This window comes from Neobacillus sp. DZ-9 (assembly GCF_059587065.1).
In genome coordinates, this window is record NZ_JCAIOL010000014.1 from 85971 (window position 1) to 140038 (window position 54068).

Annotated in this window: 63 protein-coding genes and 1 riboswitch (1 of these 64 only partly in view); of the genes, 48 read left to right on the forward strand and 15 right to left on the reverse strand. The window is 37.9% G+C overall.

Annotated elements, in window-relative coordinates; all coding sequences use genetic code 11:
* Positions 1–1543, forward strand: partial view of an RNA polymerase recycling motor HelD gene (gene helD / locus AC59HZ_RS27465; protein WP_496548946.1) — the 3' portion only. 782 nt of this gene lie to the left of the window's left edge; 1543 of the gene's 2325 nt are visible here — the last part of the coding sequence; its start codon lies off the left edge, out of view; the stop codon is at positions 1541–1543.
* Positions 1544–1733: 190 nt separating this feature from the next.
* Here the strand turns inward: helD and AC59HZ_RS27470 are convergent, their stop codons facing one another.
* A complete protein-coding gene (locus AC59HZ_RS27470; RefSeq protein WP_289988262.1) occupies positions 1734–1868 on the reverse strand; it encodes a BA3454 family stress response protein in 135 nt (44 codons plus the stop codon).
* Positions 1869–1971: 103 nt separating this feature from the next.
* Between AC59HZ_RS27470 and AC59HZ_RS27475 the strand changes: the two genes are divergently transcribed.
* Positions 1972–2439, forward strand: coding sequence for a GNAT family N-acetyltransferase (locus AC59HZ_RS27475; protein ID WP_496548947.1), 468 nt, complete (start codon positions 1972–1974; stop codon positions 2437–2439).
* A gap of 23 nt (positions 2440–2462) precedes the next feature.
* Here the strand turns inward: AC59HZ_RS27475 and AC59HZ_RS27480 are convergent, their stop codons facing one another.
* The gene (locus tag AC59HZ_RS27480) at positions 2463–2693 is read right to left on the reverse strand and encodes a hypothetical protein (protein WP_430069815.1); all 231 of its coding nucleotides are present in this window, start codon (positions 2691–2693) and stop codon (positions 2463–2465) included.
* A gap of 206 nt (positions 2694–2899) precedes the next feature.
* Between AC59HZ_RS27480 and AC59HZ_RS27485 the strand changes: the two genes are divergently transcribed.
* The 4 genes from AC59HZ_RS27485 to asnS all read left to right on the forward strand — a co-directional run bounded on the left by AC59HZ_RS27485 (position 2900) and on the right by asnS (position 6575).
* Positions 2900–3649, forward strand: a complete 750-nt coding sequence (locus AC59HZ_RS27485) for an SDR family oxidoreductase (RefSeq protein ID WP_496548948.1) — start codon at positions 2900–2902, stop codon at positions 3647–3649.
* A complete protein-coding gene (locus AC59HZ_RS27490; RefSeq protein ID WP_496548949.1) occupies positions 3630–4658 on the forward strand; it encodes an S-adenosylmethionine:tRNA ribosyltransferase-isomerase in 1029 nt (342 codons plus the stop codon). Before AC59HZ_RS27485 ends, AC59HZ_RS27490 begins: the two co-directional genes overlap by 20 nt.
* A 15-nt stretch (positions 4659–4673) precedes the next feature.
* Positions 4674–5027 carry a VOC family protein gene (locus AC59HZ_RS27495; RefSeq protein ID WP_496548950.1) on the forward strand — a complete coding sequence of 118 codons (354 nt, stop codon included), beginning with the start codon at positions 4674–4676 and terminating at the stop codon, positions 5025–5027.
* Positions 5028–5183: 156 nt separating this feature from the next.
* Complete coding sequence (asnS, locus tag AC59HZ_RS27500; protein ID WP_496548951.1) at positions 5184–6575, forward strand: asparagine--tRNA ligase; 1392 nt, start codon at positions 5184–5186, stop codon at positions 6573–6575.
* 58 nt (positions 6576–6633) lie between these two features.
* Here asnS and AC59HZ_RS27505 read toward each other — a convergent pair whose 3' ends face one another.
* On the reverse strand, positions 6634–6807 hold the full coding sequence (locus AC59HZ_RS27505; protein WP_496548952.1) for a hypothetical protein: 174 nt from the start codon (positions 6805–6807) through the stop codon (positions 6634–6636).
* 110 nt (positions 6808–6917) lie between these two features.
* Here AC59HZ_RS27505 and AC59HZ_RS27510 point away from each other — a divergent pair, with 110 nt between their 5' ends.
* The 4 genes from AC59HZ_RS27510 (at position 6918) to AC59HZ_RS27525 (ending at position 8355) form a co-directional block, all read left to right on the forward strand.
* On the forward strand, positions 6918–7142 hold the full coding sequence (locus AC59HZ_RS27510; RefSeq protein ID WP_223595553.1) for a helix-turn-helix domain-containing protein: 225 nt from the start codon (positions 6918–6920) through the stop codon (positions 7140–7142).
* Between the two features lie 183 nt (positions 7143–7325).
* On the forward strand, positions 7326–7697 hold the full coding sequence (locus tag AC59HZ_RS27515; RefSeq protein WP_496548953.1) for a DUF2089 domain-containing protein: 372 nt from the start codon (positions 7326–7328) through the stop codon (positions 7695–7697).
* Entirely contained in the window at positions 7698–8081 is a 384-nt protein-coding gene (locus AC59HZ_RS27520) for an SHOCT-like domain-containing protein (protein WP_496548954.1), read from the forward strand.
* 19 nt (positions 8082–8100) lie between these two features.
* A complete protein-coding gene (locus tag AC59HZ_RS27525; protein ID WP_496548955.1) occupies positions 8101–8355 on the forward strand; it encodes a hypothetical protein in 255 nt (84 codons plus the stop codon).
* Between the two features lie 41 nt (positions 8356–8396).
* Here the strand turns inward: AC59HZ_RS27525 and AC59HZ_RS27530 are convergent, their stop codons facing one another.
* Positions 8397–9872 (reverse strand): amino acid permease, encoded by a 1476-nt coding sequence (locus tag AC59HZ_RS27530; protein ID WP_496548956.1) that lies wholly within the window; start codon positions 9870–9872, stop codon positions 8397–8399.
* Between the two features lie 101 nt (positions 9873–9973).
* A riboswitch (Lysine riboswitch) is annotated at positions 9974–10163 on the reverse strand.
* A 311-nt stretch (positions 10164–10474) separates the two neighbouring features.
* Here AC59HZ_RS27530 and AC59HZ_RS27535 point away from each other — a divergent pair.
* The 3 genes from AC59HZ_RS27535 to AC59HZ_RS27545 all read left to right on the forward strand — a co-directional run bounded on the left by AC59HZ_RS27535 (position 10475) and on the right by AC59HZ_RS27545 (position 12691).
* Complete coding sequence (locus AC59HZ_RS27535) at positions 10475–11290, forward strand: YitT family protein (protein ID WP_496548957.1); 816 nt, start codon at positions 10475–10477, stop codon at positions 11288–11290.
* A gap of 126 nt (positions 11291–11416) precedes the next feature.
* Entirely contained in the window at positions 11417–12052 is a 636-nt protein-coding gene (locus tag AC59HZ_RS27540) for a nitroreductase family protein (protein WP_496548958.1), read from the forward strand.
* 300 nt (positions 12053–12352) lie between these two features.
* Positions 12353–12691, forward strand: coding sequence for a hypothetical protein (locus AC59HZ_RS27545; RefSeq protein WP_496548959.1), 339 nt, complete (start codon positions 12353–12355; stop codon positions 12689–12691).
* Here AC59HZ_RS27545 and AC59HZ_RS27550 read toward each other — a convergent pair.
* Positions 12688–13302, reverse strand: a complete 615-nt coding sequence (locus AC59HZ_RS27550) for a PH domain-containing protein (protein ID WP_496548960.1) — start codon at positions 13300–13302, stop codon at positions 12688–12690. The genes AC59HZ_RS27545 and AC59HZ_RS27550 overlap by 4 nt on opposite strands.
* Before the next feature lie 176 nt (positions 13303–13478).
* Here AC59HZ_RS27550 and AC59HZ_RS27555 point away from each other — a divergent pair, with 176 nt between their 5' ends.
* Positions 13479–14465, forward strand: a complete 987-nt coding sequence (locus AC59HZ_RS27555) for a DMT family transporter (protein ID WP_496548961.1) — start codon at positions 13479–13481, stop codon at positions 14463–14465.
* A 48-nt stretch (positions 14466–14513) separates the two neighbouring features.
* On the opposite strand, the gene AC59HZ_RS27560 is transcribed toward AC59HZ_RS27555, so the two are convergent.
* From AC59HZ_RS27560 to AC59HZ_RS27570, 3 genes are all read right to left on the reverse strand, one after another.
* Positions 14514–15374: a DUF421 domain-containing protein gene (locus AC59HZ_RS27560; protein ID WP_496548962.1), complete on the reverse strand. Its 861-nt coding sequence runs from the start codon at positions 15372–15374 to the stop codon at positions 14514–14516.
* A gap of 18 nt (positions 15375–15392) precedes the next feature.
* Positions 15393–15599 carry a DUF1657 domain-containing protein gene (locus AC59HZ_RS27565; protein ID WP_496548963.1) on the reverse strand — a complete coding sequence of 69 codons (207 nt, stop codon included), beginning with the start codon at positions 15597–15599 and terminating at the stop codon, positions 15393–15395.
* 83 nt (positions 15600–15682) lie between these two features.
* Positions 15683–15886 carry a DUF1657 domain-containing protein gene (locus AC59HZ_RS27570; RefSeq protein ID WP_223595571.1) on the reverse strand — a complete coding sequence of 68 codons (204 nt, stop codon included), beginning with the start codon at positions 15884–15886 and terminating at the stop codon, positions 15683–15685.
* Positions 15887–16066: 180 nt separating this feature from the next.
* On the opposite strand from AC59HZ_RS27570, the gene AC59HZ_RS27575 reads away from it, so the two are divergent.
* Positions 16067–16405 carry a YmaF family protein gene (locus AC59HZ_RS27575; RefSeq protein ID WP_496549003.1) on the forward strand — a complete coding sequence of 113 codons (339 nt, stop codon included), beginning with the start codon at positions 16067–16069 and terminating at the stop codon, positions 16403–16405.
* A gap of 135 nt (positions 16406–16540) precedes the next feature.
* The gene (locus AC59HZ_RS27580) at positions 16541–17146 is read left to right on the forward strand and encodes a PH domain-containing protein (RefSeq protein WP_496548964.1); all 606 of its coding nucleotides are present in this window, start codon (positions 16541–16543) and stop codon (positions 17144–17146) included.
* Between the two features lie 213 nt (positions 17147–17359).
* On the opposite strand, the gene AC59HZ_RS27585 is transcribed toward AC59HZ_RS27580, so the two are convergent.
* Both AC59HZ_RS27585 and AC59HZ_RS27590 read right to left on the reverse strand, forming a co-directional pair.
* Complete coding sequence (locus AC59HZ_RS27585; RefSeq protein ID WP_496548965.1) at positions 17360–18613, reverse strand: erythromycin esterase family protein; 1254 nt, start codon at positions 18611–18613, stop codon at positions 17360–17362.
* 94 nt (positions 18614–18707) lie between these two features.
* Entirely contained in the window at positions 18708–19490 is a 783-nt protein-coding gene (locus AC59HZ_RS27590) for a GNAT family N-acetyltransferase (RefSeq protein WP_496548966.1), read from the reverse strand.
* A 151-nt stretch (positions 19491–19641) separates the two neighbouring features.
* On the opposite strand from AC59HZ_RS27590, the gene AC59HZ_RS27595 reads away from it, so the two are divergent.
* From AC59HZ_RS27595 to AC59HZ_RS27610, 4 genes are all read left to right on the forward strand, one after another.
* Positions 19642–20301 (forward strand): HlyD family secretion protein, encoded by a 660-nt coding sequence (locus AC59HZ_RS27595; RefSeq protein WP_496548967.1) that lies wholly within the window; start codon positions 19642–19644, stop codon positions 20299–20301.
* 8 nt (positions 20302–20309) lie between these two features.
* On the forward strand, positions 20310–22097 hold the full coding sequence (locus AC59HZ_RS27600) for a DHA2 family efflux MFS transporter permease subunit (protein ID WP_496548968.1): 1788 nt from the start codon (positions 20310–20312) through the stop codon (positions 22095–22097).
* Complete coding sequence (locus tag AC59HZ_RS27605; RefSeq protein WP_496549006.1) at positions 22097–22363, forward strand: hypothetical protein; 267 nt, start codon at positions 22097–22099, stop codon at positions 22361–22363. The genes AC59HZ_RS27600 and AC59HZ_RS27605 overlap by 1 nt, the downstream gene beginning before the upstream one ends.
* A 185-nt stretch (positions 22364–22548) precedes the next feature.
* The gene (locus AC59HZ_RS27610) at positions 22549–23418 is read left to right on the forward strand and encodes a YitT family protein (RefSeq protein WP_496549004.1); all 870 of its coding nucleotides are present in this window, start codon (positions 22549–22551) and stop codon (positions 23416–23418) included.
* A gap of 198 nt (positions 23419–23616) precedes the next feature.
* Here AC59HZ_RS27610 and AC59HZ_RS27615 read toward each other — a convergent pair whose 3' ends face one another.
* Together AC59HZ_RS27615 and AC59HZ_RS27620 are read right to left on the reverse strand one after the other, a co-directional pair.
* Positions 23617–23868 (reverse strand): sigma-G-dependent sporulation-specific acid-soluble spore protein CsgA, encoded by a 252-nt coding sequence (locus AC59HZ_RS27615; RefSeq protein ID WP_496548969.1) that lies wholly within the window; start codon positions 23866–23868, stop codon positions 23617–23619.
* Positions 23869–23950: 82 nt separating this feature from the next.
* Entirely contained in the window at positions 23951–24664 is a 714-nt protein-coding gene (locus tag AC59HZ_RS27620; protein ID WP_496548970.1) for a class I SAM-dependent methyltransferase, read from the reverse strand.
* 246 nt (positions 24665–24910) lie between these two features.
* Between AC59HZ_RS27620 and AC59HZ_RS27625 the strand changes: the two genes are divergently transcribed.
* Positions 24911–25468, forward strand: coding sequence for a YkoP family protein (locus tag AC59HZ_RS27625; protein WP_496548971.1), 558 nt, complete (start codon positions 24911–24913; stop codon positions 25466–25468).
* 95 nt (positions 25469–25563) lie between these two features.
* Positions 25564–25833, forward strand: a complete 270-nt coding sequence (locus AC59HZ_RS27630; protein WP_496548972.1) for a hypothetical protein — start codon at positions 25564–25566, stop codon at positions 25831–25833.
* A gap of 27 nt (positions 25834–25860) precedes the next feature.
* On the opposite strand, the gene AC59HZ_RS27635 is transcribed toward AC59HZ_RS27630, so the two are convergent.
* Positions 25861–26742, reverse strand: a complete 882-nt coding sequence (locus AC59HZ_RS27635; RefSeq protein ID WP_496548973.1) for a VanW family protein — start codon at positions 26740–26742, stop codon at positions 25861–25863.
* A 143-nt stretch (positions 26743–26885) separates the two neighbouring features.
* On the opposite strand from AC59HZ_RS27635, the gene AC59HZ_RS27640 reads away from it, so the two are divergent.
* From AC59HZ_RS27640 to mug, 20 genes are all read left to right on the forward strand, one after another.
* Complete coding sequence (locus tag AC59HZ_RS27640) at positions 26886–27863, forward strand: alpha/beta hydrolase (RefSeq protein ID WP_496548974.1); 978 nt, start codon at positions 26886–26888, stop codon at positions 27861–27863.
* Positions 27864–27928: 65 nt separating this feature from the next.
* Complete coding sequence (locus AC59HZ_RS27645; protein ID WP_496548975.1) at positions 27929–29041, forward strand: L,D-transpeptidase family protein; 1113 nt, start codon at positions 27929–27931, stop codon at positions 29039–29041.
* Between the two features lie 153 nt (positions 29042–29194).
* Entirely contained in the window at positions 29195–29389 is a 195-nt protein-coding gene (locus AC59HZ_RS27650) for a hypothetical protein (protein ID WP_335443644.1), read from the forward strand.
* Between the two features lie 222 nt (positions 29390–29611).
* On the forward strand, positions 29612–30364 hold the full coding sequence (locus AC59HZ_RS27655) for an SDR family NAD(P)-dependent oxidoreductase (RefSeq protein ID WP_496548976.1): 753 nt from the start codon (positions 29612–29614) through the stop codon (positions 30362–30364).
* Between the two features lie 37 nt (positions 30365–30401).
* On the forward strand, positions 30402–32015 hold the full coding sequence (locus AC59HZ_RS27660) for a long-chain-fatty-acid--CoA ligase (RefSeq protein ID WP_496548977.1): 1614 nt from the start codon (positions 30402–30404) through the stop codon (positions 32013–32015).
* A gap of 129 nt (positions 32016–32144) precedes the next feature.
* A complete protein-coding gene (locus AC59HZ_RS27665; RefSeq protein ID WP_496548978.1) occupies positions 32145–32711 on the forward strand; it encodes a TetR/AcrR family transcriptional regulator in 567 nt (188 codons plus the stop codon).
* A 117-nt stretch (positions 32712–32828) separates the two neighbouring features.
* Positions 32829–33608: an enoyl-CoA hydratase/isomerase family protein gene (locus tag AC59HZ_RS27670; protein WP_496548979.1), complete on the forward strand. Its 780-nt coding sequence runs from the start codon at positions 32829–32831 to the stop codon at positions 33606–33608.
* A 56-nt stretch (positions 33609–33664) separates the two neighbouring features.
* Positions 33665–34741, forward strand: coding sequence for a phosphotransferase family protein (locus tag AC59HZ_RS27675; RefSeq protein ID WP_496548980.1), 1077 nt, complete (start codon positions 33665–33667; stop codon positions 34739–34741).
* A gap of 12 nt (positions 34742–34753) precedes the next feature.
* Complete coding sequence (locus tag AC59HZ_RS27680; RefSeq protein WP_496549005.1) at positions 34754–35524, forward strand: SDR family NAD(P)-dependent oxidoreductase; 771 nt, start codon at positions 34754–34756, stop codon at positions 35522–35524.
* A 23-nt stretch (positions 35525–35547) separates the two neighbouring features.
* Positions 35548–36327 (forward strand): enoyl-CoA hydratase/isomerase family protein, encoded by a 780-nt coding sequence (locus AC59HZ_RS27685; protein WP_496548981.1) that lies wholly within the window; start codon positions 35548–35550, stop codon positions 36325–36327.
* A gap of 9 nt (positions 36328–36336) precedes the next feature.
* Positions 36337–37311 carry a quinone oxidoreductase family protein gene (locus AC59HZ_RS27690; RefSeq protein WP_496548982.1) on the forward strand — a complete coding sequence of 325 codons (975 nt, stop codon included), beginning with the start codon at positions 36337–36339 and terminating at the stop codon, positions 37309–37311.
* 226 nt (positions 37312–37537) lie between these two features.
* A complete protein-coding gene (locus tag AC59HZ_RS27695) occupies positions 37538–38239 on the forward strand; it encodes a winged helix-turn-helix domain-containing protein (protein ID WP_496548983.1) in 702 nt (233 codons plus the stop codon).
* Positions 38211–39638: an ATP-binding protein gene (locus tag AC59HZ_RS27700; RefSeq protein WP_496548984.1), complete on the forward strand. Its 1428-nt coding sequence runs from the start codon at positions 38211–38213 to the stop codon at positions 39636–39638. Before AC59HZ_RS27695 ends, AC59HZ_RS27700 begins: the two co-directional genes overlap by 29 nt.
* Before the next feature lie 143 nt (positions 39639–39781).
* Entirely contained in the window at positions 39782–41182 is a 1401-nt protein-coding gene (locus tag AC59HZ_RS27705) for a S1C family serine protease (protein WP_496548985.1), read from the forward strand.
* 44 nt (positions 41183–41226) lie between these two features.
* A complete protein-coding gene (locus tag AC59HZ_RS27710) occupies positions 41227–41640 on the forward strand; it encodes a hypothetical protein (protein ID WP_496548986.1) in 414 nt (137 codons plus the stop codon).
* A gap of 81 nt (positions 41641–41721) precedes the next feature.
* Entirely contained in the window at positions 41722–41856 is a 135-nt protein-coding gene (locus AC59HZ_RS27715) for an RAxF-45 family protein (protein WP_496548987.1), read from the forward strand.
* Positions 41857–42006: 150 nt separating this feature from the next.
* Positions 42007–43881 carry a ribosomal protection-like ABC-F family protein gene (abc-f, locus tag AC59HZ_RS27720; protein WP_496548988.1) on the forward strand — a complete coding sequence of 625 codons (1875 nt, stop codon included), beginning with the start codon at positions 42007–42009 and terminating at the stop codon, positions 43879–43881.
* 159 nt (positions 43882–44040) lie between these two features.
* On the forward strand, positions 44041–45366 hold the full coding sequence (locus AC59HZ_RS27725; protein ID WP_496548989.1) for a Na+/H+ antiporter NhaC family protein: 1326 nt from the start codon (positions 44041–44043) through the stop codon (positions 45364–45366).
* 107 nt (positions 45367–45473) lie between these two features.
* On the forward strand, positions 45474–46049 hold the full coding sequence (locus AC59HZ_RS27730) for a YitT family protein (RefSeq protein ID WP_496548990.1): 576 nt from the start codon (positions 45474–45476) through the stop codon (positions 46047–46049).
* Between the two features lie 48 nt (positions 46050–46097).
* Positions 46098–46607 carry a G/U mismatch-specific DNA glycosylase gene (mug, locus tag AC59HZ_RS27735; RefSeq protein ID WP_496548991.1) on the forward strand — a complete coding sequence of 170 codons (510 nt, stop codon included), beginning with the start codon at positions 46098–46100 and terminating at the stop codon, positions 46605–46607.
* Between the two features lie 26 nt (positions 46608–46633).
* Here mug and shc read toward each other — a convergent pair whose 3' ends face one another.
* Positions 46634–48502: a squalene--hopene cyclase gene (gene shc, locus AC59HZ_RS27740; RefSeq protein ID WP_496548992.1), complete on the reverse strand. Its 1869-nt coding sequence runs from the start codon at positions 48500–48502 to the stop codon at positions 46634–46636.
* Positions 48503–48624: 122 nt separating this feature from the next.
* On the opposite strand from shc, the gene AC59HZ_RS27745 reads away from it, so the two are divergent.
* The 6 genes from AC59HZ_RS27745 (at position 48625) to AC59HZ_RS27770 (ending at position 53385) form a co-directional block, all read left to right on the forward strand.
* A complete protein-coding gene (locus AC59HZ_RS27745; protein WP_496548993.1) occupies positions 48625–49713 on the forward strand; it encodes a DUF2515 domain-containing protein in 1089 nt (362 codons plus the stop codon).
* Positions 49640–50089, forward strand: coding sequence for a CBO0543 family protein (locus tag AC59HZ_RS27750; RefSeq protein WP_496548994.1), 450 nt, complete (start codon positions 49640–49642; stop codon positions 50087–50089). The genes AC59HZ_RS27745 and AC59HZ_RS27750 overlap by 74 nt, the downstream gene beginning before the upstream one ends.
* 232 nt (positions 50090–50321) lie before the next feature.
* Positions 50322–50762: a peptidylprolyl isomerase gene (locus AC59HZ_RS27755; protein ID WP_496548995.1), complete on the forward strand. Its 441-nt coding sequence runs from the start codon at positions 50322–50324 to the stop codon at positions 50760–50762.
* A gap of 99 nt (positions 50763–50861) precedes the next feature.
* Positions 50862–51650 carry a divergent polysaccharide deacetylase family protein gene (locus AC59HZ_RS27760; protein ID WP_496548996.1) on the forward strand — a complete coding sequence of 263 codons (789 nt, stop codon included), beginning with the start codon at positions 50862–50864 and terminating at the stop codon, positions 51648–51650.
* Positions 51651–51751: 101 nt separating this feature from the next.
* Positions 51752–52504 carry an exodeoxyribonuclease III gene (locus AC59HZ_RS27765; RefSeq protein WP_496548997.1) on the forward strand — a complete coding sequence of 251 codons (753 nt, stop codon included), beginning with the start codon at positions 51752–51754 and terminating at the stop codon, positions 52502–52504.
* 110 nt (positions 52505–52614) lie between these two features.
* Positions 52615–53385: a class I SAM-dependent methyltransferase gene (locus AC59HZ_RS27770; RefSeq protein ID WP_496548998.1), complete on the forward strand. Its 771-nt coding sequence runs from the start codon at positions 52615–52617 to the stop codon at positions 53383–53385.
* A gap of 56 nt (positions 53386–53441) precedes the next feature.
* Here the strand turns inward: AC59HZ_RS27770 and AC59HZ_RS27775 are convergent, their stop codons facing one another.
* Positions 53442–53579 carry a hypothetical protein gene (locus AC59HZ_RS27775; protein ID WP_496548999.1) on the reverse strand — a complete coding sequence of 46 codons (138 nt, stop codon included), beginning with the start codon at positions 53577–53579 and terminating at the stop codon, positions 53442–53444.
* Positions 53580–54068: the final 489 nt, after the last annotated feature.

Consider the following 54068-nt stretch of genomic DNA (forward strand, 5'->3'; position numbering starts at 1 on the left):
GGAAAATATTATGCTGTTTTCTCCCAATCCCTTGTTCAATAGCTATGTGGCCACCGTGCTTCCTGAACTTGGGGAAGAAAATATGCAGCAAGCGACTTTTATGGAGTACCTAAATCATCGTTTGGGTCATGAATTTGAAGTAGAAGACTCATTCAATCAGATGGAGTATTTGTTAAACGGACAAAATGACGAGGAATTTCAGGTTAGAGTTTCTGGCATCCGTTATAAGGCAAGTCTCGAATTTAAACAAATCATCGATCAATATACATCCATTTTATCAAAAGAGGGTTTGCTTTTTAGAGATTTGATCTTTAGAGGTGATGTATTAATTTCGAAAAGTGAAATCCATCAACATTTTTATAATTTAGATAAGAATTTCACCATGCCAAATCGGATACAGCTAGTTAAAGAATGGTTGATAAAAGAGTTGAAACGTGCGATGAAACAAGAGCGTTCAAGAAGTTGGGTGGAGGATGAAATTCAATTTCTTGAAAAAGAAGATTATATGGAGGCATACAAGAAGCTTCAAGAGAAGAGCCATTTTACTGAAAATACTTTTGATGATTTTGAAAGAGAACAAAAATTTTTAGCTGAAATGGTAGTGAAAGAAAAATTTAAGCCTTTATTTGCAAGGGTGAAAAATTTGAAATTTATCGACATGCCGGGGATTTATCGGCAAATTTTTGAATCGGGACATAGATTGAAGGTAAACTTACCAGACAATTGGGAAAGTTTTGCGATGCAAACAGTAGATAAATTGACAACTGGGGAAGTTCCTTATGAGGATGCCACTCCATATGTCTATCTGCAGGATTTAATTCAAGGGCGGAGATCGAATACTTCTATCCGCCACATCTTTATTGATGAAGCGCAGGATTATACTCCATTTCAATTTGCTTTTATCCAAAAATTATTCCCGTATAGTAAGATGACCTTGCTAGGTGATTTCAATCAAGCCATCTTTTCAGGCGCGACGGGGTCCGAAACTGTATTAACAGATTTAGACTTGAAAGGTGACGACATTGAAACGTATGTTTTAACTAAAACGTATCGTTCAACTAGAGAAATCGTGGAATTTACAAGTGGGTTGATAGACGGTGGAGATAAAATTGAACCTTTTAACCGGAGAGGCAGAAAGCCTATATTAGAAAGGGCAGAACAATCAGAGCTAACTACTCTCATTGCTGAGAAAATTAAAGCCATTGAGAAACAAGGGCATAAGACAATCGCCGCCATCTGCCGCACTGCAGAGGAAAGTAAAATCGTGTATGAGGCGCTTAAGAATAAAGTCTCGATCCATTTAATCGAAAAAGGTACGATTTCTTATGAGAAAGGCATTCTGGTGATTCCGTCGTATCTTGCTAAAGGAATTGAATTTGATGCGGTCATTTTGTACGATAGTTCAGCATATAGAAGTGAAAGTGAACGAAAGCTCTTTTATACGGTCTGTACTAGGGCCATGCATGAATTGCATCTATTTGCAGCAGGGCCAATCAGTCCGTTATTAAATTCTGTTCCGAAAGATTCCTATGTAATAATTTAATCAAAGTCAAAGCTGCAGGTTTTGAGAATCTTGCAGCTTTTTCGTTAATGAAAGGAGGCAATTATGTTAGCCTTGATTGGTTCAATTATTTCCTATGGCACACTTAGAAAATTCATTCCCAACAATTAAAAAAGTTGATTAAATAAGAAACACAGCAGCATTAGCCTGCCGCTGTGTTTTTAGTGAGAGATTATTTTTTCCATTGCTTTTGAACTTGCTCAAAAGCAAGTCGAAGGATTTCTTCATCGGTTGTGTCCCGGGTTGTTATTACATTCGTTAAATAGCTTCTGCCTTCAAACGTAATCGTTACTTCAACTTGTACCATGGGAATCACCTTTCTTTTCTAAATTGTATTTGAAAGTTTGCTAAAAGGTATAAATGAATTTTTGATATAATGGTTCCAAGAATGAATTGTAAGGTGATAAATAATGTCAATGTTTTTAGAAGAGATTAAGAAAGATACACTGTATATTGCTGTTGAAATAGTTAATTCAAACCCCGAGTATAATGTATTTGAAAACGGTAAAGAAACAAGGGAACTAGAAGATCTTGAAGAAGAATTTTTAAATCAAAACACACTTAGTGCTTTTATTAAACTAGATGATACATATATAGGTGTCATTGATTTTATGCTGAAAAATTCAAATGATCATTTTCCATGGTTAGGTTTACTTATGATACATGTTGATTACCAAGGTTATGGTTTTGGTGCACAGGCCTATGCACTATTTGAAAAAGAGATGCTAAAACGAGGTTTGGACACTGTCCGAATTGGTGTGTTACAAGAAAATAAAAAAGCGCAGCATTTTTGGGAGTCGCAAGGATTTGTTTATTTTAAAACGACATCATCCAAAAATGGAAGTGGAATATTATGCTATCAAAAATCAATCGTATAGAAAACTTCCTAAAAGGGAAGCTATCAAATCTCAACAGTCATAAATTCCTCCACAAATAGCTGCACCTGATTCTTGTCAATTTGATTTTTCTTAAGTAAGGATTCAACGATGACAAGATGGGCTTGAATGGAAACATTTTTCTTTAACTCTCGAACGGATACATCGCCATTCAATAATTGGATGGCTTTTTCTCTGATGTCTTGATTCTTAGAAGACTTGTAAAGAAGATAGGCAATGCAAGTAATCTTATCCACTGCAAACACTCCTCATAAATCAAGAATCTAACTTTTTTATATAATTCGACCGCAATTTTAAATTTCCTGCTAATTTTCTGAAAATTATTAAAAAATATTAGACTAAAGTCGTAGATAGAATCAAGCTTCTTTACGAGGTGATAAAACTACAAATTCCTTATGATAGAACCATAGAAAACAAAATGAATCGTAAGGGGTTTTATAAAATGGAAAACAATCAAGTAGTGATGATTACAGGTGCTTCAAAGGGATTAGGGAAAGCATTAACTTTAGCATTTGCTCGAAAAGGAGCTAGCTTGGCAATTTGTGCAAGAGGTGAACATGATTTAGAAAATGTTAAAAAAGAAGCTGAATCCCTTGGTGCACCTAATGTAATCACGGTAACGGCAGATATTTCTAAATCGAGAGATGTAGAAAGATTTGTGGCGGTTACTGAGAATGCCTTTGGGAAAATTGATGTTTTGATAAATAATGCTTCGATCCTGGGACCAAGTCCGATGCCTTTACTATTAGATTTCCCGGAGGAAGATTTTGTTGAAGTGTTAAGGGTCAATGCAGTGAGCACGTTTTTAGTCACTAGGAGGGTGCTGCCAGGCATGCTGCTTAGAAATAGCGGTTCAGTCATAAATGTAACTTCAGAAGCGGGTAACACAGGATATGCTGGCTGGGGGGCCTACGGGATTTCAAAATTTGCAGTTGAAGGACTAACTGAAACATGGGCAGATGAGGTGGGCGATACGGGTGTCCGGGTAAATATGGTTGATCCTGGTGAAATGGATACAGAGATGCACCAATTAGCAGTACCTGATTGTGACTATGAATTAGCCAATCCCAATGATGTTGTCGAAGTTTTCCTTTACCTTGCCTCTGATAAATCTAAGAAGGTAAACGGACAGCGATTCCGAGCACAGGAATTTACTCAAGGGAGTGTTGAAGATGCTGCAAGAAACGCTTAAATTTGAACTGCCTTCCGTTTTAAATGCCTCTATGCCGCCAGAAAGAAGAGGAGTCCGCAGAGACCAGGTTAAAATGATGGTCCAAGACCGCAAGACCGGGCAAACATCACATGATCACTTTTTTAATCTTGAAGTTTATTTAAAAAAGGGCGATGTTCTTGTTCTAAACAGCAGCAGAACAGTACCAGCAATATTAACTTCGAAACTGATGCGCGAGGGAAATTTAATCTATCGAGAAATTGAAATCCGCTTAGCCCGACGGATTAATGAAAGCAGCTGGGAAGCACTGGCTGTTAGTGAGAGGATTGAAAATGGCGATCTGCTTGTCTTTTCACCGAGTCTGACCGGGGAGGTGGTATCTGCACCTAAAAATCGCCCGTTTATTACTATCAGATTTAATCAAAAAGGTTCTGAATTGTATGATGAAATCTATGCAATCGGTGAGCCAGTTCGTTATGAATATATTAATAGCCCATGGGAACTTGGTTATTACCAAACAGTTTTTGCCACTCATCCTGGATCTGTTGAAATGCCTTCTGCCGGGCGCGCGTTCAGCTGGGAATTATTATTTAAATTACAGAAAAAGGGGATAAAACTCGTTTTTATCCAGCTTCATACAGGGCTCAGCTATTTTTTGGATGATAAATGGGATCATTCACCAACTGAAAATCCTGAAGAATATAACATTCCAGCTGAGGCTTGGGAGGATATTTTACAGGCAAAGATGAATGGTAAAAGGGTAATTGCTGTTGGTACGACAGTTGTCCGAGCGATGGAGACTGCTGCAGAAAATGGGAATCTTTCTGGTTGGACTAATCTTTATATTACCAAGAAATTTGACTTGAAAATCGCAGATGGTATTATCACAGGAATGCATGAACCAGAAGCAAGCCATTTAGATATGCTCTCAGCCTTTGTCAACCAGCAGAATTTATTCAATGCCTATCAAGAGGCAATCGCATTGGGTTATTTATGGCATGAATTTGGCGATATGAATCTTATTTTATAATGGCAGGAAAATAGTATGTTAAAAATCCATCATTACGCAATGGAAGTTACTGACGTTCTCATAGTTAAGGATTTTTATTTAACTCTATTGGGGTTTGTCGAGGATGAAAAGGTAGAGTTTGCTGGTGAAGAAATCCTATTTTTACGGAATGGAGATTTCCATCTTGAACTTATTGAAGTAAATCAAGGGGAATCTCTTCCTGGAAATGTTCATCTATGTTTTGAAACAAAAAGTATAAAAGATATTATGGAAAAGTTTTCAAAAGCTGGAATTGCTCCTGAGGAAGGGCCGTATACCTTGAAAAATGGCTGGAAAACGGTTTTCTATAAAGGCCGTGCGAAGGAAATATTAGAATTTCTTGAGCCTTAATTTGTTGTATATTGCTTATTGAGTTGAATTTTTTGTATAATATTGAAGGGATAAAAGAAAAATGATGATTTGTAATACCTTACTCTACCTTTCGTCCCCATTGGGATGAAGGGTTTTTATTTATCCATTACCAGTTATACATAGGAGGATATATCAATGAAACAAGCCTTAATTAAGGATTTGTACAGAAATACAGAAAGCTACGTGGAACAAAAGGTGCAATTATCCGGCTGGATCAGAACAATTCGCGATTCCAAAACCTTTGGTTTCATTGAATTAAATGATGGCAGCTTCTTTAAAGGCGTGCAAATCGTTTTCGATGATCAATTAGAGAACTTTAAGGAAATCGCCAAGCTGCCTATTAGCTCTACGATTAAAGTAGAAGGAGAATTTATTCATACTCCTCAAGCTAAGCAGCCATTTGAAATTAAAGCAACGAACATAGCCATTGAGGGAATCTCTAATGTGGATTATCCTTTGCAGAAGAAAAAGCATACCTTTGAATACTTACGGACGATTGCTCACTTAAGACCTAGAACAAACACATTCTCTGCCGTCTTCCGTGTTAGGTCTTTAGCGTCTTATGCAATTCATAAATTTTTCCAGGATAAAGGTTTCGTTTATGTTCACTCTCCAATCATTACTGGCAGTGATACAGAAGGTGCAGGAGAAATGTTCCGTGTAACTGCTCTAGATTTGGACAACCTTCCAAAAAATGAAGAAGGAAAAACAGATTTGACTAAGGATTTCTTTAACAAAGAAACAAATCTGACTGTTAGCGGACAATTATCTGCGGAAGCATTTGCATTAGCATTCCGTAATGTTTATACTTTCGGACCTACCTTTAGAGCAGAAAACTCCAACACAGCAAGACATGCAGCTGAATTCTGGATGATTGAGCCTGAGCTCGCATTCGCAGAACTTCCGGAAATAATGGACCTTTCTGAAGAGATGGTTAAATATGTGATTGGTTACGTATTAGAACAAGCTCCAGAGGAAATGAACTTCTTTAACAGCTTTATTGAAAAAGGTTTATTAGACCGTTTAAATAATGCTCACACTGCAGAATTCGGCCGTGTTACCTACACAGAAGCCATTGAGCTATTAAAAGAAGCAGATGAAACTTTTGCATATCCTGTTGAATGGGGTCTTGATTTGCAAACAGAACACGAAAGATATTTATGTGAAAAGGTATTTAAGCGTCCTGTTTTCGTCACGGATTATCCAAAGGAAATTAAAGCTTTCTATATGCGTTTAAATGAAGACAACAAAACTGTTGCTGCGACTGATTTGCTTGTTCCGGGAATCGGAGAGCTAATCGGCGGCAGTCAGCGTGAAGAGCGCGAAGATATACTTGCAGGTAAAATTAACGAACTTGGTATGAGTGAAGAAGATTATTGGTGGTATTTAGAATTAAGAAAATATGGCGGAACAAAGCATTCTGGATACGGTCTTGGCTTTGAGCGTTTAATTATGTATCTAACAGGAATGTCCAACATTAGAGACGTCATTCCATTCCCAAGAACAACTGGTAGTGCAGAATTTTAAACTTTATTTTACAAAAAGAAGACCAATTCACTGAAATGGTCTTCTTTTTAAAGTTGTCTTAAATATTTTTCAATTCTTCCTCGAAATAAAATGTACCAGGATGTTCCTTAACAGTATAAGAAAATCTTTTCATATTTTTAACGTATTGCCATTTTAATATGGTAACAACCTCGCCAGTTTCTCTAATATTAACAGCTTGACCGTTATTAAAACGGTTATTTGTGCTTTTCAAATTAACACCCCTTTTATGTTCTTTTTAATTATAACATACAATGAATGTAACCAACTTCCTTTCTATTACCATCTAACTGTGTTATGCTTAAAAAAAGTGAGGTGTCATTTTTGACCAATTATAAAGCAAAGAAAAGCAACCTCAAGGATTTATTAGCGAAAAACGGTATGGACTTGGATAGTTTGGAGCGGAATACACAAATTCCGAAAAGTCAACTTAACGACTACATATCAAAGAAAGTAATGAACTTAAATACTGCGATGACCATTTCCAAAGAATTAAATTGCCAAATTGAAGATTTATATGTTTGGTCTTTAGAGGAAAAGTTAAGTTAATTGTTCATTTAAAACAGACTCAATTGTGAGTCTGTTTTTTTTTATATCAATGCGACAATATAATTAATATCTAATTTAACATAATTAATTTTTTTATTATTTTTAATCAAAAAATTAAATTAATACCTTTAAAAGCTTTATAAAATATTGTATGATGTGGTTAATAAAGGAAAGGAGATTATTATGGCTTATCCGCTCATAACAAATTGCCCGGTTTGCAGCAAACAATTAAAAATTACGAAGCTTCAGTGTACCCATTGCCAAACGACTGTTGAAAATGAATTTCAACTATCTAAATTTGCAGCTCTTGGTCAGGATCAGCTTCAGTTTATAGAGACTTTTTTAAAATGCCGTGGAAATATTAAGGAAGTTGAAAAAGAACTTGGAATTTCCTACCCAACCGTCCGTGGAAAATTAGACGATATTATTACTTCGCTTGGTCACTCCACAAATAAAAAGATGGAAATAGATAAGAAGAAAATTGTTTCGATGCTTGAAAAAGGCGAAATCACTGCTGAAGAGGCCATTCATTTATTAAAAGAGGGGGAACTATAAATGAAAGAAGAGATTTCAAGGGTGTTAACGATGGTTGAAGAAGGGAAGCTGGATAAAGAAAAAGCAACAGAATTGATTAATGTACTTCAAGGTAAGGAGCAATCCATTCCACTTAACAAAGATGCTTCGTATTTAAATAAAACATTAAAGATCCGCGTTTCCTCAGAAGAAGGCGATAACGTAAATGTGAACTTGCCGATAAAATTAATTAAAGCGGTATTAAAAGTGGGCACAAGCATCGCTGAAAAAATCCCTGAGGCTGAAAAGTATGTAAAGCATGTTAATGTAGACATGTTAATCGATGCTATCGAAAATGAAGTAGACGGACAGATTGTCGATATCACCTCGGCAAAAGGTGAAAAAGTTTTCGTGGTCATTGAATAAATCTATGCTTAAAGTCCGATTGAAATTAAAAGAAAAAAAGATAACCATACCTGTTCCATACCCGATCTTAAACCTACTTTTAAGAGTGATTACTTCAAAAAGAATAACAAGATTTGTTAATAAAGCAATCGAAAATGATGGGAAAAAGTTTACGATTCCGCAAATAGATAAAAAAGATGTAAAGCCTTTGTTAAAGGCACTAATAGAGTATAGAGGATTAACTTTGGTTGAAACCAAATTAAAAGATGGTACTGAAGTAACAGTTAAATTATGATGAAAAAAGAGCACGCTCTAATTTTGCGTGCTCTTTTAACATTAATTATTTAGGTCACATTTTTCTAAGGGAATAACTTTGGTTTTCTTTGTGATTTTATAACCAAGCCATAAAATGAGGAATAATGGCAATCCAATATAGGAAACTAAAACGCCATTCCAATCAATATGGTCGCCCATAAATGCTGAATAGTTTTGCCCTAAGACAACGAAACCGCAGACAGCAAAGGCGAAAATCGGTCCAAATGGGAAGAATTTAGATTTATATGGTAATAAGTTTAAGTCTTTTCCTTGAGCGACATATGCCTTCCGGAAGCGATAATGACAAATCGCAATTCCTAGCCAGGCGATAAAACCTGACATACCAGATGCGTTTAACAGCCAAACGTAAACAGTGCCATCGCCAAAGAAAGACGCAAGGAATGCAAGTGTACCAACTAAGGTTGTTGCAATTAATGCATTGACAGGAACGCCATTTTTATTTAATTTACCAAGGAATTTCGGTGCTTTGCCCTCACGAGCCAAATCCCAAAGCATACGGGTTGAAGCGTACATGCCTGAATTTCCTGCTGAAAGTACTGCTGTTAAGATAACCGCGTTCATAACTGATGCAGCAAAAGCAATACCTGCTTTTTGGAAAACAAGTGTGAAAGGACTGACTGTAACATCACCATTCGCTAAGTTGCCATTAGTATAAGGAATTAAAAGGCCGATAACTAAAATAGCTAAAACATAAAATAAAAGGATACGCCAGAATACTTGTTTAACTGCACGCGGGATGGCTTTAGTAGGATTATCTGTTTCCCCAGCTGCAACTCCAAGTAACTCTGTCCCTTGGAATGAAAAACCAGCTGCCATAAAGATACCAAGCATTGCCATGAACCCGCCGTGGAAGGGAGCATCACCAACAGTGAAGTTTTTAAACCCAACTGCTTCGTCTCCCATAATGCCAAAAATCATTAAGGTACCAGTAACGATAAAGATAATTACCGTAACCACTTTCACTAAGGAGAACCAATATTCAGCTTCTCCAAAGCCCTTTACAGAAAGGAAATTTAATAAAAACATAACGACTAGAAAGATGCCGCTCCAAATAATCGATGGAGTATGCGGGAACCAGAATTTCATAATCATCGTAACAGCAGCTAATTCTGCTGCAATGGTAATGGCCCAGTTATACCAGTAATTCCAGCCAAGTGCAAAACCAAGTGAAGGATCAACGAATTTAGTGGCATAGGTACTAAAACTTCCTGCGACCGGCATGTACGCACCCATTTCTGCTAAGCTTTGCATTAAAAAGTACACCATTACGCCAATAACGAGATAAGAAAGGATTGCACCTCCTGGACCAGCAGAATGGATGGCTCCGCCACTTGCTAGGAATAGCCCTGTACCAATTGTACCTCCAAGTGAAATCATCGTCAGGTGTCTCGATTTTAAGCTACGTTTCAATCCATCTTTATTAGATGGATTGATATCTATGCTTACATCTTCTTTTAATACCCGTGAAGTTTGCATAATTATAACTCCCTTTTGATTAGTTTATGGAAGGAGTTTGGAATAAAAAAAACCATCGAGATAGACATCGATGGCATTTTTAATACCCCGCATCATACCTTCCGAAAGATAGCTCAACACGAACAGCTGGTAGGTCCATTCGTGACAGTTCTGTTCCTATTTGGAGACAGCCCCAGCATGCTTATTCAGAGAAGAAAGCACACTTCGGCAGTTTTTCCTTTCAAACGGAGTCAAAAATGTCTCTGCATCTCGTCCGTTATACTAATAAAAACCGCGACCTCTACCTCATCGGTTTGATGAGGATTTATTTATGAAGTTTAATATATTACTAAATTATAAATGTTATTGAATTATTGTCAATCATTCTTCCTAAAAAATTCTTTCAATAGCATGAAATCTAATGAAGGTTGAATAATTATTCATGTTAATGGGAATATCATAAAGAGATGTTAATAGGAGATTATCCTTATTCCTCTTAATTAAAGGGCAATTGAAAAAATGTCAGATAATTTATTATTTTTATAAAAAACTATTAAATTTACATGAAGAAATATTATCAGTATTATTTTTAAATAAATGGAGAAGTATGGGAGGATTTCCTTGTGCGGATTTTTGGACTTATAATTGGATCCCTTATTATTGTTATTGCCTTTAATCTTTTTTTAATTCCACATGAAGTGTTAAGCAGCGGATTAAGTGGAATTTCCATGATGTTTGGAATGATTACCCCCATAAATACAGGGGTGGCCAACTTTCTATTGAATTTCCCGTTATTAATCATTGGATATAAAATGCTTGGGAAAAAATTTATCATGAATTCCATCTTTTCAGTATTAATTATTTCTGTAGGGCTTTCTGTCATACCAGAATTCCCAATCGCAAAAGGTACGATCCTTTCTTCCATATTCGGTGGAGCTTTAACAGGCTTAGGAGTGGGAATCGTGTTCCGCTGTTCAGGATCAACTGGAGGTTTTGATATCATAGGAATGATAGTTGCACGCAAAAAAGACTTTCCAATAGGCGTTTTACTTTCTGGCATGAACGCAGTGGTTATATTAATAAGTGGATTTTTGTTCACGTGGGATGCCGCTCTTAATACATTAGTTTCCATATTTGTAACCGGTAAAGTTGTAGATGCTATCTATACCGATCATGCAAAATTAACAATCATGATCATAACTGAAAAAGGCGAAGAGATGAGACAGCATTTACTGACTAACCTGTACCGTGGTTTAACTATTATGGATGGAGTAGGCGGCTATTCAAATAATAAACGTAATGTTATGGTTACAGTTATTTCCCGTTACGAACTAAATGAAGTAAAAACCCTGATAACAGAAGTAGATCCAACTGCTTTCGTAAATATTACCGAAACAATTGAAGTCATGGGGCTGTTTCACAGGCCAAGCCCTTCATAACTAATGCTTGCACTTTTTTCAAAGTGCAAGCATTTTACTTGTATAGAGGTAATGATTTCATGGTATCGTTATGGAGGGATAAACAAACGATAAGTAACAACTCCCATCCAAAAGGAGGAATCATCGATGGCAAATTCTGTGAGTACAAAAAGTTTGACTGAATTGATTAATGAACGTCATTCAGTAAGAAAATATGACGCAACCTATAAAATTTCTAAAGAAGAAATTAATGATATTCTAAAAGAAGCTACAAAAGCACCATCATCTAGTAATTTGCAGCCATGGCGCTTTATTGTGATCGAAGACCAAGAAGTTAAAAAAGAACTTAGAACAATTGCGAACAATCAAGAGCAGGTGGAAACAGCTTCCGCCGTTATTGCAGTCATTGGCGATAAAGAGATGTATAAAAGTGTAGAAAAAGTTTACCGCAGTGCATTTGAAGCTGGATATTTAGATGAAGTAAGCATGAACCGATTAATCGAAAACACCAACAAAACGTATCCTTTTGCTTCGGAAGAGATTCTGAAAAACATTGCTTCCTTTGATGCCGGACTAGTTTCCATGCAGCTGATGTTAATTGCAAAGGATAGAGGCTATGATACTGTGCCCATGGGTGGTTTTAGCAAAGAGCAATTTGCGAAGAAATTTGACCTCCCTGAACGCTTTTTCCCTGTTGTCTTAATCGCCATAGGGAAGGCTGCTGCACCGGCTCATCATACAACTAGATTGCCATTAGATGATGTTTTAATTGATTATATCTAAATAAAATAACCCCTGTTGGGGGTTATCAGATTGTCGAGAAAGGGGATTTTTCTCGGCAATTTATTATTTGTCTAAATCTAAATTACCGATGTTTAATTAATTGATTGAATTGATTGTCCCTGCTATCTGGCCTGTTGATTTCCGCTCCAGGCACTCGCTTTCCACGGGGAGGTAAATGAACCAAAGTTATTGCAACACACCTTTTCCAACCTGGCTAAATGGGTTGCAAATTTTTTTATATTTTTAGCAGCCTTAGGCAGGAGGGCCTTTTTGCTTACGCTCTATTCCCCTTAACAGGGATTGGCGGAGCCTGTACAGTTTTTGAGTCTGCAAAGCTTCGCTCAAATTTTTCTTTTCAAAATTTATAAAGCATTTTTCCTATTGAAAAACACTCTGTTGATTGTAGCGGAAGGCGCGAAGACTCCTGCGGGAGTACGGGGCAGGGGAGACCCCGCAGAAGCGAAGCGACGAGGAGGCTCCCCGGCACGCCCGCGGAAAGCGAAGCGCCTGGAGCGCAAATCAACAGACTTGTTTAAAAATCTTTACTTAAATATAAAGAATATGAATGAATTAAAAGGCTGCCGAAAGGTTTTCGACAGCTTGATAACCCCCGCTGGGGGTTATTTTTGTTTGATTTAATTATTAATGTACTTTTCAAATACTGAGCCAAAGTCCTTCACGCAAAATTGTTTTTTGCTGTCTTCTAACCATTGGAATGCTGCTTGGTTAAGCATTTTAAACTGAACTACTAAATTGCTGTCAGGACTTGTAACACGGCCTAGTGTAGTAGAGGCAACCTCAAGGCTTTGTTTTGCGAATTGTAAAGAAATGTCATTTTCATGTGTGATTTCAGATATTTTGATTAAAGCCTTATATAAGTCCTTTACTTCTTCAATATGTTTTTTATGAACATCAATGGAGAATGGCATAGAACCAATTTTGAATTTGATTTCCACGTCAAGATCGACGGTTCCGGCTGTTTCAAGCATTACATCAGATATTTTATGGGTAGCATAGTTATATCGGTGCAGCATGCGTTTTTTGCTTGTAGCGCTGGTGCCGTCCAAATGGATAAGTGCATTGTTCGTAAAACAATATTCATCTGATTTAGATTTAATTAGGAAATATATTTTTTCATTATCTTCGTGCATCACATAATCATCGGCGTCCACTTTATCATAATTCTCCGGCTTAATAACCGCACCAACATCACTTAGTCCCAAAATATCAGCAGCAACTTTTCCGAACATGGTATCAACCTCACTCTATTATTTATTTTGACCACAATATGTACGTGTGAAAAAGAAGAAAGTTTCAAATTAATCGAGGCTAATTTTTTCTTTAAACAAATAATTCAGAAATCTGCTATACTAAAAAAAGTTGATCTACCAAAGAGAAAAATTTAAAGTAGAAGGGGATTTATTCGATGCGGCCCATCATATTAGGCATACTTGCCGCTTTCTTTTTTGCGTTTACCTTTATTCTAAATCGGGCGATGGACTTAGCTGGCGGGAGCTGGATTTGGAGTGCATCCTTACGTTATTTCTTTATGGTACCCTTTCTATTCGTTATCGTAATCATGAGAAAAAATCTTAGGCAATTATTTGCAGAAATGAAGAAACGGCCAAGTGCATGGTTTTTATGGAGTTTTGTGGGGTTTGGATTGTTCTATGCACCTATTTGTTTCTCTGCGGCTTACGCTCCCGGATGGTTAATTGCAGCCACCTGGCAAATCACCATTATCTCCGGTTCGTTGTTATCTCCGCTATTTTATGAAACCGTTATGACGGATAAAGAACCAACGCAATCAAGAGGAAAAATTCCATTCAAAGGGTTGGCCATGTCATTGATTATTTTATTGGGAATTATATTAATGCAGCTGGAGCAAGCCAATCATCTTTCTGTTTTAGCAATTTCCTTAGGGGTGATTCCGGTTGTAATTGCGTCTTTTGCCTATCCCCTTGGCAACCGAAAAATGATGGATGTTTGCGGCGGACGGTTAGATGTTTTTCAACGTGTATTGGGGATGACATTGGCCAGTTTGCCACTTTGGATTATTTTATCCCTATATGGTTTTCTTACAGAAGGACCTCCAAGCTCGGGACAAACGATACAATCAGGACTTGTTGCCATTTCTTCCGGTGTCATTGCCACCATTCTCTTTTTTCATGCCACCGATTTGGTTAGAGGAAATATGCAGAAATTAGCAGCGGTTGAAGCAACTCAATCAATGGAAGTTTTATTTGCTTTAATTGGGGAATTATTGCTCCTGAATTCTTTATTCCCATCAACCATATCCTGGATTGGGATGATATTAGTTATGGCTGGAATGGTGCTTCATAGCTATATTTCTCATAAAAGCACGGCCACTTCCCCGGCACTTTCGAGCAAAGAAAATTCAGTTAGTTCCTAAAAATATTGAATCCTTATCAATCAATCGTTGATAAGGATTTTTCATGTACTATCCATTTAAAAATGGACTAAGCTTATCGATTGTTTCCTGTAGAAGAGCAGCATTTTTCTTGTACATTGCTTTTGATTTTTCACAATCGGTCTGATGCGAAAATATTTCTAAATCGGCCTGGGTCTTTTTCAGTGTTGCAAGTAATAGAGGTCTTTGTTGGGGCTCGGGAACCTGAATTTTATCATCATACAAATCAACGGTTAATTCACCATAAGAGTCAACTTGTCCTATGAAAACATTTGCAAGAGTAACGTTTAGTTTTTCTAATTCTGTATAGATCCAAGCTCTGCTTTTTCGAGCAATTCGCAATGGTTCATCAATGATATTTCCGTCCATGATGACCGTTTGCGGCTCTTTTTCATTCGGCACTTTCATTTGTAAGTCTTTTGGTGTAAGCGGACGGTTTTCCTTTTTTAACAAGGCAGTTAAATTGCCTCGGGGTTCCAGGACCGCAAATTCCACATCTGCAAGCTTAAAAATATCCTTTTGACGAAGCAGTGCTGAAAGCTCGTCAATCGTATATTTTTCCTTTTTTAAATTTTCCTCCAAAACTTTTCCATCCTTAATGACAACCGTACCTTTTCCTTCGACCATGTCCCGAAAACTTTTGCTGTATAAGGATATAAAGTCAACCAGCCAGGTTACAAATCCAAATACCACACACGCCAAAATTCCATGTAAGATATTGGCTTCAAGTCCGGTTACAACCTCACCGGCAATACTTCCTATTGTAATGCCTGCAATATATTCGAAAAATGAAAGCTCGGAAATTTGTTTTTTTCCAAGAATTTTAGTTGTTAGAAATAAGAGCAAGATAAATATAAGCGAACGAACAATTATAAATATCCATCCTGGCACTATTTTTCACCCCAATGATTATGACCCTTTATATTGCGGTTCCTGTCTTTCTAGTTCCAAAACACGATATTGAAGGTCTTTTTTGATATTGGCCATCGTTAAGGAAGTTTCATGAAACATAGCTTGAGCTTCTTTATCTAAAGAATTTAAGGCAAGCGAAGACAGCTGCGCTTCAATTCCTTTAATGGTAATCAGGCATTGCTTAACATTTGAAGCAACGGTCACTGGAAAATCTTCCTTTCATTTTTTAATACAATACCTAAAAATTAAATGAAAAATGGGTTGGCATAAACGCCAACCTTTTTTCATTATTGATTGTATTGTGGTTCTTCAGTCAAGATTTCTTGAAGACGAGGCTCAAGGCTATCAAGAACCTGTTGTGTTTGCTGGGCAGCCTGTTGATAAAGTTGTTTTGCATTTTGATTATCTGTTGCAAGAGCAAAGGTTTCGAAACTTGCCTGTGCACTTTTTAATCCTGCTAATGCTTGTTTTACCTGTGTTCCTACAGTCATGAAATAATCCTTCTTTCGTGATAGTGATTGAAATTACAAAAATAGTATGTGATTTATCTTGGTGCTTATGTACCTTTTTTATTTTTGGGACACTGAAAATTTTTCCACCTTCGCTATTTCAATTATTTTTTTTATTACGTCCGCATATAGATGAATCATCAAAATCGTGAGGTGATTGTAATGGCTAAAGTAGGAAAAGATGATTTTGTTCCAGGCTTTGTTCCACACCATAATCATGGTTCTGTAGATTATACTGGTGTTAGTTCAGAGCATGTACACCAATGCCTTGATGTAACCTCACCGCCAATACCAACACAAGATGGCGGCCATATTCATTATACTGAGGGATATGTATTATTTGAGGATGGGCATACCCATCATTACCGGGCATACTCAGGACCGGCTATCCCAGTGGGGAACGGAATGCATGTTCATTACTATGATTTTCATACATCAGAAGACAGCGGCCACAAGCACCATGTTAAAGGTGTAGATCATCCAGCACCGGGAACAAAATAAAATGGGGAAAAAACCAGTCAATTGTCTGGTTTTTTATCATTCATATTTTATGTGAAACTTCTTATGGAAAATCACGTCAAATTATTTAGATAATGGTAAAATTAAAGGAATAAAATACATAAGGATGGTTTTTTTATGTTGTTGCAAAAAAGGAAAGAGCCTGCCGAGGATAACCAGGTAAATCTTGTTGCCTATACAATTATTTTGTATATCAGCAGTTTATTTGTTCCATTTATTGTTGTGGCTTCCTATCAGAGTATGGTCTATTATTCGCGATCCCAATGGTTTTTTACTACGCCTTTAACGGCCTATATCACTTTTGCGGCAGGATTGTTAATAATTGCGTTCGCTTTAACCGTTTATCTTATTTTCCGGCAGCGATCGGATGGCAGAGGAATAAAATGGGTTACCTGGATCTTAATTCTTGGAAGCATTCCAGCGTTTGTTATGAGCTTAACCAATTATTATTATTTCGATGAAAAAGGAATCCATTATAACTCCCTTACTAAAATAAAAGAAGAGGAATATAAATGGGATAAAATAAAAAAAGTTCATATCGTTTATCGAAATCACCAAGGAACCACAGGTATATTGGAATATCAATTTGAAAATAGGGAGGGCAGGAAAATAACCATACCATTTAATGATAAACTTTCAGAAAATAAGTGGCGGGTTGAAAAGATGATAAAAGAGAACAATATTCCGGTGACAGATAATTTTAAAGATCCCATCGTGGATTAATAAACAAAGGTCTTCCTCAGAAACAAAAGGAAGACCTTTTTACTTATGGCTATTTTCGCATAAATTGTTGTTTTTCGTATAAGTTTATAAAGCCGTATAACTAGAAGCGTCGTGGCATCTTTTCGTAAGTGCTTTTGCGAAAATTGCCTATAAACTTAGTAAATGAACCTTATTGGGTTCCAAAAGCAACAAAGTTTAAGAAAAGAGCCTTACTTATATTAAAATATGCTCCAAGACGAGTGGGTGCAGTGCAGTGGTTTTATCGATAAAAATAAAGCCATCATACCTTTGACTCATGTTGGAGGGAACATAATTTCCAAAATGCTCATATTCAGGCCGATATACTACACCTATCGCTCGATGACCTATGGTTGTGGAAAATTCCTCTTGGTTCTTATTATTAAAAATGAGGTATTTATTAAAAGCGCCCGAATTGTGCATAAGATATTCCCAGCTTCCAAATTGGGCCTGCGGTACCTCAGTGACATGAAAATCCAGCCCCCATTCAGTAGCCGACATGACGGTGCCGTTAAAGGTGCCGAAGCCGATAATGAACACATCTTCTGGTTTGTTTTGTTCTCTAATTAATTGGCCGACATTGATCATTCCCTCACCCTTCATGTCGGTTGCTCTTGCATCGCCAACATGCGTATTGTGCTCCCAAATAATCACCTTTGCGTCCCCGCCATAAAACTTCATAACCGTGTCTAAGGCATCTACCATATGCTTGTCACGGACATTCCAAGACCTTATATCACTTGTTACCATTGTTCGATAATATTCCTCAGCATGTGCCGTAACCAAGGCATTTACCTCCATATTAAGATGGCTTTCTTCTTTGTCATCGAATCTCCATTTGTTTTTTCGAATCGATTCTAAAAGTTCTAATGATTCCTTCATACAATCGTCCGATAAATAACCTGCAGAGACAGCATAGGTTTCATGATTTCGGTTAAAGGGTTCAAAGCAGGAGAATGCTTGTTTTGCTAGGTTAAGACTGGGTGAATTGGTTTTTTCTAAATATCGGAGGATTTCGTCCATACTTTCCCAAAGACTATATACATCCAAGCCATAAAAGCCGACTTTTTGAGGTAGATTTTCCTTCAGGTTGTATTCTTTTAACCATTCGATTAGCCCGATGATTTCTTGATTAGCCCACATCCAAGTTGGCCATCTATTAAAGGATTGAAGCACCTCTTTTACATCCATTCCAGGTTGATCAATACCTTTTACATAACGGTTAACACTTTGGCAGGACGGCCAATCTCCTTCAACGGCAATAAAAGAAAAACCTTTTTCCTGAATCAATCGTTTTGATATCTCGGTGCGAACCGTATAAAACTCGGAAGTTCCATGAGAGGATTCACCGAGGAGCACGAATTTAGCATCACCTACAGCATCAATTAAAGGGTTTAGATCTGTTATAGTGTCGAAAGGCTTTGCGTATTTTTTTATGGATTCATACATTGCATTATCGCATCCCTTCATAGTTCATGTTAGTAATTTTCCCTTATAATTTTCGGCTACTACATAAAAAAGAATCCTTTAAAGGATTCTTTCGTTAACGATGCATCGTCCATATACCAATATCTTTGAAGCCAAGTCTTTTATAAATCCTGCCTGCTTCAGGATTATCATAAAAGAGGCAAAGAGTTTTTCCTTCTGATAAAACATCATTATAAAGTTTTTGCATTATCCCGGTGGCAAGGCCCTGACGGCGATTTTCATTTCTTGTGCAAACACCGACAATCATGGCTGAGATGGAATTTTCAGCTGTTGTCGACACACATGAGGTCATAATGCCGTTTTCTTCGGTATAATAGGTCCTTGATGTATTGGCCTCCATTGATTTTAATAAGATTTCACGGGCATCACTTCGAATTTGAAATTCTTCGATCGTGCTGCGAAGGGAAATGATTCTGTCAACATCTTCCAATCCCGCAAAGTTGATTTCTAAATCTGTTGTCCCAAAGTTTTCGGTTGAACGGCATTCAGCAAAGTAAGTAACATGTTTTGGTCCAAGTTCCAATTCTTTATAGGACTCGAACCGTTCTACAATATCTGATTTTCCAGATAAGTAAAGAGGCTTCTTAAACTCGTTCATGATTGAAGCAAAACCACTAACGTTAAATTCCCCTTTAGCATACGGAATAAATGATTGATAAAAGCGGAGCAGGACGGCTTTGAACTCACCATGCTGATCAAATTCCCCCCAAATTTCCTGAAAAACAGATTTATATCCAAACACCTCAAGGTCCCCAATAATAAATAAATTAATCGAAGGTTCCTCACTTAAAAAGGAGAGGACCTGTTTATGATCTTTTTCTGACAGTTTCCTTATCAATTTAATCTCCCCCTTGATTCTATTAGATTAATCAAACAATACAAAAAATTCAACCATTTAAAACTGAAAAGTTTGTTGTTCTTATAGTAAAACCATATGAGTCTACACAAACTACTAATTAGTAAAGCCTAATTGAGAAGGAGTAAATCTAATGAAGACAGGTCGATTAATATTATTAAATATCATCATTTTAATTATTTTAGTAGGCGGAGGATTTGCTGCATACTCCTACTACAGCAACAATGTAAATTATTTATCTACGGACAATGCCCAAATTGCCGGTCAGCAAGTTACGGTTTCCGCTCCGGCAAGTGGGAAATTAACCAAGTGGGAAGCAAAGGTTGGAGATCGCTTTGCCAAAGATGAGGAAATTGGTTCCGTTTTTACAGCAAGTACTGGAGCTGGGTCTGCACCTGCGGAAATAAAGATTACCCTTCCAAGTGATGGAACGGTAGTCCAAACAAGTGCTGTCAAAGATTCAATTGTGGCGGCTGGAATGCCTTTAGCTCAAATGTTTGATCTAGAAAATTTATGGGTGACGGCCAATATCGAGGAAACCAGTATAGATGAAATGGCTATTGATCAGGAAGTTGATATTTATGTAGATGCCTTTCCAAACACGACATTAAAGGGAAGAGTGGAGAATATCGGTTTAGCTACATCTGGAACATTTTCATTATTACCTAATACAAACGCAACCGGTAATTACACCAAAGTGACACAAGTCATCCCTGTTAAAATAGCCATTGAAGATTATAAGGGACTCCAATTAGTCCCAGGGATGAATGTAACCGTGAGAGTCCATAAGTAGGTGAAAATATGTCGATTTATATTTCTGTTTATATCATTTTATGCATTTTTCTTTTATTAGCATTGAACTATTTATTTTTGAAAAAAAAGAAAAAGAATGTTAAAAGAGAAAGTGCCATTTATTCTAAGGTTTCTGAGGAAGACAATGAGGATTTACATTTGCAAGTGGAAGACCTATTAAAGGAATCTGCCATTCCTGAACCTGCCTTAGAATATGTCGAAGCCAATGTAAAACCCAAAAGAAAAGTACATGGCAGATCAAGAATGCAAGATGCAAAAGAAGATAGTGGAAAAGGTAAAATGCTGGCAGCATTAATGCTAGGAGCATTTGTTGCAATTTTAAATCAGACGTTATTGAATGTTGCAATCCCACATATTATGACAGACTTGAATGTTTCAGCTACAACGGTTCAATGGCTTTCTACAGGATATATGCTTGTAAATGGGATATTTATCCCCGTTACTGCTTATTTAATTGAAAAGTTTGGGACAAGAAAATTGTTTATCACTTCTGTATTTCTGTTTACAGTTGGTTCCATAATTTGTTCATTTTCGGCAAATTTCAGTATGCTGATGGTTGGAAGGGTTGTTCAGGCTTCAGGAGCAGGGATTATTATGCCGCTTTTAATGACCGTCTTTTTCTCTTTATATCCACCAGAGAAACGCGGAAAAGCAATGGGGATTATGGGAGTAGTTATGCTGTTTGCACCAGCCATTGGTCCTACTTTGTCAGGGTGGATTGTGGAACATTATTCTTGGAGACTTTTATTTGATGTGGTAATTCCAATTGGAATTCTAGATTTAATTTTGAGTGTCTTTTGGATGAGAGATGTTACTGAGGTGACCAACCCGAAATTCGATTTCCCAGGTTTGTTATTTTCAACCTTGGGTTTTGGCTTCCTTTTATATGGCTTCAGCGAAGCTGGAAGCCATGGATGGTCCAGCGGAACAGTTGTGATTTCCTTAATAATAGGGGTAATTACCTTAATTGCCTTTGTTTGGAGAGAGCTGACCACTAAAAATCCGATGCTCGATTTACGTGTCTTTAAGTACGATATATTCGCCTTAACCACTATTATCAGTATGATTATTAATATGGCAATGTTCGGGGCGATGATTTTGCTGCCAATTTATTTGCAAAACATTCGAGGTTTTACTGCTTTTGATTCTGGTCTATTGCTATTGCCTGGAGCAATTGTTATGGGGATCATGTCTCCGATTGCAGGAGCACTATTTGATAAAATGGGTGCAAGATGGTTAGCGGTGATTGGTTTAACCATTACCGTGATCACAACTTGGCTCTTTACTCAATTGAGTATGACTACTAGTTTTAGTCATATATTATTACTTTACGTTTTAAGAATGTTCGGGATGTCTTTTTTAATGATGACTGTTATGACGGAAGGGCTAAATCAATTACCGCGCCATCTGGGTGCCCATGGGACAGCGGCTTCAAATACAGCAAGACAGGTTGCCGGAAGCATAGGTACGGCCTTTTTAGTAACGGTGATGACAACAAGGCAGGGTGTTCACATGGGAGAATATTCGAACCTTATTACAAGTGTCAATCCTTTTATAGCAAGTAAGACAGCTCAAATTGGACAGGGTATCGCAGCATTGACTCATTTGCCAGCCGCAGCAGGCAATCAATTAGGGACGTATATGATCTATGGACAAACGATGAAGCAAGCAACAATCGATGGTATTAATGATTCGTTTATCGTAGCAACAGGAATCGCTATGGTTGCATTAATTCTCGCCTTCTTCATCAAACGAGCTCGATTAAAAGAACAATAATGACTGAAACAAAGCAGCAGGAAAACATCCATGCTGCTTCTTTTTTATCAAGTAAGTATATTTCCGGGCATTTATTGAAAAAATATTTTCGGAAAGGGGGCTATGATTTGATAAAAAGAAGAAATTTAAACCAAAATATGCCACGAATCGCACCTGGAATGGATGATCAGGAAGAATTAGAGCAAAGTGCTACTGAAGAAGAAGTGGAAAAAGGGGATTTTACGAGTGTTACAACACTTTCTTTCGATGAGGTTGATCCAAGTTAATATAAAATTTCTTGCTGCCTGTAAAAGGCAGTCCTTTTTTTTATTAAATATGGCAGAAATAAAAGCATAATATTATAAATAAATGCAATTATTCGTTATACTATATATAGAACATCTAATTTGAAAGGGGCAAGATAATGTCAGGAATACAAGAATTAAATATTATTGAGCAGCAGACTGCCATCATGGAAAAGATACAACACCGAAGATTGACAAAGAAAAAGATTTTTCAGCGAATATTGTTAATAACCATTGGTGCTATATTAATGGCAGTCGGACTTGAAATTTTCCTCGTACCAAACAACGTTATTGATGGTGGTATAACCGGCATCTCCATCATGCTATCGTACCTTACTGGCTGGAAAATCGGTATTTTCCTATTTATTCTAAATATCCCTTTTTTCTTTATTGGCTATAAACAAATCGGAAAAACCTTCGCTTTATCCACGCTTTATGGAATCATCGTTCTTTCCATTGCAACCACATTGCTCCATCCAGTCCCGGCGTTTACCCAAGATATTACCTTGGCAACTGTTTTTGGAGGTGTTGTCCTCGGTATTGGAGTAGGTATTGTAATTCGGTACGGAGGTTCTTTAGATGGAACCGAAATACTGGCTATTTTATTTAATAATAAACTGCCATTCTCAGTCGGCGAAATTATTATGTTCTTCAATCTTTTTATCCTTGCGAGTGCTGGATTTGTTTTCTCGTGGGACCGTGCTATGTATTCACTGATTGCCTATTTTGTTGCTTACAAAACGATTGATATTACGATTACAGGTCTTGATGAATCCAAATCAGTGTGGATCATAAGTGATAATGCCAAAGAAATCGGCGATGCAATTTTAAGTCGTCTTGGCCGTGGTGTTACTTATATCAATGGGGAAGGTGCCTATTCAGGAGATGATAAGAAGGTTATCTTTTGCGTCATCAACCGTCTGGAAGAGGCAAAATTGAAGGAAATAGTAACCGAAAATGATCACAGTGCCTTTTTAGCTGTTGCAGATATTGCTGAAGTCAGAGGCGGAAGATTTAAGAAGAGAGACATACATTAAAGCCTCCATAAATTCAATTTTTTTCAGAAAAAAATATAAGTTATTGTAATTTTCTGATATTTAGTGTCGTATTATGGTGAATAAGGTAGAGGTTAGTAATCAGGTTTTGTCGTACTATGCGCTTACCTCGGAAATAAATAGGCGAAAAATGAAATATTTACTAAAAAGATGGCATAGATCTATGCCATCTTTTTAGTATCAAAGTAATAGTTCATACACTTCATTTAATTGATAAGCTCTTTTTTCGTCCTGTTCCTCTTTTGCATAGTTGATTTCTTTTGGAAGAATGTCATTTAAAAAATTAATTTCTTTTTGGTTTAAATGCCTTACAAATGCTCCCTCTGATGAATAGTGACCTTCCGAAAGCTTATGATACAATTGATTACCCGGAGAGTGCTGGTCAGTATAATTTGATAAAATTTCCCTAAGATACCCCAATGTTTTATCCACGTTTGTCACCCATCCTTTCAATAGCTTATTTTTCGTCGAGAATTTTTTTATATACACTAGAACTTGAAAGAATGGGGAATAGCTAATTTTTGGAGCAAGTAATAATCCTATAACTTAATATGTCCTGATATTTAAGTACAATATGACCATGCTGGTTTAGAATTTGAAATAATTCGGGTTCGAAGTTTTTGGAGAAATTAAATTCTGCTCCTTGGTTTCCATGACTCAAACTAAATTTTTTTTGTTTTAATTTTATATTTATAAAACCAGTACTTTCTAAAAGTCTTTTCCAATCTTCCTCAAGCAATATTGAATCCAAAGCGTAAAAATTTTTAATTTCCATTTCGTCTTGTGGGGATAGTTTTTGGTTGATTGTCATTTCATTTGCAATGAGTCTTCCGCCTTTTTTTAACACCCTATAAAATTCTTTAAGAGCTTCAGGTTTATCAACAAAAGCTAAAACAGATTCACAAATGATAAAATCGAAGGTATGATCCTCAAAGGGAATTTTTTCTATTGAGCCTTGGATTACTTGAATAGGCATCTGCAAGGTCTGAAACCGATTTTTTGCTTTTTCAATCATAATTGGATTGATCTCCAATCCAAATACCTTTGCCTTATACTGCTGATATATATAAGCCGCTGTCTGTCCTGTGCCGCAGCCAGCATCCAAAATGATCGAATCCTTAGTAATCCTTTCGTTTGAAAGGAGATCTGTTGTTAATTGGATTCCTCCAGGATGGGCTCCGCCAACTCCAAACTTGGCCAAGAAATCTAAATATGTTAGGCCTCCCATAGACACCACCTAGTTATCTTTTTTGCATAATATGTAAATAGGAGGAAAGAGGTTCATTTTAATGGTATAAAGGATCGATTTAACAATAATAATATTATGTAAACAAAAGCTGTTTATATTTTCTATAATCCCCATTTACCACGGAATTTAGCATTTTCAAATTTTTCTCACATAACCTTATATTACCATATTAAAAACCAATATTCATTTTCTCCCTATGGATAAGTTAGAATGGAGTGTAAGAATATGTATGTCCGTCTTATAATCATTTGGATTTGGAAGCTTTTAGATCCACTATTTTATCAATTTTCCCGTTTACACTATATAAATGATCAATCTGTATTTCGAGTTCGCATTACAAAATACAAAGGGGAAAAATTCATTCTTTCAGATGGTACAGTCATTGCCAAAAATGATTTCCTATTAAAAATTCATTTACATAATGTTCAATTACTAAGTGAATTTTTAAAAATAAAAAATGAACTTTCCAGAGCAAGAAAAATTTATACGAGGGTTTTAAGATCCATGCCATTGCTGGCAAGTTATTTAATGGAGCATCCTGAGGAAGAGAAGATTAAAGGGATTATTGGAATTACGACTATAAATAAGGGGGTAAAATCGTTAGGCTTTGAGTGTTTTTCACCTTCAAGTCGATGGTATCGGTCCTATAAAAAATTAGGCCAGCTTCCAATCATGTTTCTTTCTAATTCCTCCTCAAAATCAAATACACTTACCTATTTATTTTTATCTAAGGACATTCTATATGAAAAATATGGAAAAAATCTGCCAAACATTAACAAATAAGGCTCTGTTTGCTCATCATATTCAAATCAAAAATGCACAAATTAAGCAAATGGAAGGGATATTCTCTTCTATAACATGCTGAAGGAGTGCTGATAATGAAAAGCTTAAGAAACCAGCCTTTTTTCAATTTGTTTATGCCTAAACGGAAGAGCAGGGGGGCCATGTGGGCATCTCTCGTAGGCATAGGCTTGAGTGCTGCAGTACTTGGAGTAACAAGAGGAAAGCGTAAAGATATGGCACTTCCAATCCAAAATGCTGTAAAAAATATGGTTCCAAAATTTAGCAACATAAACAGGATGGATACTGCTGCCTTAACGGAGTTCTCGGAAGAATTGTTAGAAAGTGCATTAAATAATAAACGTTAAGTAAAAAGTCCGCATTTTGCGGACTTTTTAATATGGAGGATTTGGAACTTTTCTGGGGATATGATCTACGCTTTCAGAAGAATAGACCTTTATGATTAACCATCTGCCAAGCGTTCTTGCCCTAATTAAAACAGGCTGATTGTACTTGTTTTTAAATCCAAAATCTGGTCCATACCAGCTTACCGTAGCATCCCGGCCTGGAGGAATATACGGAACCTTGCGAGTGTGAGAGAATCGTTCAACAATTTGAAGCCCGGCATTATCTACGGCATTAAAAAGAGTGGATGATACTTGGCAGATTCCTCCGCCAATATCCTCTGAAAATTCTCCTCTTACAATTACAGGGGCACGCTTGTAGCCGCGCGCAACAGTCCGTTTACCTACCACTTTGTTGAAGGAAAACGTCTCGCCAGGAAAGACAACATAATTATTAATCGCATCTGCCGCTAACTGAATATTGGTGGTACGGTTGTTATTATGCGGATTGAAGGAAGTAACATAGCGGCCGATTCGCATCCTCCCGATGTTTTCAAGTAATTCGCTATCCACCTTTGGATAGAGAGTTGACATGGGTATTTCTAGTCTAGTTGGGCTTTGATCAAAAAAATAAGTATAAACTTGTTCAGTAAAAGCTTGGCGGTTAATTTGGTACCCAACTTTTTCTGAGTGAATAATACCATGCTGGTCTAGATAGGCATTTTCTGGTGCGATAGAAAATTGGTTATCAAGTTGATTTAAAAACTGGTTATATTTTTTCATATCCACAATCGGTAAATCTATGTATGGATTGGTAAAGTCTAAATGATTAATATGGGAAACAGGCTGACCATCTTTTGTAATGAGTAAACTAATTGGAGCGTTTACTTGCTGGGCTAACAGCATACCTCCAAATATCCACGATAAAATCATTATCCCTTAACCTCCTCATTATAATATAAGTCGAAAATTATCATTTCATGTAACAGAATGGAAGTGATGGAAAATTTAAAAATTTCCAATTTTTTCTTTACAAGTATCAAAAAAAACTAAAGTACGAATAGGGGGATGTAAAAATGACAATTAGGGAAAAGGAAGTAACAATACAAAGTGGAGCAGCATTAAAGGGAACTTTATGTTTACCGGAAAATCTTAAAGAAAAAACCACAGCGGTGTTAATCATTACGGGGTCAGGGAAATTGGACAGAAATGGTAAAGTGAATAAGAAACTCGATTTGAAGCTTTATCGTCAATTAGCGGAATATTTATCCTCGATTGGTTTCATTAGCCTAAGGTATGATAAGCGAGGTGTGGCCGCTAGTGAAGGAGACTTTTTATCAACAGGGCTGTGGGATTTAGTTGATGACGCCCAAGCAGCTGTTAAATTTTTAAAAAACCTTCCTGAAGTGGACGCTGAGAAAGTAATTGTATTAGGTCATAGTGAAGGAGCGGCTATTGGCACAGCTTTAGCCCCTATAGAAGACCTTGGAGGATTAATTTTACTTTCTGGTGCTGTGGAAAGATTGGGTGAAGCGTTAAAGAGACAAAGAGATATAGCCACGGAGGACATAATCAACGCCAAGGGCTTTCAAGGATATTTACTTCGTTTACTTGGAGCACATAAAAAAGTGGAAAAACAAGCACAAAAGTTTCTAGAAAAAATCCTAAACTCAACTGGAGATGTAATGAAGCAAAATTTTGTAAAAATAAATGCGAAATGGATGCGTGAACATCTATCCTATAATGTCCGTGATGATTTGGCAAAGGTTTCTTGCCCGATTCTTGCCATAACAGGGGCTAGGGATATTCAGGCAAATCCAGAAGTGCTAAAAGATTTACCACTTTATGTTAAAGGTGACGCACAATATTATGTCGTTGAAAATATGGGACACTCCTGTAAATATATAACAAAATCCTCTACTATTTTTTCGATTAAAAAAGATCTTCCGGTAGAAGCCGAATTGCCAGTTCATCCAGAATTGTTAAACTTGCTGAAAACGTGGCTATCCGGTCAATTTGTAAGCAATCCAAAAGTAGAAACAGTTATTCATTAATCATAATTATTTTGTTAGTATTATATAGTAGTAGAGTTTTTAGTTAAGATAGGTGGTAACAGAAAGTGAGAATCAGAGTCTTATTGATGTTTATTTGTGCATTTCTTATTATTAACCCCATTTATCCAAAGGCGGATGTAGGTGACGGAACCCATTATACAGGCTGGCAATATAATAATGGCAAATGGTATTTCTTTGGAAGCGATGGTGTCATGCGACATGGGTGGGTAAATGATGAGGGAAAATGGTATTACCTCGATAGCAACGGAGTGATGAAAAAAGGCTGGCTTCAGGATAAAGGTAAATGGTATTTTCTTGATGCTAGGGGAGTCATGCAGACCGGCTGGCTCCATGATTCGGGAAAGTGGTATTTTCTTGCCAATGACGGAGCCATGCAAATGGGTTGGGTGTTTGATAATGGAAAGTGGTATTTTCTCGGGGAAACTGGAGCCATGCAGACTGGCTGGCTTTACTACAATAACCGCTGGTACTATTTAAATCCATATGGAGCGATGCAAACAGGATGGGTTTATGTGGGCAGATGGTATTATCTTAATCAAAATGGCAGCTGGATTCCCAATACGATTGCCGATCAGTTTACAACGATTTCAGATAACAATCAACTTATCCTCGTAACCGCAACAGGATATAACACGGTTAAAGCAAAAATCCGGACCTTTGAAAAAATAGATAATAAATGGTATGAGAAATTAACCGTCGATGGGTACATTGGGAAAGAAGGATTTGCCACCGTAATGAGTGAAGGTGCGAAAAAGTCACCAAGAGGAAAGTATACGATAGGAACAGCATTCGGCCGATATCAAAACCCGGGAACTAAGCTCCCGTACCGGCAAATCACTCCAGATGACGTTTGGGTAGACGATTCCACGTCTTCACTATATAACACTTGGCAAAAAGCTTCTGAAAATCAGGGACGATGGAGCAGTGCTGAAAAAATGGATGTTTCGGCCTATAACTATGGCTTTGTCATTAATTACAATACAACGGAAAGAATTCCAGGTGCGGGTTCAGCCATCTTTTTTCATGTAGCAAGCAGCTATACACTTGGATGTACTGGGACGGCGCAAGCAAATGTGTTATCGATTTTAAGATGGCTAGATCCTGTAAAACGCCCAATTATCATCCAATCTCCAGAAAGTGAATTAAACCAATATTAAAAGTTCTATTAAAGAAGAGGGGCTAAAAGACTAGCCACTCTCTTTTTTTGGAAGGATAATGAAAAATTTGTAGAAATATAGTATAGTATCATCAGATATCATTTAAATAGAACCGTGCTAGCAATATGCTAACAGAAGATAGGAGTGCTTACCTTGAGCGAAAGCGAAAGAATTCAATTAAATGTAAGAATTTCAAAGGATACCTCAGCAAAGCTGGATGAAATTGTTGAGTATTACCAACAAGGCTTAAAGCTCGGTAGAATTTATAAAGGCGATGTATTAACGGATATAATTGAAAAATCGTATGAAATTATGAACAAGCAAAAGAAAGGAATAAAGAGATTTTAGCAGCCAATGGGTCGAGACTTTTCATGATTCTCGACCTTTTTTAGTACACTGAGTTGAATATTAACAGTAAATTTATTAGAATATTTAGAAAAGAATTTGAATATTTAAGTTTTGAAGGTATAATTAAATCACAACATACCAACCGGTTAGTACAATGGTAGGTATTTTTGAACACGCTTACATATTAAACAAGTAATTTTGGAAAGAAAGGGTGGAGATATTATGAGATTACTAGGAAAAACAGCAATTGTGACCGGTGGAGGGGGCGGAATTGGACGCTCAACCGCAATCCTTTTTGCAAAAGAGGGTGCTAATGTAGCAGTTGCCGATATCGATTCACAGTTGGGGGAAGAAACGGTCAGCCTGATAAAAGAGGCAGGCGGCGAGGCCATTTTTGTCAAAACGGATGTTTCTGATTCAGGTCAAATTAAAGACCTAATCAACATTACTTCAAATGCCTATGAAGGCCTCCATATCATTTTCAATAATGCAGGTATTGGCAATTCAGAGGTAAGAAGCGTTGAGATTACGGAAGAAGAGTGGGATAGAGTAGTCGATATAAATTTAAAAGGAGTTTTCTTGGGGATTAAGTATGCTGTTCCAGAGTTAATCAAGGCGGGCGGCGGTGCGATTATTAACACTTCTAGTTTATTAGGGTTAAAAGGTCAAAAATATATGGCCCCGTATAATGCATCAAAAGCAGGAGTTGTGGTACTTACCCAAAATGCGGCCCTAGAGTATGGAAAATACAATATTCGTGTAAACGCCATTGCACCGGGAGTAATCGATACAAAAATCATTGACAACTGGAAGCAAAATGAAAGGAAATGGCCGATTATTTCCAAAGCGAATGCTCTTAGAAGAATCGGGACACCTGATGAAGTGGCGAAAGCAGTTTTATTTTTAGCATCAGATGAAGCATCCTTTGTTACAGGAACAACTCTTTCTGTTGATGGTGGAGGTCTAACCTTTTAACAAGATGGACTATTAATAAATTTCTGGAGGAGAAATTATGACACAAGCAAATACATGGCTGGCACAATATCCTGAATCCATTGTAAAAACGATTGAGTTTCCAAACAAAACAGTAAGTCATATTCTTCAAGAAACTGCTGAAAAATATCCAACAAATAATGGTCTATCTTTCTATGGCAAAAAGTTTACTTATCAGGAATTAAACGAACTTGTTCAATCTTTTACTTCTGCTCTTCAACAAAATCAAGTTCAAAAAGGCGATCGAGTAGCGATTATGCTGCCTAACTGTCCTCAATATGTAGTTTCCTATTATGGGGCACTTACTGCTGGGGCAATTGTAACGCAGGTGAATCCAATGTCGGTTGAACGGGAGCTTGAATATATCCTGAAGGATTCAGGTGCGGAAACCATGATTGTTTTAGATGCTCTTTATCCAAGGGTAAAAAGCGTTCAAGCCAGAACTAGCTTGAAGAATATCATTGTTGTCAGCTTACAGCCTGCAGGGCAGGATTCTGCACCGGATCGGAGCTTTGAAAATTTTTTGACAGAAGGAAACGGCAATGTCCTCCCCGTTGAATTTGAACCAGAGCATGATGTGGCAGTTCTTCAATATACAGGAGGAACCACCGGCAGATCAAAGGGTGCCATGCTAACACATAAAAATATCCTAGCCAATGTCATTCAGTGTTACGAATTTTTTAAACATGAATTTCAAATTGGAAAAGAACGTTGTTTAACAGTTATTCCTCTTTTCCATGTTTTTGGTATGAGTTCGTGTATGAATCTTTCAATTTATACGGCATCTGAATCCATTATGCTTCCACGTTTTGATTTAGAAGAGGTATTAAATACAATTAAAAACGAACAGCCAACGACTTTTCCAGGTGTACCAACCATGTATGTAGCGATCACAAACCATCCGCGTGCAGAGGAATATGGAATCAGCAGCATTAAAACATGCAACAGCGGAAGCGCACCAATGCCGATTGAACTGATGCGCGAATTTGAAGGCAAAACAGGTGCAAAAATATTGGAAGGATACGGGCTTTCAGAAGCATCTCCATCCACTCACTGCAACCCTCCATTCGCGGACAGAAAACCTGGCAGTGTTGGAATTGGAGTACCTTCCACCGAATACAAAATTGTAGATTTGGAAACGGGGACGAATGAATTACCAGTTGGAGAACTTGGAGAAGTAATCATCAAAGGCCCGCAAATTATGAAGGGATATTGGAATATGCCTGAAGAAACAGCCAATACTTTAAGGGATGGCTGGCTATATACAGGCGATATCGCTAAGGTTGATGAAGAAGGATACCTTTATATCATTGACAGAAAGAAAGATATGATTATTGCGAGCGGTTATAATATTTATCCGCGAGATATTGAAGAGATACTTTATGAACATCCTGCTGTCCAAGAAGCAGTTGTGATTGGGGTCCCAGACCCATACAGAGGCGAAGATGTAAAGGCTGTCATCGTCCTAAAAGCCGGTAAAAAGGCTACAGATGAGGAAATCAGGCAGTATTGCAAGCAAAACCTTGCAGCCTATAAAGTTCCACGTATTGTAGAGTTCCGTGACCAATTACCTAAAACAGGTGTCGGTAAAATCCTTCGCCGCACTTTAAGGGAAGAAGCTTTAAGTAAATAATGCCTACAGCTTAATAATCCAAATGAATGTCTAGGAAAAAAAACTATTTATTCAAAGATGGATGATAAAGGAGAGATAGAGAATATGGTATAATTTCTAGTAGACATTTAAGATTGCGAGGACAATAAGGTGAAAGAGAAAATAACAGAACAAAGCATTCGATTATTTGAAAAAAAAGGGTTTAGTGAGACATCGATTCAAGATATCGTAGATACTCTTGGGGTGACTAAGGGAACCTTTTACTATTATTTTTCTAGTAAAGAAGAACTATTAATGGATATCCATCTTGGTTATATTGAGGATTTACTGAATCGACAAGAAAAAATCATTCAGGATAAATCCAAGACATATAAAGAAAAATTATTTGAAGTTGTATACATGCTTATCTCGGATATTGAGACAAGAGGATTGGCAGCAAAGATATTTTTCAGAGAAATGAAAAATATAAGTGAAGACCGCCGGGCCATCATTATTCCAAAACGAAATGAATTCAGATTAAACATTGAAGAGTTAATCAAGTCTGGAATGGAGGCAGGGGAATTTCGCCATGATTTGAATGCAGCGATACTCGCCTTCGGCATACTCGGGATTACCAACTGGAGTTACCATTGGTTTAATCCAGAGGGAAATTGCTCAGACCGTGAAGTTGCTGAGATTTTTGTCGAAATGATTTTAAAGGGAATTCAAATAAATTGACGAAAAATTGAGAGAGGGTTTTATAAAAGCAATACCCTCTCTTTTTAGCAAAGTTAACATACTAACTGGTTAGTATTGATTGAATTTTAAATTTTCAATGAAGGAGTGAATCTTTTTATGGGACAATATATTACTGTTGAAAAAGAAAATAATATTGCGATTGTTACATTGAATCGCCCTCCGTTAAATGTGTTAAGTAAACAGGTTTTTCATGAATTGCACCTTGCGTTTCAAGAATTGAAGGATGACTTAGAGGTTGTAGCCGTTTTAGTGACGGGTGCAGGCGATAAGGCATTTGCTGCTGGAGCGGATATTAAGGAATTTCCGCAAATGATGGGCAACCCAAATATGAAAAAAAATGTACGGAACAGTCATATTGCATTGAATTTTATTGATGAATTTCCAAAGCCAACCATTGCCATATTAAATGGACTAACTTTTGGGGGCGGCTGTGAGCTGGCACTAGCATGTGACATCCGAATTGCCGAGGATCACGCGCAAATTGGACTGCCTGAAATCAAACTTGGCTTGTTCCCTGGCGGGGGAGGAACCCAGCGACTTCCTAGATTAGTTGGAGAAGCGAAAGCAAAGGAATTAATGTTTACAGGCGATCCGATTTCTGCACAGGAAGCCGAAAAAATCGGCCTTGTCAATCGTATTGTCCCAAGCGGTGAAGGATTGACTAGTGCAAAAGAATTGTCAAAGAGAATTTCTAGGCATTCATTGCAGGCGCTTTCCCGCATAAAAAAATCAGTTGATGAAGGGTTAAACCAGTCCCTGACAGAAGGGATCGAACTTGAGGCTGCTCTATTTGCAGAGATTTTCCAAACAGAGGACATAAAAGAGGGAGTACAGGCATTTCTAGAAAAAAGAAAACCTGTTTTCCAGCATCGCTAAGCAGAAAAAATATGTGCTGATAAGTCTGAATTTTCTAAAATGCAAGGAGGGAAAATATGCCTCAACAAATGAATAAAGATACCATTCCTGTTCGAAAAGGGGAAGAATTGAATCTTACTGTTCTAGAAAAATATTTACATGAGAATATTAAAACTTTACCAAAGGCGCCCTTGGAGGTTTTGCAATTTTCTGCCGGCCACTCTAACTTGACCTATCAATTAAAAATGGGGAATTGGGAGGCGGTCTTGCGCCGTCCTCCACTTGGGCCTGTTGCACCAAAAGCTCATGATATGGAGCGTGAATTTAGAATTCTATCCGAGCTTAACCCTATCTTTTCTGCTGCTCCAAAGCCAATTCTCTTTTCAGATAATCAGGAAATTGTCGGGAGTACCTTTTTTATCATGGAAAGAAAGAATGGAATTGTTTTAGATACTTCTTTCCCTGATGGTATAGAGGTATCACCAGAACTTTGCAAACAAATTTCTGAAATAATGGTTGATAATCTAGTGAAATTGCATTCTCTTAATTACAAGGAAACAGGTCTTACTGAAATTAGTAAGCCTGATGGGTTTATGGAGAGGCAAGTGCATGGCTGGATTGGGCGTTATGAAAGAGCAAAGACGGATGATATTGAACAGGTTGATTCATTAAAACTTTGGCTTGCTAATCATATTCCCAAACACTCTGAGGCTTCTATTATTCATTATGATTATAAATTGAATAATGCGATGCTTAATGCGAATTTTACCGAAATGGTAGGTTTATTTGATTGGGAGATGACCACAGTTGGAGACCCGCTTGCTGATCTTGGGGCGGCGATGAGTTATTGGAATCTTCCAGATGATCCAGAAACCTTGAAAAAGGGAGATGGCAAGAATCCAGTTACCTCCGTTCATGAAGGATTTTTTACCCGAAAAGAATTCATTGAGTTATATGCGAAAAAGAGTGGCAGGGATGTCTCTAATTTGCACTTTTATTTAACGTTTGCCTACTTTAAGCTTGCAGTCATTTGCCAGCAAATCTATTTCCGTTATAAAAAAGGGCAGACAAGTGACAGCCGATTTGCCAATTTAAATAATTACGTGAAAGGTTTAATTAAGCATGCAACAATGGTTGCTAATGAAGACATGTAGGAGGACTTGATGATGAGATTTTCACAAACCATTGCACTAGTTACAGGTGCAGGAAGCGGGATAGGCAAAGCTGCAGCGGTTAGGCTGGCTAGTGAAGGGGCCAAGGTGATCTTAGTTGGCAGAACGAGAAGTAAGCTTGAAGAAACTGCTGCTGAAATTAATCAAAAAAGCCGAATTCCATTAGCGGAGGTTTTTACAGCGGACTGTACGGATGCGGAGGATATCGAGGAATTAGCAGAATATGTCCAGCAGCATTATGGCGACCTTCATATCCTCGTGAATAACGCTGGAGGTTCTCGTCATGGAAATATTATGGAAATGTCAGAACAGGATTGGGACTGGGTTCAGGGAGTTAACCTGAAAAGCGTATTTCTCGTTTCAAAGGTCCTAGGAAAAATAATGGTCGATGGTGCAAAAAAAGAGGAGCATAACCGCGCTATTGTCAATGTTGCTTCCTTATCCGGACATCAAGCTGGGGCAGAGATTCCTCATTATAGTGCGGCCAAAGCAGGCGTCATAAATTTTACCAGAGCACTCGCATTAGAAATGTCACAATATGGAATACGTGTAAACTCAGTCTCACCGGGATTTGTTGAAACTCCACTAACGGAACGTGGTCTGCAAAATGATCGTTTTGTAAAAGCCATTCAAAGAAATACTGCATTAAAAAGAGTAGGCATCCCGGAGGAAATTGCCAATGTTATTGCTTTTGCTGCCTCAAGTGAAGCTTCCTATATGACGGGAACTGATTTGCTTGTCGATGGCGGATGGCTGATAAAATAAAAAACTGGAGAGGACGATAAAATTTGACTAACGAACATTTATTAATTGAAAAATTAGGACCTGTTTTATCATTAACTTTAAACCGCCCAGAAAGCTTAAATGCTTTTAGCCCTGAAATGATTTTAGGATTGAAGGATGCACTAAGGAATGCTCAAAATGATGAGGACGTACAGGTAATTATTTTATCTGGCTCAGGCCGCTCGTTCAGTGCCGGCGGGGATGTCAAAAACATGGGGCAAGCGAAGGGTGTCCAAGTCTATGAACATATCGGCAAGCTCAATGAATTGATTTTATTGATGAAAGAAACGGAAAAGCCGATTATTGCTGCAGTTCACGGCTTTGCCGCAGGGGCTGGTTTCAATTTAGCCCTTGCTTGTGACCTGATTGTGGCAGCAGATGATAGTAAATTTGCTCTAAGCTTTTCACAAGTAGGTTTGATTTCTGATGGCGGAGGTTCCTATCATTTGCCGCGCTTAATCGGGCCGCATCTCGCTAAACAATTTTTCTTTACAGCAGAGCCTATTCCTGCTGAAAGGCTCCATCAATTGGGGGTCGTTAATTTTCTTTTCCCACTAGAAAAACTTCAGGAGGAAACGACAAAGCTTGCATTGAAATTAGCACAAGGTGCAGGAAAAGCATTCGGAAAGCAGAAAAAATTAGTCGATCAAGCATTCACTGCCACATTAGAAGAAATTCTTGAGCAGGAGCGCCTAATTCAAGTGTTAATGGTTGAAACAGAGGACCATAAGGAAGGCATCACGGCCTTTAAAGAAAAGAGGAAACCAGCATTTAAAGGAAAGTAGGAATGTAGGATGAAGGCAGTTCAACTAACAGAATTCGGCGGACCTGAGGTACTTAAAATAATAGATTTGGAAAAACCGGTACCAAAAGGCCATGAAGTATTAATCGAAGTTAAGGCAATTGGAGTTAATTATGCGGATACGGCACGAAGGGAGGGGCAGTATGTCATACCTACTCCACTCCCATTTATTCCAGGTGCAGAAATTGCTGGTGTTGTTGTCGAAGTGGGTGAGAAGGTAACAAAAGTAACACCAGGTACACGAGTTGTAACCCTAATTGAATCAAATGGGTATGCAGAATTTGCGATAGCAGATGAACGGTCGCTTATTCCACTTCCGGAGCAGTTGGATTTCCGCACTGCGGCCGCCTTGCCTCTCCAGGGCTTAAGTGCCTACCATATTTTAAAAACGATGGGTCGATTAGAAAAAGGGGAAAGCGTCCTGGTTCATGCTGCAGCAGGAGGGGTTGGTACGATTGCAGTACAGCTCGCCAAGCTTTTTGGAGCTGGAAAGGTCATCGCAACAGCCAGTTCAGCTGAAAAATTAGAACTGGCTCGTGAAATGGGTGCAGATGTTCTTATTAATTATACAGAATCAGACTGGGAAAAGCAGGTGCTTGAAGCAACAAACGGAAAAGGGGTAAATGTTGCCCTAGAAATGGCTGGTGGGGAGATTTTTCATAAAACCGTGAGATGCCTCGCTACGTTTGGCCGACTTGTAATTTTCGGGGTAGCCAGCGGTGAACAGCCTAAATTTTATCCTTCTTCGTTAATGGCTAGAAATCAATCGGTCATTGGATTCTTTCTTCCGCAAATTATGAGAAAGCCAGAATTGCTGCAGCCAAGTTTGGTAGAATTATTGGCTTATTTAGGGCAAGGGAAGCTTAAACTTACAATTGGCGGGACATTCCCACTTGATGAGGCAGCCAAAGTCCATACTTTGCTGCAATCGAGAAAAACCCAGGGTAAATTGATTTTGGAACCGTAATGATAGACGTCAATGCAGAGGCATTTTTTGCCGGTGCACCAGCAAATGTTTTATAAAACAAAAGGCCTGGACAAAAGTCCAGGTCTATTTTTGATCTGAAAATATTAAAAAACTATGAACAAAGTATTAATTAGTAAAGAAGAATTGGGCAGAACGTTTGATATGTAACAAATTTCGATTACACTAGTAGAAAGACCAGTTTTTTAGGCAAGGAGATGACGTAATTTTGAAAATATTAGTGATAGAAGATAATAAAAGTGTCTGCTCGATGATTGAAATGTTTTTTGCAAAAGAAGGAATCGAAGGTGAATTTGTCAATGACGGCATTGAAGGGTATAACCGTTTTAAAAAAAGCACTTGGGATGCCTTGATTGTAGATTGGATGCTGCCTGGTATGGACGGTGTCAGCATTTGCCGCAAAATCAGAGAGGAAAAGTATACCGTTCCGATTATCATGTTAACGGCAAAGGATAGTGAGTCAGATCAAGTACTTGGTCTTGAAATGGGGGCAGATGATTATGTTACCAAACCATTTAGTCCACTTACATTAATGGCGAGAATTAAAGCGGTAACCCGCCGCTTTCAAGCACAAGTGCCAAATGAGCGTCATGATTTCCTGCAGACCGAACATTTTAAGGTGAATAAAACGACAAGAGAAGTCATTAGAGATGGCTCACAAATTACAAATTTGACTCCAAAAGAATTTGATCTATTGTATTATTTGGTGGAACATCCCCGCCAAGTTTTCTCAAGAGAGCAATTACTTGAAAGGGTTTGGGGCTACCAATTCTATGGTGATGAACGTACCGTCGATGTTCACATTAAACGGCTGCGGAAAAAGGTTGAAACCACCTCGCAGCTATTCTTCCATACTGTTTGGGGAGTAGGTTATAAATTCGATGACTCAATTAAAGCAGACGAAATTTAGGTATTTTTACCAGCAGTTTTTCAGCCATATCAGTATTATCATTGTCGCATTTTTAATATTGAGTATTTTGTTTGCCCACTATGTTGAAAATTTGGTGTATTCGAACAAAGCAGAAGAGCTGAGTTCATACGGTAAGGCGATATTAAAAGACATAAAAGAGAACCCATACGCAACCGACCAGACCATCAATAAATATAGCAGTGTTTTGGCAGCCAGAAAAATGAGCTTTAGTATGTTTGACCAGGATGGCAACTTATATTTGGTGAGTAAAAATGGTCCGACTATAAAAGGCTTATCGAAATCCGAATGGGAAAAAATAAAAAAGGGTCAGACAATCATCATTCCGATTGATTATAGAAGATTTGGTCAGGATGGAGTGACATTTGTCGTCTTGCCATATATAGAAAATAACAAATTTTATGGAGGAATTTTATTAACCTCTCCAATCAGCGGATCAAGTGCTATGATCCATCAAATTAATAAATTTTTATTATATACGATTTTAATTGCATTTGGTGTGTCTTTCTTACAAAGCTGGTTTTTGTCACGTATACATGTTATTCGCATCAAAAGGCTGCGGGAAGCTGCCTCACTTGTGTCTGCTGGACACTATCAGGTTCATGTACATTCTTCTAATTTTGATGAAATTGGAGAATTAGCCAATGATTTTAATCATATGGTGGATAAAATTAATGCTTCCATGGAGGAAATCGAAAGTTTGGAGAACAGGCGCCGGCAATTTATGGCCGATGTTTCGCATGAAATGCGTACGCCTCTAACCACCATTAGCGGTGTAGTTGAAGGTCTGAAAAATGATATGATTCCAGAGGAAGATAAGGAGCGGGGCATCAACCTCGTTAGTCAAGAGGCCAAAAGACTGATTCGATTAGTCAATGAAAATTTAGATTATGATAAAATTCGCTCCAATCAAATCCAATTATTTAGAGAAGACATCCAGCTCTTGGAAGTGCTCGAAATTATTCAAGAGCAATTAGACCTCCAGGCGGAGGAAAAAAATAATCAAATTGTCGTAGAGGCTGATCCGGATGTGTTTGTCAATGCCGACTATGATCGCTTAATCCAAATTTTGATTAATATTACCAAAAATAGCATCCAATTCACCTCGGATGGTACCATTTGGTTAAAGGGCCGCTACGAGGATGACTCCACGATTATAGAGGTGGAAGACACTGGAATTGGTATTGATCCAAGTGAAGTTGAAAATATTTGGCGCCGGTTTTATAAAGCTGATATTTCCCGGACCAGCAACCCATATGGAGAGTTCGGCCTAGGTCTTTCAATCGTAAAACAGCTGGTCCTACTTCATAATGGTGAAATTAATGTTACAAGTGAAAAAGGAAAAGGAACCAAATTCGTCATACAATTCAAAAATAATTAAAAAAAGCCTCGGCAAATGTCGGGGTTTTTTTATTTTTTTCTTATAATTTTCCTAAACTCGTTAAAGTTTGTTAATAATTTCTTAAGATTTGTCGTTTAAAGTGGAATTAAGATAAAGAACAAGCCCAAAGGAGATTGATGGAAATGGAATTTAAAGATACAAATGAATTCGAAAAAGATCAAACCCATTCATCAACTGAGAATGACAGTGCCGAATTACCAAATATGACAGAAGAACGAATCCAATCAGTGGACGCTACCTTCCCTGTGGAAGAACAAGAGTCAGCAGCATCAGAGGAAAAGGATGAGAATGTAGAAATCAAAGAAAATGTAATGGCAGATCAAACACGTGCAGCAGTTCAAACTGATAAAAATAAAAAAAGCTATGTAAAGGGATTTGTGACTACAATTGCCGCTGGTGTAATCGGATCGGTTTTGACTTTAACCATTCTGCCTCATACTGATTATCTAAAAAACTATTATGGTGCTGATCAGAACCAAGCTGTTACAGCTTCGAGCTCTAACACTCAGGTTAAAGAGGTATCCGCAAAGCCAACAGTCAAGACATCAGGTTCCATTGCGGATACGGTTGAAAAAGTATCGAAGGCGATTGTTGGAATTGTTAATTATCAGCAGCAGCAAAATAATTTCGACAGCACCAATTCCTCGCAAAGCGTGGAAACGGGCTCTGGTTCAGGGGTTATTTTTCAAAAAAATAATAATATTGCTTATATCGTAACCAATAACCATGTCGTAGAAGGGGCATCGAAGCTTGAAATTTCCTTATATGATGGTCAGAAGACAACGGCAGAGGTTGTTGGTACGGATGCCTTAACCGATCTTGCCGTCTTAAAAATTGATGCAAAATATGTGACGGCGACGGCTGACTTTGGAGACTCCTCGACATTACGTCCGGGCGACCAAGTATATGCGATTGGAAATCCGCTGGGGCTTGATTTGTCCAGAACCGTTACACAAGGTATTGTCAGTGCAACAAACCGCAGCATTTCCGTTTCGACCTCTGCCGGAAATTGGGATACAAATGTAATCCAGACAGATGCTGCCATCAATCCAGGAAACAGCGGTGGTGCTTTAATTAATCCAAATGGTCAAGTAATTGGTATCAATAGCTTAAAAATTTCTGAGAGCGGGGTTGAGGGATTAGGATTCGCGATACCAAGTAACGATTTGATTCCAATTGTGAATCAATTAATTAAAAATGGGAAAATTGAGCGTCCATACCTTGGTGTCGGATTAGCGGACCTGGATCAGGTTCCACAAATGTATTACCAGAACCTTCCTAATAATGTCAATAAAGGTGTGCTGGTCATGAATATTGACCCGAATTCAGCTGCGGCTCGAGCAGGATTCCAGCCGAAGGATTTAATCGTTTCCATGAATGGAACAGCAATTGCTAATTCCTCTGAATTAAGGAAATATCTTTATACGAAAGTGAAGATTGGAGATGAAATTAAATTTGAAGTGTATCGTGATGGAAAACTGCAAACCTTAAAAGTAAAATTATCCTCAAATACAACAGACTGATTTGAGGCAAATTAACACCAAAGATTTTTTTAAGAGGTGTGACAATGAATCGGGTTGGTAAATATGCAGCCAGTGAACATGCAGACGATATTGAGCTGATGAATATGGTGTTTGAGCTTCCTGAAAAGGATAAAATGCTAATGTGGTCAGAGGGCTATATTGATCTCGTGATTGAGAAATTACCGATTTATGCCCAGGATATTTTGGAGAATCGCAAGGAAAAGTGGGAAGATACCAAGATTTATTATGAAAAGCAGCTAAAACAAATTTTAAACGATGAAGAATTTAAGAATATAATGAAGGGCGAACGGAAGGAGTTCGCTCTTTTCGTTAAGGAGTGGTATCCTGAATTCAAATCACTGCTTTTTTTAATCTATGATGGGAATATTAAGGATAAGGATTTGCGGAAGTTTGTTTATCGGAGAAGATTTGGAACACGTAAAACGTATCTCCATTAAATCAGAAAATTTTGGCTTGCAAATCTTTAGGGAAAAAATTACAATGGAAATAACTTGATTAGAAACGGAGGTGGGGAAGAGATGAAACGTTCAATTTTTGCACGCTTGTTATGGCTTGAAGCCCTTAATATTTACCGTGCAATTTTTCATGAAGCAGTTTTCCAAGGGGGTAGTCTGCCCTTTTTTCGGAACTGCATAGTGACATTTGAACGATAACACATCTCTTAACCCACAATAGATCGGTATAAAGAGGGTGCAGACGCACTCTTTTTCTATGCCCTTTTATCAGCCGCGGGAGGAATAGATGCCCGTGGCTTTTTTATATTTAGATGTGTTCATCGAATTTTTAAAAAAAGGAGAATGAACATGATTGTTTGCAGTGTTAACCATATATCGAAATCGTTTGGCGGAAATATGATTTTTAAAGATTTATCCTTTGAGGTACATGAAGGCAGCCGCATTGGTTTAGTAGGCCGCAACGGCAGCGGCAAAACTACTTTATTAAAATTACTCGCTCAACAGGAAACTGTTGATGAGGGAATTATTCATTGGAAAAAAGGACTCAAAATCGGCTACTTGGCACAAATTCCTGATTTCGAGAACCTGAACGTTAAGGAAGTTTTGAAAACGGCTTTCGAACAATTAACAAAAACGGAAGCGAATTTAAAGCAATTGGAGCTAGAGATGGGGCAGGAAATGGCTCCAGAAAAATTACAAAGATTAATTGAGCAGTACGGAATGCTTCAGGATGATTTTATTTTAAATGGCGGCTACGAGATGGATGCACAAATGGACCGTGTGGCGAATGGCTTAAATATTTCGGATTTACTTGTGAAGCCTTTTTCACTTTTAAGCGGCGGTGAGAAAACGAAGGTTGGTCTTGGTCTAAGTTTATTGAAAAATCCAGAATTATTATTACTTGATGAGCCAACCAATCATTTAGATTTGATGGCTATTGAGTGGTTAGGCTCCTTCTTAAAGGATTACAAAGGCACAATTATTCTTATCTCACATGACAGGTCCTTTTTAGATGAAGTAGTAAACAAGGTTTTTGAAATGGAAGATGGAGAAATTGATTTATACCATACGAATTTTAGTAACTATGTCAAAGAAAAGGAAGAACGGCTGTTAAGAGAATTCCAGGAGTACCAAGAGCAGCAGAAGAAAATTAAAAAGATGAAGGAAGCCATTAAGCGGCTGCGGGACTGGGCTAACCGCTCTAATCCTCCAAGCGCTGCTCTTCATAAGCGTGCGACTAATATGCAGCGGGCGCTTGATCGCATCGAAAAATTAGATCGTCCGAAAATGGAAGTTAAGAAAATGGGAATTGATTTCGAAGCGAATGACCGGAGTGGAAAAGATGTCATTATCCTCGAGAATGTTTCAAAAAGCTTTGGCAGCCGCAGGCTTTTTGATGAGGTAAACATGCTTGTTCAATACAAGGATCGAACGGCAATTGTCGGTGAAAACGGGACAGGAAAGTCGACAGTTTTAAAAATGATTTTACAAGAATGTGAGGCGGATGATGGTGTTGTTAAGGTAGGTAGTAATGTGAAGATTGGCTATTTATCGCAGCATGTTTTTGCTGATATTGGCGATGATCAGCTGATTGATGTTTTCCGCTCTGAAGTCAAAGTAAATGAAGGCGAGGCCCGACACATTTTAGCCCGATTCTTATTCTACGGGCCTGCGGTCTTCCGCAAGGTAAATCAATTGAGCGGCGGAGAAAGAATGCGCCTTCGCCTTGCACAGCTTATGTACCAGGATATTAACCTTTTGATTTTGGATGAACCGACTAATCATTTGGACATTGATTCCTGTGAAGTTTTGGAGGAAGCACTTGAACAATTTAACGGCACTATTTTAGCTGTCTCCCATGATCGTTATTTTCTTAACAAACTGTTTAATAAAATTTATTGGCTTCAGAATGGGACTGTCCACTTTTTCGATGGGAACTATGATTGGGCAAAAGAAAAGCTGCCTGCCTTCGTATGTGATTCAGCCGTTTTCACTGTTCCATCTCCTCCTTTGAAAAAAATAAAAGAAATTGTAAATGAAAAGCCGAAAAAGTTGGATGACCTTGAAGAAATGATCGAGCAAATCGAAATGAATATCCATTTGTTACAAAAACAAATGGAATCAGAAAGTGATCTTTCTTTACTGCAAAGGATTTATTCTGAATTAGAGATGCTAGAAAATGAGCGTGAACAGCTCTATCAGAAGCTGGATGAAGTTGTATAACATCAGCCGACTGGTGAAGAATGTGCAAGTGTATATACAACCGTTGCTTGAGCCGTTTTTAAAAGCGGCTCTTCTTTATGTTATGGAATAAAGGCTTCTCTAAATAAGAAGTTTTCCGTATAATTATGGAGGGTTTTCTTTTTAAAGGTGGTCTTAAAAATGGTTTCTAATTTTTCTATCTTCCAAGTTCTTTTTCTGCTGATCACGACGATTTTAGGGGTGATCTGTTCCGTCATTTACCATCAGCCGCTCGTTTTCGGTTTTATGCCAGGGTTTCTTGTTTTGGTTTATTTAGCAATCCAAAAAGGAATGTCAATAAAGCAAACACTAAAAATTAGTTTTCACGGAGTTTACAAAACGAGAATTGTCATCATCATTCTTTTCCTTGTTAGTTTTTTACTTCCGTCCTGGTATCTATCGGGAACGATTGGTCAAATGGTAAATGTGTCTCTTAACTTTATTAATCCGCAGCATTTTTTGGTTCTCTCGTTTCTTGTTGCTCTCGTCTTCTCGATGCTTCTTGGGACAACTGTTGGAACTTTAAGTGCCATTGGAGTCCCGATTTTGGGTACAGCGATGGTTTTGCACTTACCTATAGAAGTTGTGGCGGGAGCATTAGTCTCAGGTGCTTTTGTAGGGGATCGGACTTCGCCATTTTCTAGTGCCCATCAACTTCTATCTCACACTGTTGAACTGACTGTTAAAAAGCAATGGAAGTCCATGCTTTTGTCAACGGTAATTGCTGTCCTCGTTTCCTTTTGTTTTTATGCATTCTTCGATTTACAAAGTTATGGGGATGGCAAAATTAATCCGGCGCATTTCGACTGGAATCAGCTTTCTTGGATTAAGTTTACCCCACCATTGGTGTTAATCATATTGGTTCTTTTTCGAATAAGTATAATTTATGCATTTATATCTAGTATTCTATCGGCAGCCGTTATTGCTTTTTCTGAGGGAACTCATTTTTCCAAATTAGTAAATGCCTTTTGGCATGGCATTGATGGCCTTGGCGGCGGTTTAATTCATATGTACGAATTGCTGCTGTTTCTGGCTTTGGCAGGTGCATATAATGGCTTGTTAGAGGAATTGAATGTCATACAGCCTTATTTAGATAAATGGCTGAAATCCTCAAGGTCCTTACTAGGCGATACTGTAAAAACACTGATCGCAACATTGATCATCACATTCATTGCGGCCAATCAAACACTCCCTATCATTTTAACTGGGAGGTCCTTTTTACCACATTGGTCTTCTAAATACGGTAATGAAGAATTAGCAAGGGTAATGGGGGATACGACGATGCTCTTTCCGGGCATGGTTCCATGGAGTGTATTAGCTATTATGTGCAGCACAATTGTCGGGATTCCGTTACTTGGGTATTTACCGTATGCAATTTTTTTATGGATTCTGCCCATATTAACGATCCTTCTTTCGATTGTAAAGCAATATCGCAAATCGAAGGAAAAGCGGATAGTTGCTGCTTAAACGGAGTCTCTACGGGGCTCCGTTCTTTTTGTCTTAAATCCTTCCGAATGAAGTCTCTTATTCAAACATATAAGTGGTATTAAAGAAATGGGACAAGGGATGGTTGGATGTTGAAAAAATTAGTGATTCTAGGCTTTGGGAGTACTATGATCGGAATAGGGGTAAACGGATTTATTCTTCCTTTTCATTTGATAAATGGCGGCTTTTTTGGCATAAGTCTCTTGGCCAATTATTTGTGGGGGTTAAAAGTTGGCCTCACATTTATATTCTTAAATATTCCCGTTTACATCTACGCCTTTAAATATGAACCTGATTATTTTGTGAAGGGGTTAGCGGGGGCAGTGATTTCTGGATTTATGCTTGATTTTCTAATACCATTAAACGGAAGAATTCACTTGCCTATTTTAAGCAGTATTATTATTGGTGCGGTTTTTATTGGTATTGGTGTTGGCTTTATGCTGAGAAATCATATTAGCCCCGGCGGGATGGATTTGCTTGCGCTTTTAATGGCCAAAAAGACTAAAGTGAATGTTGGGATAATTTGTTTTGCAATAGATGCAGTCATTATAACGACTGGATTATTACTTCTAAAAGATGCAAGACTTCTTTATTCACTTGGAATTGTTTCGATCATTGGGTTATTTGCTTGTGTTATAACGACGGTCCGTAAAGTAGAGAAATAAACAAATTTTTTTGATAAAATGAGATTATCTACCATCAAGGAGTATAAAATGAACCCAATAAGCGATCATCTAAAAGAAAATTTAAAGATAATATTTGTGGGCTTTAATCCAAGTATTCGTTCTAGTGAACTCGGTCACCATTATGCCAATCCCAATAATCGTTTTTGGAAAATTATTTATCAAGCAGGTTTAACCCCTCGGAAATATGAGGCTGCTGAAGATCATACACTTTTAGAATTAGGTTACGGATTCACGAACATTGTTCAAAGACCCACAAAGGCAGCGGATGAAATAAAGAAGGAAGAATACATGGAGGGTAGAGAAATCTTAAAACAGAAGATTGCTAAATTTAAGCCGAAAATAGTTTGTTTTGTTGGGAAAGGCGTTTATCAGGAGTATAGTGGACGTAATGCGGCCCCATGGGGGGTTCAAGAAGTAGCTGTAGTGCCAGGGACGATTGATTTTGTAGCTCCGTCTTCAAGTGGATTAGTTAGAATGCGGCTTGAAGAAATCGTTGAGATATATAAAAACCTATCTGAATTAAACATCGACGGTTAAAGAGGACCGTCGATGTTTTATTTAGATTATCTTATTTCGAACTTCTTTTGATAATGGGACAAGGTCAATAGCGGAAAAATATAACGGTAGCTGTGGTAATGAATATATAAACCGCCCGCCATTCCTTGACCTTTAGGATAGTCCGTGGTCCAATCTGTTTGTTCCAGCGAATTTAATAAATATTTAATTCCTTTTTCAATAGTTGTGGTCGTTTTTTCAGAAACGGAAATCAAAGCATCTAGGGCCCAGGCTGTATGTGTCAAGGTGCTTGCGCGTAATGGTACATATATTTTTTTGTTGTCGCTATGGCAAGATTCTCCCCAGCCGCCATCTTCATTCTGAATACTTCGCAGCCATTTAACGGCATCTTGAATAGCAGGATGACTTCTCGGTACATTCACTGCTAATAATCCTGTAACGGCAGCCCATGTTCCATATATATAACAAATTCCCCAGCGACTATACCAGGAGCCATCCTTCTCTTGATTCTTAAAAAGCCATTTTACGCCTTTTTGGATGGTGGTATGATCATGTGGAAGATTCGTATAATTCCCGAAGAATTCTAAGGTTCTTCCGGTAATATCTGCACAAGTTGGGTCTGTTAATAGAAACTCTCCTTTTTCAATTGGTAAAAATTCAAATACCTTTGAATTCGCATTTTTTTCAAATGCAGCCCAGCCGCCATCGTCGTTTTGCATCGATAAAACCCAGCGGATTCCCCGTTCCCAAGCTGCTAGGTCAGTTGGTAAGCTTCTTGAAATCGATCTGAGCGAAGCGGTCGTATCATCAACATCTGGATTAATGGTATTTACATCGGAAAAGCCCCAGCCGCCAGGCAGGCTAGAAGGGTTATGAATCACCCAATCTCCGAATTTTTTATGCTGCCGTGTAAGGAGGTATTCATTGGCTTTTGTTACTATTGAATCTTCTAAAGGAACACCTGCTGATTGTAAGGTGAAACTAATTAACGATGTATTCCACACATCCGCGGTGGTATATTGCATATGAGGCAAGCCATTAATTTCGCATTTCATTACGCAGATTCCTTCTAAGGCTTTTACGATAACGGGATCTGTTTTTTTATATCCAAGAGAAAGTAAAGCGAAAATCATTAACAAGGTGCTGCTGTAATAACTGTATAACGTGCCATCTGGTTCAATGTGGTCAAGCATATACTTTTTCGCCCGTTCAATCGCTAAATTACGAAGGTGTTCGGGTATACCAATTAAGCTTTTGACCCCATCCTCAATAACAGATAGCAGGGATCTTAATTCAGAAGAGCGGACCCATTGGTCCTCACTATGCCGATGTAAATGCAAATCAGAAAGATTTGGGCTTTTTTCTGTTATGATTGAAAATTTCTTACTAGAAAGGATCATTATCGGGCTCAGGTTTGCTCTGCCAAAAACGGAGAAGGAATAAAAATTGATTGGAAATACGTGCGGTAAAAGAATCACTTCAATCGGCAGCGGGGAAAATGCCGGCCATTTGTATTGACCGGTTAAAGCAAGCATGATTTTGGCAAACATACTGACCTCTTCTAAGCCGCCGTTTGCTAAAATAAACCTTTTAGCAGCACTCAGGTGTTTGTCATCGTCGCTGTAATATCCCGAATAAAGAAGCGCATAATAGGCCTCTACGGTTGACGTTAGATTCCCTTCGCCCTCATCGTAAAATAGTTTCCACGAACCGTTTTTCTCCTGCCTGCTTAAAATTCTCTTCGCTAGCCCTTGTATTAATTCCTCATCATTTAATTCCAATGACCGTAATAAAATAATCATATAGGCATCTGTTGAAAGGCCTGTTTCAAATGGATAATTCCATGAACCATCGGGAGATTGATCTTTTCTTAGCATTTCGATCAGCCACTCAATGCCTTTTCTAGTCTCTAACATCTGTAATCATCATTCCTCTCCCATAAAAATATTCTCATCTATACATATTCGTATCGGAGGATGAGAATTCATAAGGGAGGTTTCGAGCCATTTTTTTTATAAGGAATCGTGAAAAGACACCGTTGGAAAGCATACGAGACGAATTAAGAAGGAAAATCAAATCTCCATCTTCCTCCAAGCAAATATCGAAGGGTGAAGGAGTTTTTTTAGAACAAATAAGAAGCAAAACAACGGAACAAAATCTCAACAATGTAACAAGGACGAAGGCTTACCTTGATTTTTATCTGCAGCATCCGGAAATCCATTGGGCATTTTTAGGCCACATGGTTTCCCGAAATGGCGGCTACAACATGACCGATCTAAAAGGTGAATTTCTTGTCCGATTGATGGCAAGAAAAGATCGGGAAACTTTTTTTACCTTTTTGGAACGAGGGAATTGGCTGATTTTTCAAGACGTCTATCCGCAATTTTTACTTTATGAAGAAAGCGTAAGGCAGAATAAATCATTATTTCACTTGCTTCCTTCATTAAAAATATCCACTTTCATGGAGACCATTTGGAATCATTTTTGGAGGGAGCAATGCACGTACATTCTTGCAATTGCGATGGTCATCAATGAGCAGAGTTACTTAGAAAAAAGAGTGGTGAAAAATCCGCTTTATCAAAAAGAAGTATTAAGCAAATTTGAGTTTCTTCTTCAGGATTGGCTTTCCTTTAATCACATTCTCTTTCCTTGTGGAAAAAAGAACCTTTGCGGGCAGACCCTTCATCAATTTGAATCTCTGAATGAACGGATTTTACTTGGAAAAAGGTTATATTCCATTCTTTTTAAAGATAAAGACCGTTTAGAGCAAACGGTAGAATGGGCAAAAAGAACTCCACATACCGGTTCAAGAAAAGATTACTGGCCTCATATTTTTAATAGTGTGAATGAAGGAATTCCTGGTTTTGCTTATCAACTTCGATTAAAATCCTGTCAGTTAAAAAGCGGGGCACGAAAAATATACAGTCCAACCCTTGAAAACGCTTGGAAAAATGTGACGCATGATGAAGCTGAAAATGGGGATTGGTTTCGTGATTACCGTGTGGCTGATTATTTAGCAGAGGACAACGAAATTATTAATGGGGAGATTATGAATGAATACTGTAAAACACTTGAACGGCTCGAGCTTGCAGCCCTTGCGAAAAAAGCGATTAACTTTATGGAATAAACATTTAATGGCCTGTGCAGTGCTAGCTTCATTACTTGGATCTTATTTAGACCTTTATTTTGTTGGAAAAGGATTGTATCAATTTCCTCAAAGGCCCCTGCCTGAGATATTTTCTATCAATATTGCGTTCACCTTAGCTGGACTGCCAATTTTGGTAATGGTGGTTTTATATTGCTTATCACAAGTAAATAAATGGGGTAAAGCAGGTGTTATTCTATTTGTTAGCCTCCTTATGCCGATTTTAGAAAAATTAGCGGAAGAGTTAGGCTGGTTTGTTCATTCGCAGGCATGGAAGCATGTTTATACCTTTGTTGGATATTTAGTTTTCTTAACCATTATTTATAGATGCTACATGTGGATGGAAAAACATAAATAATAAAAGCCGGGACGATTCATCCCGGCTTTCATGATGCCACAAAGTGCACCAACGGCCCCTGCCGTCCGTACAGTGGTTAAGTGTCCCGCAACAAGCGAAATGTTCGGCAGGGGCTTACCATTATTTTATCACATCCACGGAGAAAATATAATGCTTACAATTGCCAATACTTTCTTTTCTTTTTCGAAAAGTGTATGATGAATATGATTTTTTACATAAAGGAGTGTTTGAAATGGCTAAAAAAGGACATTTTTTAATGGAAAATGGCGAGAAAATTGAGTTTGAATTATACCCTGAAGCAGCACCGGGTACTGTGGAGAATTTTGAAACATTAGCTAATAAGGGATTTTACAATGGTCTAAACTTCCATCGTGTGATCCCAGGGTTTGTAAGTCAAGGCGGCTGCCCTCAAGGAACTGGAACCGGCGGACCTGGCTACACCATTAAGTGTGAAACAGAAGGAAATCCTCACAAACACGTACCAGGCGCCTTATCAATGGCTCACGCAGGACGAAACACTGGTGGAAGCCAGTTTTTCATCGTTCATGAATCTCAGCCGCATTTAAATGGAGTGCATACTGTTTTCGGTCAAGTAACTTCCGGATTAGAAACAGCAAAATCGATGAGAAATGGCGACAAAATGCAAGAAGTTAAGGTATATGATGAAGAGTAAGAAATAGGAGAGAGCCAATCGGCTCTCTTTTTCTGTTTGGGAATGTTTGTGAGTACATTGGGGAAAATATCTTCAAAAAGTTTACTTTTGGGGGTCTATATGAAAAAGTTTATATTTATTCTCATCCCGTTTCTGCTTTTTTCACTGAACCAAAAAGCTTCAGCTGAAAATACTGAAGCCAAGCAATTAAAGGCAGCTGTTATTATCGACGATTTTGGAGGCGGGACGGGAGGAGTCAGGGACTTTTTAGAAGGTGATATACCGATTACTGCAGCAGTAATGCCATTTACTGAAAATTCGAAAGCGCATGCAGAGTGGGCTCATAAAAATGGTTTTGAAGTGATGGTTCACTTGCCAATGGAACCAAAACGAGGCAAAAGGTCTTGGCTAGGTCCAAAGCCGATTACGGTGGACCTTACGGCAAAACAAGTAAGGCAGCGGGTACAAGAAGCGATAAAGACTGTCCCCTATGCAGTTGGACTTAATAATCATATGGGGTCATTGGCAGTTGAAAACGAGCGAATTGTAAGGGCAATTGTTGAGGTGGCAAAAGAAAATAAACTTTATATTATCGACAGCGGCACGAGCCCTGAATCCAAATTCCCGGAGATTGCAAATGAACTCGGTGTTCCTCTTTTAAAAAGAGACGTTTTCCTTGATGATATTTCGTCTTCATCCTATGTATACAAACAGATGATCCGACTAGCAAAGGTAACAGAAATTAAAGGCAAGGGGATTGCCATTGGACATGTGGGTGTGACTGGTAAGGTATGCTCCGTGGGGGTTTATCAATCAATGGACGAATTTAAAAAACGCCATATTAAAATCGTCCCAGTCTCAGAACTTTTATCTGATAAACTAATTGAAAAAAACTTTGTTCCAAATTAAAGGCAGCTATAGACTGCCTTTTTTTGCTGAAATCAAATTTTCTGGTACAATGTCACCTATCAAACTATAAATTTAGGCATCAAGGGAGATGGAATAGAGATATGAAATTAATATCATGGAATGTCAACGGTCTTAGAGCTTGTGTCAAAAAAGGGTTTTTAGATTATTTTCATCAAACAGATGCGGATATTTTTTGTATCCAGGAAACGAAATTACAAGAAGGGCAAATTAACCTGGAATTAGATGGATATAATCAATACTGGAATTATGCGATTAAAAAAGGTTATTCGGGAACTGCTGTTTTTACGAAAGTGGAACCGATTTCCGTCCGGTATGGAGTTGGAACGGATGAGAGTGAAGACGAAGGAAGGATCCTTACCTTGGAGTTTGAGCATTTTTTCTTGGTCAATGTGTATACCCCAAATTCTCAGCGTGATTTGGCAAGAATCGGTTACCGCTTGGAATGGGAGGATCGCATCCTTAATCACCTAAAAGAGTTAGACCAAATTAAACCAGTCATTCTCTGCGGGGACTTAAATGTCGCTCATCAAGAAATTGACCTGCGAAACCCAAAGTCGAATGTGGGGAACTCGGGATTTACCGAGGAAGAGCGAGGGAAAATGACTACATTATTGAATGCTGGGTTTGTCGATAGTTACCGCCACTTTAATCCTGACCAAACAGGTGCCTACACGTGGTGGTCTTATATGGCCAAAGTGCGGGAGCGAAATATAGGCTGGAGAATTGACTATTTTATTGTCTCAAAAACGTTTTGTGAGCAATTGAAAGATGTGGATATCCATTCTGAGATAATGGGCAGCGACCATTGTCCAGTAGTACTTGAACTTCATTAATGTCCTTTTATAACATTTTCTTATAATAAAGCATAAAAAAACCGTAATTTTCATTATGAGTTAAATATTCTATAGTTAATTTAACACAGAAAAGAACGGGGGAATCTAAAATGGATATTAAAAAAGATGTTCAAGAGCAGTTTGGAAAAAGCGCCGATTCATATGTCAGCAGTTCTATTCATAAAAAAGGGAAGGACCTCCAGAAATTAATAGAAATGGCTTCTCTCAATCGGGAGGATGAGTTGCTTGACATTGCCACAGGCGGCGGTCATACGGCCAACGCATTTGCACCCTTTGTAAAAAAAGTGACGGCCGTTGATTTGACTCCGGAAATGTTATCGGCTGCGGAAAACTTTATCAAAGGAAATGGGAATCAAAATGTTGACTTCATTATTGGCGATGCGGAAAATCTTCCATTTCCAAATGAATCGTTTGATCTTGTAACATGCCGAATAGCTCCGCATCATTTTCCGAATGTAAAACGTTTTATTAACGAAGTATTTCGAGTACTAAAGCCAAATGGCCAATTTTTACTTGATGATAATGTCACACCAGAAGAAGAAGAATTTGATGACTTCTATAATACGATTGAAAAATGGCGCGATTACAGTCATTATCGGGCGTGGAAAAAATCAGAATGGCTTCAAATGCTTGAATTTAACAGTTTTGAAATAACTGAGTGGCACCGGTTCGAAAAAACCTTTCAATTTGAATCGTGGTGCAATCGCATGAATCTACCACAAACAGAAAAAGAAAAATTAGCTCAATACATTGTAAATGCTTCACCAAAAGTAAAACAAAAATTTCGCATTATAACAGAGAACAATCAAGTTATTTCCTTTCAAGGGGAGGCTGTCGTCTTAAAGGCCGTTAGAAAATAAAAAAACCTTTGCACGAAGAGAAGTATTCTCTTTTTGCAAAGGTTTTTTTATCATCCTTAGATTTCATTAAGGGCGGTTCCAATTTCATCAAACTCTGGCGATTTTTCATTTTGACCTGAATTTTCTAATTGATCCCGTTCTATTGGGGTAACCAAACCTTGGTCTTCTTCCTTTTTTTGAAGGTGCCAATTCACTATATCACCACTCCTTTTGAAAAACGAATTACTAAAGTATTTTTTCCTATAATAGTGAAACTAAACCATGAATCGCATTAGAATAGAGATCTTTTAGCCAAATTAAAAATTGAATAATTTTTTGCACTTCTATAACTTAATATATGTGTGAAAAAAATGAAAAATAGTAGTTGACGAAAATTGTTTTGGGTAGTAATATAGTCAATGTCGCTGTTACGAAATGTATTAATAAAGCTGCTAAGTTTATTAAAAATAATTCGTAGTTGTTGACAAGGTTTAGATGTAATGGTAAGATAATAAACGTCGCTAATTTAATAGATTAGTAGAAGAAACAAACAATGATTGTTCTTTGAAAACTAAACAAACAAAACGTCAACAAACAATAATATTCGTTTCTTTTGAAACGAGCCAACGTTTTATTTTATGAGCTAATCAACTTTCTTGGAGAGTTTGATCCTGGCTCAGGACGAACGCTGGCGGCGTGCCTAA

What these genes read in the sequence shown, in the direction of transcription:
- AC59HZ_RS27470 (WP_289988262.1), bottom strand. Translation starts at nt 1,868, where the DNA reads ATGGTACAAGTTGAAGTAACGATTACGTTTGAAGGCAGAAGCTATTTA.
- AC59HZ_RS27475 (WP_496548947.1), top strand. Translation starts at nt 1,972, where the DNA reads ATGTCAATGTTTTTAGAAGAGATTAAGAAAGATACACTGTATATTGCT.
- AC59HZ_RS27485 (WP_496548948.1), top strand. Translation starts at nt 2,900, where the DNA reads ATGGAAAACAATCAAGTAGTGATGATTACAGGTGCTTCAAAGGGATTA.
- AC59HZ_RS27490 (WP_496548949.1), top strand. Translation starts at nt 3,630, where the DNA reads ATGCTGCAAGAAACGCTTAAATTTGAACTGCCTTCCGTTTTAAATGCC.
- AC59HZ_RS27495 (WP_496548950.1), top strand. Translation starts at nt 4,674, where the DNA reads ATGTTAAAAATCCATCATTACGCAATGGAAGTTACTGACGTTCTCATA.
- asnS (WP_496548951.1), top strand. Translation starts at nt 5,184, where the DNA reads ATGAAACAAGCCTTAATTAAGGATTTGTACAGAAATACAGAAAGCTAC.
- AC59HZ_RS27515 (WP_496548953.1), top strand. Translation starts at nt 7,326, where the DNA reads ATGGCTTATCCGCTCATAACAAATTGCCCGGTTTGCAGCAAACAATTA.
- AC59HZ_RS27520 (WP_496548954.1), top strand. Translation starts at nt 7,698, where the DNA reads ATGAAAGAAGAGATTTCAAGGGTGTTAACGATGGTTGAAGAAGGGAAG.
- AC59HZ_RS27530 (WP_496548956.1), bottom strand. Translation starts at nt 9,872, where the DNA reads ATGCAAACTTCACGGGTATTAAAAGAAGATGTAAGCATAGATATCAAT.
- AC59HZ_RS27540 (WP_496548958.1), top strand. Translation starts at nt 11,417, where the DNA reads ATGGCAAATTCTGTGAGTACAAAAAGTTTGACTGAATTGATTAATGAA.
- AC59HZ_RS27550 (WP_496548960.1), bottom strand. Translation starts at nt 13,302, where the DNA reads ATGTTCGGAAAAGTTGCTGCTGATATTTTGGGACTAAGTGATGTTGGT.
- AC59HZ_RS27555 (WP_496548961.1), top strand. Translation starts at nt 13,479, where the DNA reads ATGCGGCCCATCATATTAGGCATACTTGCCGCTTTCTTTTTTGCGTTT.
- AC59HZ_RS27570 (WP_223595571.1), bottom strand. Translation starts at nt 15,886, where the DNA reads ATGACTGTAGGAACACAGGTAAAACAAGCATTAGCAGGATTAAAAAGT.
- AC59HZ_RS27575 (WP_496549003.1), top strand. Translation starts at nt 16,067, where the DNA reads ATGGCTAAAGTAGGAAAAGATGATTTTGTTCCAGGCTTTGTTCCACAC.
- AC59HZ_RS27580 (WP_496548964.1), top strand. Translation starts at nt 16,541, where the DNA reads ATGTTGTTGCAAAAAAGGAAAGAGCCTGCCGAGGATAACCAGGTAAAT.
- AC59HZ_RS27585 (WP_496548965.1), bottom strand. Translation starts at nt 18,613, where the DNA reads ATGTATGAATCCATAAAAAAATACGCAAAGCCTTTCGACACTATAACA.
- AC59HZ_RS27595 (WP_496548967.1), top strand. Translation starts at nt 19,642, where the DNA reads ATGAAGACAGGTCGATTAATATTATTAAATATCATCATTTTAATTATT.
- AC59HZ_RS27600 (WP_496548968.1), top strand. Translation starts at nt 20,310, where the DNA reads ATGTCGATTTATATTTCTGTTTATATCATTTTATGCATTTTTCTTTTA.
- AC59HZ_RS27605 (WP_496549006.1), top strand. Translation starts at nt 22,097, where the DNA reads ATGACTGAAACAAAGCAGCAGGAAAACATCCATGCTGCTTCTTTTTTA.
- AC59HZ_RS27610 (WP_496549004.1), top strand. Translation starts at nt 22,549, where the DNA reads ATGGAAAAGATACAACACCGAAGATTGACAAAGAAAAAGATTTTTCAG.
- AC59HZ_RS27620 (WP_496548970.1), bottom strand. Translation starts at nt 24,664, where the DNA reads ATGGGAGGCCTAACATATTTAGATTTCTTGGCCAAGTTTGGAGTTGGC.
- AC59HZ_RS27625 (WP_496548971.1), top strand. Translation starts at nt 24,911, where the DNA reads ATGTATGTCCGTCTTATAATCATTTGGATTTGGAAGCTTTTAGATCCA.
- AC59HZ_RS27630 (WP_496548972.1), top strand. Translation starts at nt 25,564, where the DNA reads ATGAAAAGCTTAAGAAACCAGCCTTTTTTCAATTTGTTTATGCCTAAA.
- AC59HZ_RS27635 (WP_496548973.1), bottom strand. Translation starts at nt 26,742, where the DNA reads ATGATTTTATCGTGGATATTTGGAGGTATGCTGTTAGCCCAGCAAGTA.
- AC59HZ_RS27640 (WP_496548974.1), top strand. Translation starts at nt 26,886, where the DNA reads ATGACAATTAGGGAAAAGGAAGTAACAATACAAAGTGGAGCAGCATTA.
- AC59HZ_RS27655 (WP_496548976.1), top strand. Translation starts at nt 29,612, where the DNA reads ATGAGATTACTAGGAAAAACAGCAATTGTGACCGGTGGAGGGGGCGGA.
- AC59HZ_RS27660 (WP_496548977.1), top strand. Translation starts at nt 30,402, where the DNA reads ATGACACAAGCAAATACATGGCTGGCACAATATCCTGAATCCATTGTA.
- AC59HZ_RS27670 (WP_496548979.1), top strand. Translation starts at nt 32,829, where the DNA reads ATGGGACAATATATTACTGTTGAAAAAGAAAATAATATTGCGATTGTT.
- AC59HZ_RS27675 (WP_496548980.1), top strand. Translation starts at nt 33,665, where the DNA reads ATGCCTCAACAAATGAATAAAGATACCATTCCTGTTCGAAAAGGGGAA.
- AC59HZ_RS27680 (WP_496549005.1), top strand. Translation starts at nt 34,754, where the DNA reads ATGAGATTTTCACAAACCATTGCACTAGTTACAGGTGCAGGAAGCGGG.
- AC59HZ_RS27690 (WP_496548982.1), top strand. Translation starts at nt 36,337, where the DNA reads ATGAAGGCAGTTCAACTAACAGAATTCGGCGGACCTGAGGTACTTAAA.
- AC59HZ_RS27700 (WP_496548984.1), top strand. Translation starts at nt 38,211, where the DNA reads ATGACTCAATTAAAGCAGACGAAATTTAGGTATTTTTACCAGCAGTTT.
- AC59HZ_RS27705 (WP_496548985.1), top strand. Translation starts at nt 39,782, where the DNA reads ATGGAATTTAAAGATACAAATGAATTCGAAAAAGATCAAACCCATTCA.
- AC59HZ_RS27710 (WP_496548986.1), top strand. Translation starts at nt 41,227, where the DNA reads ATGAATCGGGTTGGTAAATATGCAGCCAGTGAACATGCAGACGATATT.
- AC59HZ_RS27715 (WP_496548987.1), top strand. Translation starts at nt 41,722, where the DNA reads ATGAAACGTTCAATTTTTGCACGCTTGTTATGGCTTGAAGCCCTTAAT.
- abc-f (WP_496548988.1), top strand. Translation starts at nt 42,007, where the DNA reads ATGATTGTTTGCAGTGTTAACCATATATCGAAATCGTTTGGCGGAAAT.
- AC59HZ_RS27725 (WP_496548989.1), top strand. Translation starts at nt 44,041, where the DNA reads ATGGTTTCTAATTTTTCTATCTTCCAAGTTCTTTTTCTGCTGATCACG.
- AC59HZ_RS27730 (WP_496548990.1), top strand. Translation starts at nt 45,474, where the DNA reads ATGTTGAAAAAATTAGTGATTCTAGGCTTTGGGAGTACTATGATCGGA.
- mug (WP_496548991.1), top strand. Translation starts at nt 46,098, where the DNA reads ATGAACCCAATAAGCGATCATCTAAAAGAAAATTTAAAGATAATATTT.
- shc (WP_496548992.1), bottom strand. Translation starts at nt 48,502, where the DNA reads ATGTTAGAGACTAGAAAAGGCATTGAGTGGCTGATCGAAATGCTAAGA.
- AC59HZ_RS27750 (WP_496548994.1), top strand. Translation starts at nt 49,640, where the DNA reads ATGAATACTGTAAAACACTTGAACGGCTCGAGCTTGCAGCCCTTGCGA.
- AC59HZ_RS27755 (WP_496548995.1), top strand. Translation starts at nt 50,322, where the DNA reads ATGGCTAAAAAAGGACATTTTTTAATGGAAAATGGCGAGAAAATTGAG.
- AC59HZ_RS27760 (WP_496548996.1), top strand. Translation starts at nt 50,862, where the DNA reads ATGAAAAAGTTTATATTTATTCTCATCCCGTTTCTGCTTTTTTCACTG.
- AC59HZ_RS27765 (WP_496548997.1), top strand. Translation starts at nt 51,752, where the DNA reads ATGAAATTAATATCATGGAATGTCAACGGTCTTAGAGCTTGTGTCAAA.
- AC59HZ_RS27770 (WP_496548998.1), top strand. Translation starts at nt 52,615, where the DNA reads ATGGATATTAAAAAAGATGTTCAAGAGCAGTTTGGAAAAAGCGCCGAT.